The organism is Roseobacter sp. HKCCA0434 (assembly GCF_032464675.1).
In the GTDB taxonomy this organism is placed as follows: Bacteria; Pseudomonadota; Alphaproteobacteria; order Rhodobacterales; family Rhodobacteraceae; genus Pontivivens.
Map to the genome: position 1 here is coordinate 1 of NZ_JAWDKL010000001.1, position 54,787 is coordinate 54,787.

The window sequence follows — 54,787 nt, forward strand, 5'->3', positions numbered from 1 at the left end:
GCCGCCGGGGCCGAGCCGGGACTGCCCGACTGGCCGCGCGTGGCGGCGCGCGACTACGCCCCCGCCCGCGCGCCGGATCTGAGGATCGACACCGGCCAAGGGGGTGTCGAGGCGACGCTCGCCCGCGCGATCGCTCATCTGGACGCCGCCGGATGACGCCGCTCCTCCTGCTGCCGGGGATGATGTGCGACGGGCGACTCTTCGGCCCGCAGGTCGCGGCCTTCTCCGCCTCGCGCGCCGTCATGGTGGCGCCGATGCACGGCAAGACCACCAACGAGATCGCGCGCCATATCCTCACCCACGCGCCGCCGCGTTTCGCGCTCGCGGGCCTGTCGATGGGCGGGATCGTCGCGATGGAGATCGCGGCGCAGGCCCCCGACCGGATCGAACGGATCGCGCTGCTCGACACCAACCCGCGCGCCGAGCTGCCGGAGGTCCGCGCAGGCCGCGCGCCGCAGATCGCGAAGGCCCGCGCCGGTCAACTCGCCGCCGTCATGCGAGACGAGATGAAGCCGCGCTACCTCGCCGACGGGCCCGCGCGGCAGGACATCCTCGACCTGTGCATGGCGATGGCGCTCGATCTGGGCCCGGAGGTCTTCGAGGCGCAGTCGCGCGCGCTCGCCACCCGGCCCGACCGACAGGACGCGTTGCGCGGCCTCGACGTGCCCGCGCTGGTCCTGCATGGTGAGGCGGACACGCTCTGCCCGGCGGAGCGGCACGACCTGATGCACGCGCTCCTGCCCCGGTCGGAGCTGGTGCGCATCGCCGGGGCGGGGCATCTGCCGGTGCTCGAACGCCCCGAGGAGACGAACGCGGCGCTCGCCCGCTGGCTGGAGGCATGAATGAACCCGACCCTTCTCGACCTGATGCGCCGCGTCGACACGCCCACGATCTGCAATGCGATCGAGGTGGCGCAGGGCACCCGCGGCTTCGACGCCTATACGCGGGGGACCATGCTCTGCTCCGCGCCGGGCGAGGTCATGGTCGGCTATGCCCGCACGGCCAAGATCATGGCGCGCGTGCCGCCCATCGCCTCGCCCGCCGAAATCCGCAAGCGGCGCATGGCCTATTACCGCTACATGAGCGAGGGTGCCCGGCCCGCCGTCTGCGTGATCGAGGACATGGATTTTCCCAATGCCGTCGGAGCCTTCTGGGGCGAGATCAACACGAATGTGCACAAGGCATTCGGTCTGTCGGGAACGCTGACCAATGGCGTCATGCGCGATCTGGGCGACCTGCCGGAAGGGTATCCGGTGGTCGCGGGGTCCGTCGGGCCCAGCCATGCCTTCGTGCATGTGCTCGACTTCGACACGCCCGTGACGGTCTTTGGGCTGAAGGTCACGCCCGGTGCGCTGGTCCATGCCGATCGGCATGGCGCGGTCGTCGTGCCCGACGATGTCATCCCGCAATTGGAGGCCGCGATCCGCAAGCTGATCGAGACCGAGCGGATCGTCCTCGATGCCGCCTCGGGCCCGCTCGACTTCGACAGTTTCGAGGCCGCCTGGACCGCGTTCGAGGCTGCGCGGACCTGAGGCGCCTCGCCCGAACGCTCCAGCGCGGCCCATCATGCCCGGCCGGATCGGTGTGCGCTTTGCCCGCCTGCGACATGGTCTCGCGGGATGTAGATATCCCATCCGGTGCGGCTAGCTGATGCCCTGCGGCGCGATATTGCCGTGGTGTAACCGGAGGACCGAGTGATGAAGCGTACCCTTTGGACGAGCGCCCTGGTGGGCGCGCTGACCCTGATGCCCGCGCTGGCGACGGCGCAGGACATGACCCCCGACGCGATCGACCTCGTCGAGGTGGCGAGCGGCTCGGGCCAGTTCGACACGCTGATCGAAGCGCTGATGGCGGCCGATCTCGGCGAGACCGTGGCGACCACCGAAGGGCTGACCATCTTCGCCCCGATCGACGAGGTCTTCGTGGCCATCGACGATCTCGATGCGATCCTGGCCGATCCCGAGCGGTTGACCGCGATCCTGCAGCTTCACGTCGTCCCGTCCGTGGTGATGTCCGACGCGCTCGCCTCGGGCATGTCGGAGATCGAGACGCTGGGCGGCGGGATGCTGACCATCGGCGAGCAGCATGGCCAGGTCAGCATCGTTTCCCCCTCGGGCGCCGAGGCGATGATCGTCCGCGCCGATATCGAGGCCGATAACGGCGTGATCCACGCGATCGAGACCGTCCTTACGCCGTGATCCCGGCGCGCGGAGTGCGCGCGTCATGGCCACGTGTCAGGACGAAGCTCCCCGGGCACGCCCCGAGCCGGGGCCGCGCCTCTATTTCTCGCTGAGCGTCCTGCGCACCGCGACCTGCCAGCCGGCATATTTGCGGTCGGCCTCCGCCTTCTCCATCGAAGGGGTAAACTGCCGGTCGCGCTGCCAGCTCTTGGCGAACTCCTCGGGCCGACCCGCGATCCCCGACTGCATCGCGGCCAGATAGGCCGCGCCCAGGGCCGTCGTCTCCAGCACCACGGGCCGGTCCACCGGGGCCTGCAACTGGTCGGCCAGCGCCTGCATGGTCCAGTCGCTCGCCGTCATGCCGCCATCGACGCGCAGCACCACGTCGCGGTCGCCCGCGCCGTCGCGGCGCATGGCCTCCAACAGGTCGCGCGTCTGGTAGGCCACCGACTCGAGCGTCGCCTTCGCGATCTCCGCCGCTCCGGTATTGCGGGTCATGCCGTAGAGCGCCCCGCGCGCCTCCGCATCCCAATAGGGCGCGCCGAGGCCGGTGAAGGCGGGGACGAGGTAGACGTTCTGCGCGGGGTCGGCCCGCTCGGCCAGGTCCGCCGTCTGACCCGCGCTGTCGATGACCTTCAGCCCGTCGCGCAGCCATTGCACCGCCGCCCCGGCGATGAAGATCGAGCCTTCCACCGCGTAGGTCGGCTTGCCGTCGAGCTGGTAGCCGATGGTGGTCAGCAGGCGGTTTTGCGACCGCACCGCCGTGTCCCCGGTGTTGAGCAGCGCGAAGCACCCCGTCCCGTAGGTCGATTTCAGCATCCCCGGCTCGAAGCAGGCCTGACCCACCGTCGCCGCCTGTTGGTCGCCCGCCACCCCGCGGATCGGCACGGGCGCGCCCACGGTCTCTCCGGTCGTCTCCCCGAACTCGGCGGCGCTGTCGAGCACCTCGGGCATGATCCGCTCGGGGATGTTCCACATGGCGAGCATCTCGCCGTCCCACCGGCCCTCGTGGATGTTGTAGAGCATGGTGCGCGCCGCGTTGGTCGCGTCCGTCACGTGCCGCTTGCCGCCCGTCAGCTTCCAGATCAGCCAGGTGTCGATGGTGCCGAAGGCCAGCTTCCCGGCCTCGGCATCCGCCCGCGCGCCCTCCACGTTGTCGAGCAGCCAGGCGAGCTTCGAGGACGAGAAATAGGGGTCGAGCAGCAGGCCTGTGCGCTTCGCCACCTCCTCCTCATGCCCCTCGTCCTTCAGCCGGGCCGTGGTCTCGGCCGTGCGCCGGTCCTGCCAGACGATGGCGCGGTGCACCGGCTTTCCGGTCTCGCGGTTCCACAGCACGACCGTCTCGCGCTGGTTGGTGATGCCGATGGCGGCGATCTGGCGCGCGGTCAGCTCGCAATCGGTCAGCGCCGTGCGCACCGCGCGTTGCGTCGAGGTCCAGATCTCCTCCGCATCGTGCTCCACCCAGCCAGAGCGCGGGAAATGCTGCGTGAACTCGTATTGCCCCGACGCGACCGGCGCGAGATGGTCGTCGAAGACGATCGCCCGGCTCGACGTGGTGCCCTGGTCGAGGGCGAGGATGTATTGTCCGCTCTTCATGCTTTGCCTCCCTTGAACAGGACGTTCTGCGCGTCCCGCCCCTGTCTGTAATCGCCGCGCTTCTCCGCGGCCAGCGCGCGGCCCGCCTTCACGCCCGGACGCGCGCCCACCGTGTCGAGCCAGCGCGCGAGGTTGGGCTTGTCGTCGAGGGTCTGCTGCTGACCTTCCCACAGCGAGGCCCAGCCCCAGATCGACATATCCGCGATCGAGAAGAAGTCACCGGCCACGAACTCCCGATCCGTAAGCCGCCGGTCGAGCACGCCGTAGAGCCGCGCGACCTCGCTGCGGTAGCGGTCCTTGGCGTAGGGCAGATCCTGCGGCGGGTCCATCGCGGGCGCGTATTTCAGGAAGTGATGCGCCTGACCGGCCATCGGGCCGAGCCCGCCCATCTGCCACATCAGCCACTGGTCGACCTCGATGCGCTGCCGCTCGGTCTCGCCGCAGAACAGGCCCGTCTTGCGCGCGAGATATTGCAGGATCGCCCCGCTCTCGAAGATCGAGATCGGCTCTCCGTCCGGCCCCTCGGGGTCGACGATCGCGGGCATCCGGTTGTTGGGCGCGATGGCGAGGAACCCGGGCGCGAACTGATCGCCCGCGCCGATGTCCACGAGGTTGAGTTGGTAGGGCAGGCCCATCTCCTCCAGCGCGATGGAGACCTTCCACCCGTTCGGCGTGGGCCAGAAATGAAGCTGGATCGGCTCGGCCATCGCGTCTCTCCCCCTCGGATCAGGGGTTCAACATGCCGCACCCATCCAGCGTTGCAACCCCCGTCACGCGCCGAGCGGGCGACGACCGGGCAGGGAGAGCGCGGGCCAGCGCCATCCCGGCGTGGCGGCGAGCGCCGCGATCCGGTCCTGCCGCCAGATGCCGGGGCGGTCCAGCAGATCGGCGTGGAGCGCGCCGATCCCGTCGCGCGTGTAGAAGCTCCAGTGACAGGCGCCCGCGGGTCGGGGCCCCAGCGGCAGGCCGAGCGCGACGAGACGCTCCTCCACCACGGGATCGTCGAGTAGCAGGTCGACGCTGCGCCGATGCGCCAGCCCTCCGCCCAGCGGCGCGCTGCGCCCCGGTGCGCGCCAGTCGAAGGCGAGGTCGAAACGCCGGTTCGCCCGCGCGCGCATGTTGACGACCAGGGTCCGGTCGGAGGCCGCGTCGAGCGCCTTCAGCGCCGGGCGCAACCGTTCCGCAGCGCCCCACAGGAGAATCCGTCGCGGCTCGGCCAGCCTCATGTGGGGCAGAGCGGCGAGCGCCACCCGCGCGCCCAGCGAGTGCGCCACCACGTCGATGCGCCGTCCCGGATCGACCGCCGCGATCCGGTCGGCCAGCCGCGCGACCTGCCGCCCGACCTCACCGGCGCGCGCGTAGACCGCGCCGAACCCGCGCAGCGCCGCCATCCCGCCGGTTCCGTCATACATCGCGGGCCAGCCGATGCCGATGACCGGCCCTGCCCGGTTCAGCAGCGCGGGCCAGCTCGCGCCTCGGTCGCATCGCGCCTCGGACCGATCCGCATAGATCAAACGGTGCGGGTCGCGAAGCTCCGGATCGTCGGGCGATGGGACGTGGAACGGGCAGTAGCGAAACCCGTGCAGCATCAGCGTCACCGGGCCGGGACGGGCCAGAACCCGATCCAGCCCTGCCTCGAAGGGAGCCCCCGCGACATCCGCCACGAGGTGCTCGGCCGTTGCCACGCACCGCATCGCTGCCTCGCTTCACGTCTTTTGTCGGGACTGTCCGCCCACCCTGCGACGGAAAGGTTCCTATTTCGTGAAGATCGCGTGACGCCTGCGCGCCCTTGCCGCGAGGTCAGCCCGGAACGCCGCCCGCCACCGGCCCGTTCATAGGGTGAACGCCAATTTTACGGAGGCACCCCATGTCCACCATCACCACCACCAATCCCGCCACGGGCGAGACCATCGAGACCTACGACCTGATGAGCGAGGCCGAGGCGCTAAGCCGGGTCGAGGCTTGCCACAAGGCCTTCCTCGACTGGCGCATGACCAGTCATGCCGAGCGGGCGACGCACCTCAAGAACATCGCGAAAGCCCTGCGCGACAAGGCCGACGATCTGGCGGAATTGATGACGCGCGAGACTGGCAAGCTCCTGAAGGATGGCAAGACCGAGGTGCAGCTTTGCGCCGCCATCTTCGACTACACCGCCGAGAACGGCCCCGACGCGCTCGCGGACGAGGAGCGGACCCACGGCGACGGCAAGCGTGGCGTCGTCACCTACCAGCCCATCGGCGTGATCTACTCGATCCAGCCTTGGAACTTCCCGATCTACCAGCCGGTGCGCGTGCTCGCGGCCAACCTGATGGCCGGGAATGGCTGCGTGCTGAAACACGCCTCGATCTGCACCGGCTCCGGCCTCGCCTTGCGGGATCTCTGCATCGAGGCGGGCCTGCCCGAAGACCTGTTCCAGGTCGTCCTGATCGACCACGACGTCTCTGACGAGCTGATCGCCCATGACCTGATCCGCGGCGTCACCATGACCGGCAGCGACGGCGCGGGCCGCCATATCGGCGCGACCGCCGCCAAGGCGCTGAAGAAGACGGTGCTGGAGCTCGGCTCCAACGACGCCTTCCTGGTGCTGGAGGATGCCGATATCGAAACGGCGGTGAAATTCTCCACCATGGGTCGGCTCTACAATAACGGTCAGACCTGCGTGTCGGCCAAGCGCTTCATCGTGACCGACGCGGTCTACGACGCCTTCGTCGATGCCTATGTCGCACAGATGAAGCAGATCGAGATGGGCGACCCGATGGAGAAGGCCACCCAGCTCGGCCCGTTGTCGAGCCAGGACCAGTTCGAGACCGTCCGCGACCAGGTCCGTGAAAGCGTCGAGAAGGGCGCGACCGTGCTCTGCGGGGGCGAGGTGCCCGACCGCACCGGCGCCTATTATCCCGCCACCGTGCTCGCCGACCTCAAGCCCGGAATGCCCGCCTATGACGACGAGATCTTCGGCCCCGTCGCCTCGATCATCCGCGCCAAGGATGACGCGGACGCGATGCGCCTCGCCAACGAGAGCCGCTACGGTCTGGGCGGCGGCATCTTCTCGCGCGACGAGGAAAGGGCGCTCGACCTCGCCCGCCGGCATTTCGACACCGGCATGGTGCGCATCAACAATTTCGGGGCCGCCGATCCCAACATGCCCTTCGGCGGCGTGAAGGACTCGGGCTATGGCCGCGAGCATGGCGGCTTTGGCATGAAGGAGTTCGTGAACGCCAAGGCGATCTTCCTGAACTGACCGCTCCCTGCGCCGTCCCGCATCTTCGGGGCGGCGCCCCTTGACCCCCGAAGGCCCTCCGGCCTAAAGGGAACATCGTGGCGATTTGTCGAACCGGATTGCGGGCCACGTAAAACATTCCGCTAAAGAGGTCGGTCCCCGCCACGGCGGTCCGGCATCTGTCCGAGACCACGTCGAAGGGAAAGGAACCCCGATGACACAAGACTGGAACGACCGCACCACGCTGGTCCACGCGGGCGCGCGCCGCTCGCAATATGGCGAGGTGGCCGAGGCCATCTACCTCACGCAAGGCTTCGTCTATCCGACATGTGAGGCGGCCGAGCAACGCTTCGTCGAACTGGGCGAGGACGAGTTCATCTATGCGCGCTACGGCAACCCGACCGTCGCCGCCTTCGAGGACCGGATCGCGGCACTCGAAGGGGCCGAGGCCGCCTTCGCCACCGCCTCCGGAATGGCGGCGGTCAACGGCGCGCTGTTCTCGATGCTGAAGGCCGGGGACCACATCGTGTCCTCCCGCGCGCTCTTTGGTTCCTGCCTCTATATCGTCGAGGTGCTGCTGCCCCGCTTCGGCGTCGAAGTGACCTTCGTGGACGGCACCGATATCGACCAATGGCGCGAGGCGGTCCGGGACGACACAAAGCTCGTCTTCTTCGAGACCATGTCCAACCCGGTGCTGGAGGTGATCGACGTCGCCGCCGTCTCCGAGATCGCCCACGCAAAGGGCGCTATGGTCGTGGCCGACAACGTCTTCGCCACCCCGATCCTGATGCGCGCCTTCGACCTCGGCGTCGACGTGGTGATCTACTCGGCGACCAAGCATATCGACGGACAGGGCCGCTGCCTGGGTGGCGTGGTGCTGGGGTCCGAGGATTACATCCGCGGCACGCTGGAGCCCTATCTCAAGCATACCGGCGGCGCGCTCAGCCCCTTCAACGCGTGGGTGATGCTGAACGGGCTGACGACGCTCGACTTGCGGGTGCGCGCGCAAGCCGCCACCGCCGCGCGCCTCGCCGACACGCTGGCCGACCATCCGGCGGTGACCCGCGTGATCTATCCCGGCCGCCCCGATCACCCGCAACACGCGGTCGCCGCGCGTCAGATGCAGACGGGCGGGACGATGCTGGCCTTCGAACTGGCCGACAAGGCGACCGCCTTCCGCGTGCTGAACGCGCTTAAGGTCGCGATCATCTCGAACAATCTCGGCGACGCACGCTCCATCGCGACCCATCCCGCGACGACGACGCACCAGCGGCTCGACGCCGAGACGCGGACCGAGCTGGGCATCACCGACGGCACGGTGCGCTTCTCCGTCGGGCTGGAGGATGCCGCCGATCTGGAAGCCGATCTGCTGGCCGCGCTCGACCATGCCTGAGCCCTTCGGCTTGGCGCAAATATTCCGGGGGAGGGGCCGTCATCCGACGGCACCGGGGGCAGCGCCCCCGATCCGCCCTCGCAATCGCGCGGCGCGCGCCCTAGGTTCGGGTCCCGCGCGCCGCGCGCGGGACGCCTGATCCGGTTCGCGCCGGGCGGCGTATTCCTGGCAAACACACCATCGACGGACATTGCGCCATGACCCAGACCGCCCCCGACACCTCCCACGACCGCCCCACCCGCGAGGAAGCGGAGGAGGCCGTGCGCACCCTCCTGCGCTGGGCCGGCGACGACCCGACCCGCGAGGGTCTGCTCGACACGCCCAAGCGCGTGACCAAGGCCTATTCCGACTGGTTCCGCGGCTACGAGCAGGACCCCTCCGAGATCCTCCAGCGCACCTTCGAGGAGGTCGAGGGCTATGACGAGATGGTCGTCCTGCGCGACATCCGGTTCGAGAGCTTCTGCGAGCATCACATGGCCCCTATCATCGGCAAGGCCCATGTCGGCTACATCCCCGACGGGCGGGTCGTGGGCATCTCGAAGCTCGCCCGCATCGTCGACGCCTTCGCCAAGCGCTTCCAGGTGCAGGAGAAGATGAATGCCCAGATCGCCCAGGTGCTGATGGAGACCTTGCAGCCGCAGGGCGTCGCCGTGGTGCTGGAAGGGGAGCATCACTGCATGTCCACCCGCGGCGTGCACAAGCCCGGCGTCTCGATGGTCACCTCCACCATGCTCGGCGTCTTCCGCGAGCATCCGTCCACCCGCAAGGAGTTCCTCGACATCATCGGCAACCCGACGAACCGGCTGGGGTAGGGGACGCCCCGGCCCGCCGTCGCCAGGGGCCAGCCCCCGGACTTGCCCATAGCCGGGGGCCAGCCCCCGGACTTGCTTACAGCCGGGGGCCAGCCCCCGGACCCCCGGGATATTTCGACGAAGCAGAAGTTGAGGCGGGACTCGTCAGGTCATCTCAGACGTTCGAGCCGGCCCTTGCGCTTGACGATGTTTGCGTAGTCCCACTGCACCTTGCGCGCCTCCGCCAGCCAGTCGGTCAGCGGGGCCGCATCGAGATCCGCCACGTCCCGGATCCGCAGCTCCGCCGCCTTGAACGTCCCCGTCGGGGTCAGTCCCGGTGTCGCAAAGCCCTGTCCGCTCCAGAACATCAGGCGCACGCAGTCCTTCAGGCGCGAATAGCCGACGATGGGATTGTGGTTCAGGAACCAGACCGGATGCGCGTGCCGGACCTTCGACTCCGCCTCCGGCAACCCGTCGTCGATCGCCGCGCGCAACCGGTCGCAGATCGCCCGGTCCTCCGGCGCGAGGGCGGCGTGGAAGGCATCTTTGGTCTCGTGCGGCATGCGGTTTCCCTCCTTTGGCCGGATCGCACCCGACCATAGCACGGCTCACGCCTGCGAATGGGTGCGCCGCACCCTGCGCACCGCCTGGAACGCCAGCAGGCCCGCCGGGCCGAACAGGAAGATCAGCGGCAGGCAGGGCAGGACCAGCCAGTGCGGCACGCCCTCCGCCCGCGCGGTGCGGCAGGCCCAAGCCCCGATGAACAGGTCGAAGGCGAGGTAGTGCACCCACCCCGCCAGCATCGCCTGCTCGGTCGAGAACAGCTCCATCACTTGCGTCAGAGAGCCGAAGCCGCCGCTACCCTCCGAGGGCATCAGGACCAACACGACATACCCCCCCGACATGATCAGCGGCAGGACGGTGCCCGCCATGCGGTCGGACCATTTGGGGATCGCGGGCGCGACCAGCAGGAGGGCCCAGCCGGACATGGCTGCAAGCCCGGCGAGGGAAAAGGCGGTTTCGTACATCTGCTATATCCTTGCATTGCGTCTCTCCCGTGACTGCTGCATAAAGATTGCAGATGCAAGTGATTCGGAAAGATATCGCAATGACCGACCAGCCGACCCGATCCGCCCTCCAACTCCTGCTCGCAGCCGATGCGTTCCGCGCCGGTCTCTCCGGCGAGTTCTCCGCCATCCACGGGCTGTCGGTGAACGAGTTCCTGATGATGCTGCATCTCGACCGGACCGAGGCGCGCCGCCTGTCGCGGGTGGAGCTTGCCCGCCGGATGCATGTCAGCGCCTCGACGATCACCCGCATGGCCGCGCCGATGGAGAAGATCGGCCTGCTGTCGCGCGAGGCCGATCCCCGCGACGCCCGCCTCGCCTTCGTCGTGCTGACCGCGACAGGGCAGGAAAAGCTTGCCGACGCGCTCGCCACCTTCGCCAAACGCGCGGGCTATGTCTTCGGCACCGGCTGGAAGGAGGAGGAGGTCGCGGCCTTCGCGGACATGCTAGGCCGCGTCGCACCCGGCGCGATGCCGCTGGAGGGATGACGGGGAGCGTCCGCAACAGTCCCTCCCCGCGCGTCCGCGGTGCCTGCGTCCATGCTTGACACCTCCGGTCCCCCCGGCGAAGGCTCGGCGCCATGATCTCCTTGCGTCCCGTCGGATATGTGGTCGGCCTGCTGGTGCTCGCGCTCGCCGCCGCGATGCTGCTGCCCTTCGCGGTGGACCTCGCCGACGGGCACCGCGAAGGGGTGGAGAGCTTCGGCGTCGGGGCCTTCCTCACCTTCCTCGCCGGGGCGGCGCTGGTGCTTGGCTGCAATGACGGGCGGACGCGCGGGCTGACCATCCGCCAGACCTTCGTGCTGACCGTGGCGGTCTGGGCGGTGCTGTCGCTCTTCGCCGCGCTGCCGTTCTGGATCGGGGCGGAGGGCCTGAGCTATACCGACGCCTTCTTCGAGGCGACCAGCGGCCTGACCACCACCGGCGCCTCGATCCTGCCCGACATCGAGGCGATCAGCCGCGGCGCGATGCTGTGGCGCGGGCTGATGCAGTGGATGGGCGGCATAGGCATCATCGTCTTCGCGCTCGCCTTCCTGCCGATGCTCAAGGTCGGGGGGATGCAGCTCTTCCGGTCGGAGGCCTTCGATACGTTCGGCAAGATCCTGCCCCGCGCGGCGGAGATCGCGGGCTCGATCTCGGGCATCTACCTGGGCCTGACCATCGCCTGCGCGATCATCTACGGCTTTTGCGGTATGCAGCCCTTCGACGCGATCGTGCACGCGCTGACCACCGTCAGCACCGGGGGGTTCGCCAATTACAACGCCAGCTTCGGCGCCTTCTCGGCCGCCGCCGAATATGTCGCGGTGGTGTTCATGATCCTCGCGAGCCTGCCTTTCGTGCGCTACGTGCAGCTTATGGCCGGCACGGCGGAGCCCTTGTGGCGCGACGCGCAGGTCCGCGCCTTCATCGGCCTGCTGGTGTTGCTGGTAGGCGTGCTGACGCTGTGGCAGGTGGCGATGAACGGCACGCTGGCCGAGCCCGCGCTGCGCAAGTCGCTGTTCAACCTGACCTCGATCATCACCGGTACGGGCTATGCCAGCGCGGATTACGGGCTGTGGGGCAGTTTTCCGGTGACGGTCATCTTCCTCGCCGGGCTGATCGGCGGCTGCGCGGGCTCGACCTGCTGTTCGGTCAAGATCTTCCGCTACCAGCTGCTGTTCGCCGCACTCGTGACACAGGTGCGCCAGCTCCACCACCCTGCGGGCGTGTTCCGTCCCCGCTACGAAGGGCATACGGTCAGCGAGGACGTCATGTCCTCGGTCATGGCCTTCTTCGTGGTGTTCTACCTGACGCTTGGAATCGTGACGGCGATCCTGGGGCTGATGGGGCTCGACACGGTGACGGCTTTGTCGGGGGCGGCGACGGCGCTCGCCAATATCGGGCCGGGCCTGGGGCCGGAGATCGGGCCCGCAGGCAGCTTCGCGGGCCTGCCCGACCAGGCGAAATGGGTGCTGGCCGTGACGATGCTCATCGGTCGGCTGGAACTGATGAGCGTCTACGTCCTGTTCACCGCTGCGTTCTGGCGGGGGTGATCGACCTTCCCGGAAATCGTCCGGTGGACGATTTCGGTCGATCACGCGCGGAGCGCCGGGTGAGGGCCGTCCGGGAAAGACCCCGGTGGGGCCTTTCAGGCCCGAACGCGCGGAGCGCTGGAGGATCGACCTTCCCGGAAATCGTCCGGTGGACGATTTCGGTCGATCACGCGCACAGCGCCGGGGGAATCTGAAACCACGCAAGCCGTGCAGCGTCGGGCCGCGGCGCGGCGATCCGGCCGTCGAGCATGGCACTTTATCACAGCCAAGTCCGCATGACCTCTCGACATCACGCCTTCATCAGCCAAATCGCCGTGCCGGGGGGCTGCCCGGCGATGCGCGGCGGCCTTCGGCCTTGACTCCGCGCGGAACCCTGACCCCCTCCCGTTGACCCCCCGCGGCCCCGGAGTCATAAGGGCCGCGCATGACAGCGAGGCCCGACATGACCGACCGCCCCCGTTCCTTTCAGGAGATCATCCTGCGGCTGCAAGGCTACTGGGCCGCGCAGGGCTGCGCCATCATGCAGCCCTACGACATGGAGGTCGGGGCGGGCACCTTCCACCCCGCGACCACGCTGCGCTCGCTCGGCTCGAACCCCTGGGCCGCCGCCTATGTCCAGCCCTCGCGCCGCCCGACCGACGGGCGCTACGGCGAGAACCCCAACCGGCTCCAGCACTACTACCAGTACCAGGTGCTCATCAAACCCAGCCCCCCGAACCTGCAGGAGCTCTATCTCGGCAGCCTCGAAGCCATTGGGATCGACATGTCCCTCCACGACATCCGCTTCGTCGAGGACGATTGGGAAAGCCCGACGCTCGGCGCCTGGGGCCTGGGGTGGGAGGTCTGGTGCGACGGCATGGAAGTCAGCCAGTTCACCTATTTCCAGCAGGTCGGCGGCCATGACTGCAAGCCGGTGTCCGGGGAGCTGACCTACGGCCTCGAACGGCTCGCCATGTATGTGCTGGGCGTCGATCACGTCATGGACATGCCCTTCAACGATCCCGGCGCGCCGATCCCGCTGAGCTATGGCGACGTGTTCCGCCAGACCGAGCAGGAATATTCCCGCTGGAATTTCGATGTGGCCGACACCGCCACGCTCCTGCGCCATTTCGAGGAGGCGGAGGCCGAATGCGCCCGTATCCTCGCAGAGCCGCATGTCGATCCCAAGACCGGCAAGCGCATCGTCATGGCCCACCCGGCCTATGACCAATGCATCAAGGCCAGCCACATCTTCAACCTGCTCGACGCGCGCGGCGTGATCTCGGTCACCGAGCGTCAGGCCTATATCGGCCGGGTCCGCACGCTGGCCAAGCACTGCGCCGACGCCTTCGTGCAAACCGAGGCGGGCGGCCACGCGGCATGAACGGCAAGTGGCTCGTCGGACTGTTCGTGGGCTTCGCCGTGATCTTCGGGATCGGCATGTACTACGCGCAGCTCTATGCCTTCTACGAGGAGACCGAGGCCGACAGCATCACAGTCGCGGGGCGTGAGGTTGCCGTCTCCGACTGGCGCGGCATCGACGCGGACACCTCGCCCAACAAGCTGCGCGCCTGCCTCACCGTCGATCCCGCCGATTTCGCGGATGCGCCCCCCGCGCCGAACCCGCAGCCGCTCGTCGCCCCCGGCTGGTTCGACTGCTTCGACGCGCGCGCCATCGCCGCCGATCTCGACAGCGGGGCGGCCACCGCGTACCTGCTGGCGGACGAGACGCAGGCGGACGCCGTGGATTACGAGATCCTCCGCATGATCGCCGTCTACCCCGACGGCCGCGCCTTCCTCTGGCGCCACTACAGGGAAAGCTGATGCCCGACCTTCTGATCGAACTGTTTTCCGAGGAAATCCCCGCGCGGATGCAAGCCAAGGCGTCCGAAGACCTCAAGCGTCTCGTCACCGACGGGCTGGTCGAGGCCGGGCTGACCTATGGCGGGGCCGCCGCCTTCGCCACGCCGCGCCGCCTGACGCTGGCGCTCGACGAGCTGACGCCCGAGAGCCCGACCCTGCGGGAGGAGCGCAAGGGCCCCCGCACCGACGCGCCCGAAAAGGCGCTCGATGGCTTCCTGCGCTCGACGGGCCTGACCAGGGACCAGCTGGAGGTCCGCGACGACAAGAAGGGCCAGTTCTATTTCGCCGTGGTCGAGAAACCCGGCCGCCCCGCCGCCGAGATCGTGGCCGAGGTGCTGGAGCGGACCATCCGCACCTTCCCCTGGCCCAAGTCGATGCGCTGGGGGGCAGGTTCCTTGCGCTGGGTGCGCCCGCTCCATTCCATCCTCGCGATCCTGACGACCGAGGAGGGGGCCGAGGTCGTCCCGCTCGACATCGACGGCATCGCCTCCGGCGACACGACGCGCGGTCACCGCTTCCACGCGCCCGAGGCGTTTTCCGTAACCTCCTTCGAGGATTACGCGGCGAAGCTCAAGCGCGCCCATGTCGTGCTGGACCCCGCCGAGCGGGCCGATCATATCTGGACCGAAGCGACCAACATGGCCTTCGCGCAAGGGCTTGAGGTGGTGGAGGACAAGGGCCTGCTGGCCGAGGTCGCGGGCCTCGTCGAATGGCCCGTGGTGCTGATGGGCCCGATCGGGGAGCAGTTCCTCGACCTGCCGCCCGAGGTGCTGCAGACCTCGATGAAGGAGCATCAGAAGTTCTTCTCCGTCCGCAATGCCGACGGCAAGATCGTCAAATACGTCACCGTCGCCAATCGCGAGACGGCGGATGACGGCGCGACGATCCTCGCCGGCAACGGCAAGGTGCTGACCGCGCGTCTGTCGGATGCCAAGTTCTTCTGGGAGAACGACCTCCAGACCGTGCGCGAACGCGGTCTGACCGGCATGGCCGAGCCGCTCGCCAACGTCACCTTCCACAACAAGCTGGGCAGCCAGGCCGAGCGCATCGCCCGCATCGCGGCCCTCGCGCGCGAGATCGCGCCGCTGGTCGGGGCCGACCCCGAGCAGGCGCAGCAAGCCGCCGAGATCGCCAAGGCGGACCTCTCCTCGGAAATGGTCTACGAATTCCCCGAGCTTCAGGGCCTGATGGGCCGCTACTATGCCGAGGCCGCCGGGCTGCCCCAGCCGGTCGCCAACGCGGCCGAGCAGCACTACTCCCCCCTCGGCCCCAATGACGACGTGCCGACCGAACCGGTCAGCGTCGCCGTGGCGCTGGCCGACAAGCTCGACACCCTCACCGGCTTCTGGGCCATCGACGAGAAGCCCACGGGGTCCAAGGACCCCTACGCCCTGCGCCGCGCTGCGCTGGGGGTGATCCGGCTGGTGCTGGAGAATGGGGTTGCGGGAAGTCTCCGTGAAAGACTTTATCAGATGATTGTTGCCCAACTGGTAGATGATGACGATCTTTCAGAAGAGATAAGGCACGCAAAGAATCTAATTGAGCTTTACAAATGGGCACTGACGGATCAGCGAAAGACGGCGGATGCAATCAAGATCATTCCTGAAATTTCAGAGACTATGAAAAGACTTGATAGTGCAACAGCAGCGCAAGAAAGATATTTGACAAGCTTTGTGGTAGCAACGGTGCGCACACGCGACCTCCTCTCCTTCTTCGCCGACCGCCTCAAGGTCCATCTGCGCTCCGAGGGCATCCGCCACGACGTGATCGACGCGGCCCTGCCGCAGGACTGGGACGGCGACATCCTGCTGCTCGTCAACCGCGTGCGCGCGCTGCAGGCCTTCCTCGATACCGAGGACGGGGCGAACCTGCTGGCGGGCTATACCCGCGCGACCTCGATCCTCGCCGCCGAAGAAGCCAAGGACGGCGTCTCCTACGAGATGGACCCCAACCCCGACCTGGCCGAGACCGACAGCGAGCGCGCGCTCTTTACCGCCCTCGACCGGGCCGAGCCGCAGGTGCGCGACGCCCTCGATGCCGAAGCCTTCGCCGACGCCATGTCGGCCCTCGCCGCGCTGCGCGACCCGCTCGATGCCTTCTTCGAGGGGACGCTCATCAACGCGGACAACCAGATCATCCGCCGCAACCGGCTGTGCCTGCTGAACCGCATCCGTGTGCTCTTCGACCGGATCGCCGATTTCGGCCGCATCGAGGGCGGGAAGGGTCGGTAAGATTGACCCATTACCCGCGGGGAAACCGGCGGGTCTGCCAAACCGGGCCGGGTTGCAAACCCGGTCCCCCGGTTCCCGTTTCCCCGCGGGGAAATGGACAGCGCCGCTGACCCATTGCGAGCGGTCGTTTTCCGCATGACCCCGCCGTCCGCCCGGCCTAGTGTCGCCCCATGACCGACCCGCTCCACATCCGCCTGCACGACGCCGACACCCCTCTCGACCCCGCCCGCTGGGGCGCGCGCGGCGCGCGGCTGGCACGCATGGCGGGCCTCGGCCTGCCGGTGCCGCGCGGAATGCTGATCTCCACCGATCTCGTGCAGCGCATCCATGCCGACGGTGCCGCCGTGCATTTCGAGGGCGAGCTGACCGACCGCCTCGCCGCCCTCGGCGACGAGGTCCTCCTGTCCCTGCGCGCCAGCCCCCCGCGCCCCGAATGGGGCGGGCCGGAGGCGCTGCTCAATATCGGCATCACCGATGCGCGGCTTCCAGCCCTCACCGCCCGCGTCGGCCGCCCCGGCGCGCTGGAGCTCTACTTCCGCCTGATCGAGGGCTACGGCACGATGGTCGAGGGGCTCGACCCCGAGGATTTCGAGAACCTGACCGCCGACCAGGTGAAATACTGGTCCGTCCCCTCCGAAGGCGACCTGCCCGAGAGCGCGCGGGAAACCTTGGTGGAACAGGCCAAGGCGCTCTACGCCGACGAGACCGGCGCGCCCTTCCCGCAGGATCCCAAGGCGCAGCTGACCGCCGCCGTGGACGCAATGGCGCGCGGCTGGAACGGCACCTCAGCCCGCATCCTGCGCGAAAGCCACGGCGCCCCGCCCGAGGCCGGGCTCGCCCTGATCGTGCAGCGTATGGCGCTCGGCATCGGGGCGGGGGTCAGCGGTGCGGGGGTGGTGCATCTGGTGGACGAGCGCACGGGCGGCCCGGCCGTCACGGGCCGATTCCTGCCGCAGGCGCAGGGCTATGACGCGATGATGGGCCTGCGCACGCCGCAGCTCATCACCCGCGAGGCGCGCGAGGCCGCGCGCCAGTCCGCCCCGTCGCTGGAGGAGATGGCGCCCGACGCGCTCACCGACCTGCGCGGCCATGCCGTGACGGCCGCCGAGGGGCTGGGCGACGCCCACGGGTTCGAGTTCACGCTCGAGGACGGCGCGCTCTGGCTGCTCGACGCCGTGCTCTCGCCGCGGGCCGCACGGGCGGCGGTGCGCATCGCCACCGACCTCGCCCGCAACGGGGCGATCACGCGCGAACAGGCGCTGCTCAGGATCGAGCCGCGCACGCTGATCGAACACCTCCACCCCCAGATCGACCCGCGCGCCACGCGCGACGTCATCGGCACCGGACTGCCCGCCAGCCCCGGCGCCGCCACGGGCCGCATCACCTTCTCCCCCGAGGAGGCGATGCAAATGGAGGCGCAGGGCGACCCGGCGGTTCTGGTGCGGACCGAGACCAGCCCCGAGGACATCCGCGGCATGCACTCCGCCTGCGCCGTGCTGACCGTGCGCGGCGGCATGACCAGCCACGCGGCGGTGATCGCGCGCGGGCTGGGCCTACCTTGCGTGGTGGGGGCAGGGGACGTGCGGCTCGACCTCAAGGGCCGGCAGATCGTGGGCCGGGACGGGCGCGCCTTCGTCGAGGGGGCGGTCATCACCGTGGATGGCACGCGCGGCGAGGTGCTGGCCGGCAGCCCCGACATGATCCAGCCGGAACTCGACGGTGCGTTCGAGACGCTGATGAGCTGGGCCGACCAGATGCGCGAGATGGGCGTGCGCGCCAATGCCGACACGCCGCAGGACGCGCGGGTCGCGCGCGACTTCAAGGTGGACGGCATCGGCCTGTGCCGGACCGAGCACATGTTCTTCCACGAGGACCGGATCACCGCGATGCGCGAGATGATCCTGGCCGACAGCGCCGAGGACCGCCGCCGTGCGCTCGCCACGCTGCTGCCGATGCAGCGCGACGATTTCGTCGAGCTGTTCCAGATCATGCGCGGGCAGCCCGTGACCATCCGCCTGCTCGACCCGCCGCTGCACGAGTTCCTGCCGCACAGCCGGGAGGAGATGGGCGATCTGGCGGAGGCGATGGACCTGCCCGTCAGCCAGGTGGTCGAGCGGGCGAAGGCCCTGCGCGAATTCAACCCGATGCTCGGCAAGCGGGGCGTGCGGCTGGGCATCACCATGCCAGAGATCTACGAGATGCAGGCCCGCGCGATCTTCGAGGCGGCGGCGATAGTCAACACCTCCAACCTCGAACAGGTGGTGCCCGAGATCATGATCCCCCTCGTCTCCGCCCAGAAGGAGGTGGAGATGGTGCGCGCCCGCGTGCGCGCCGTCGCCGACGCGGTGATGGCCGAGCGGGAGGTGGCGCTGACCTATCGGCTCGGCATCATGGTGGAGACGCCGCGCGCCGCCTTGCGCGCCGGAGACATGGCCGAGAACTGCGCCTTCTTCTCCTTCGGGACCAATGACCTGACGCAGATGACCTACGGCCTCAGCCGCGACGATGCGGGCCGGTTCATGCGCGACTACGTGAACCAGGGTGTCTTCGCCGAGGATCCGTTCCACTCGCTCGACATTGAAGGGGTGGGGGAGTTGCTGCTGCTGGCCGCCAAGCGGGGCCGTGCGCGCAATGCGGATTTGGTGCTGGGTCTGTGCGGGGAGCATGGGGGCGACCCCGGCTCAATCCATTTCTGCAAGCTGGCGGGCTTCGACTACGTGTCCTGTTCGCCCTTCCGCGCCCCCATCGCCCGGCTGGCGGCGGCGCAGGCGAGCCTGCTGTCCAAAGCGGATTGAGATGGCGGGCTTGCCCTGGGCGCATGGCAAACGGGACGGAATGTCGCACCTGATGGGTGGACACGGCCTCATTTCCGCCTAGAACAACCGACAGCGGCTGCCGGGGTTCCATCGGATGCCGCGCATCGGAAATAACACAGGTTCATCACCCATGTTGCTGACGCGGTTCACCCGGCCCCTGGCCCTTCTGGCCAGTATGATTGTTGCATCCACTGTGGCTGTGCAAGCGCAATCGGGAGTTGAATCGCAAATCGAGCGACAAATCTCGCAGATGCTGGCGCAAGAGCGCAATCTGCTCAGCGCCGTGACCGCCGATCGCCTGCGGGAACTGGGCGGTGCTGCGGACCTGCGGATGCAGACGCAACCGGCGAGCATCGCGTCCCTGGGGCCCGACGGCCGGGGCGAGATCACGCTCGACATGCAGAACGCGGCCAGCGGCTTTGCCGAGCGGGCGGTGCAGGTTGTGCTGCCGCTCGACCTCAACACGATCGACGCGATGCCGGCGGCCAGTGGCGACGGCGAATGGGAATGCCTGACGACGGCGCTCTATTTCGAGGCGCGGGGCGAGACGGTGGCCGGACAGGTCGCGGTGGCCGAAGTGATCCTCAACCGGGTCGACCACCCGCGCTATCCCAATACGATCTGTGGCGTGGTGGGGCAGGGATCCCACCGCATGAACGCCTGCCAGTTCTCCTTCATGTGCGACGGCAGCCCCGAGGTGATGAGCGAGCGTGGTGCCTATGAGCGTGTGGGCAAGGTGGCGCGTGTGATGATCGACGGTCGCCCACGGATGCTGACCGCCGGGGCGACGCATTACCACGCGACCCACGTGAATCCCGGCTGGGCGCGTCGGCTGGTCCGTACGGTCTGGATCGACGATCACAAGTTCTACCGCTTCCCCAACGGCTGAGCCATCGCAGGGCAGTCTGCAGTCGATTTGAAATGCCGCCGCCTCGTCCTGCCGGACGGGGCGGTTTCGCGTCAGGCGAGGCCCATGCCCCGCCGGATCGCCGTGCGGCGCAGCGGGGCAAGGCTCGCAAGCGTGTGCAGCCCCGCGCGGCGCAGGTCGCGCAGCGGTTGCGCCTCGGCAAAGGCCGCGAGGTTCAGCGCCGCCACTCCCCGCTCGCGGATCGCGATGTCGCGCGAGCGCGCCTGGGCATAGAGATCGAGCATCTGCTCCGACCCCAGCGCCTCGCGCCCCGCGGCGTCGAGCAGCGCGCGGATATCGGCGAAGGAGGTGTTGAGCCCCTGCGCACCGATCGGCGGCATCACATGCGCGGCCTCGGCGATCAGGGCGCTGTGGGGGCCCGTCAGGGCCCTCGCCTCCTGCGAGATGATCGGCCAGGCGATACGCTTGCCCGCCAGCGTCAACGGACCGAGGACACCGCAGGAGCGGGCGGTCGCTTCGGCATTGAGGGCGGCATCATCGAGCGCCATCAGGCGTGCCACGTTCGGACCCGTCTCCATCCAAACCACGGCGGAGCGGTGGGTGCCGTCCTCGCCGTCTGGCAGCGGGACCAGCGTGAACGGGCCGCCGGTGCGGTGCAGCTCGGTGCTGACGCCGTGATGCGGAGCCGGGTGGCTGACGTGGAAGACCATCGCCTTCTGCCCGTAGCGGAAGGTGCGGGTGTCGATGCCCAGCGCCTCGCGCATGGGGCTGTTGCGCCCGTCGGCGGCGACCATCAGCGCGGCGTCGTAGCGCGTGCCGTCGTCGGCGGTGACACGCGCGGCGGAGGATCGGGCGAGCAGGCCGCGCGCGCCGACCCCCATCCGCAGGGTCACGCCCTCGATGCTCTCGGCCAAGGCGATCATCGCGGGGCGCAGCACGGCGTTCGGGACGTTCCAGCCGAAGCGCTCCTCACCGATCTCCGCCGCCGCGAAGTCCACCTGTTCGCGCACGATATTGTCGGCGCCGCCACTGTCGCAGAGGCGCATGACCCGCAACTCGGCGGCGTGGGGGGCAAGCTCGGACCACAGGCCCGCCTCCTCCATCATCCGCACGGCGGGCATCAGGAAGGCGGTGGAGCGCAAATCGGTCGAGCCGCCCGGCGGGGCGGGGTCGAGGCAGGTGACGGTATAGCCCGCGCGGCCGAAGGCGATGGTCGCCATCAGCCCGGCAACGCCGCCGCCGACCACGACCACATCCTGCCGGACGGGATCGCTCACGCCGCGACCTCCGCATCCGTCAGGCGGCGCAGGAAGCCGGTCAGGTCGTCGGTCACGTGGTGGATATGCTCCAGCCCGTGATCCTCCTTGATATGTGGATGGACCAGCACGGTGCGGAAGCCGAGCGAATGCGGCACGATCAGGTTCTCGGCCATGTCCTCGAACATCGCGGCCGTGTGGCCTTGCAGCTCGGCGGCGGCGAAGACGCGATCATAGGCCTCGCGCCGGGGCTTCGAGATGTAGTTGGCGTCCTCGATCGCGTAGTGCTGGTCGAAGACGCCGTCGAGGCCCAGCGCGGCCGTGACCCGGCGCGCATGCTCGCGACTGCCATTGGTGAAGACGTATTTGCGCCCAGGCAGCGCGTCGATGGCCGCGCGCAAGGCCGGCTTCATCTCGATCTCGCCCAGGTCGAGATCGTGCGTTTCGGCCAGGAAGGCGTCGGCGTCGATGCCGTGGTTGAGCATCAGCCCGCCCAGCGTGGTGCCGTATTGCTCCAGATAGGACTCGCGCATCGCCTGCGCGTCGTCATGGCTGACCCGCAGCTCCCGCGCGATCCAGTCGTTCATCAACCCGTCCATCTGGTCGAAGATCCCGGCGGAGGGCGGGTAGAGCGTGTTGTCGAGGTCGAACACCCAGGTGTCGACATGGTCGAAATGCTGTTTCATGACTATGCACTTAGGCGCGATGCGACGCGGGGTCGAGAGCGGGAGGACGATTTGACGGGACTGGCGGACTGGCAGGGACGCGTGGGCGCGGAATGGGCCGCGCGGGCGGACGCGATGGAGGGTCTGCTCGGCCCGGTCGGCCGCGCCGGGATCGACGCGCTCGGCGATGTGGCGGGGCTCCGGGTGCTCGACCTCGGCTGTGGGGCGGGCGACACCGCGCTCGATCTGGCCGAGAGGGGGGCGGAGGTCGTCGGGATCGACGTCTCGCCCGACCTGATCGCGCTCGCCCGCGCGCGCAGCGAGGCGGTGGAGTGGCGGCTGGAGGATGCGGCCGCGGCGCGGTTCGACCCGCCGCTCGATGCGATCCACTCCCGCTGCGGGGCGATGTTCTTCGACGATCCGGTCGGGGCCTGGGGCCATTTGCGCGGGCAGCTGCGGCCCGGCGGGCGGCTGGCCGTCAGCTGCTGGCGCGATGCGTCGGAGAACGGCTGGGTGACGGTCCCGCTGCAGGCGGCGGGTGACTTGCTGCCGGAGGATAGACGGGCCTTGCCCCCGGCGGGTGGCGCAGGCCCGTTCGGCTGGGCGGAGGAGAGCCATGTCCGCGACATTCTCGGCCAGGCGGGCTGGCGGGACATCGCGCTGACGCCGGTGGACCGGGAGGCGGCGCTAGGGACGGGCGACGATCCCGACCCGGTGGCGCGGGCCGTCGCCTTCACCACGCGGATCGGTGTTCTGGCCGCGCGGCTGCGCGATTTGCCACCCGAGCGGCGGTCGGAGGTCAAGGCGCGGTTGGCCGAAGCCTTCTCGCCGCTGCTGCGCGACGGCGCGGTGCGGGTGCCGACGGCGGGTTGGGTGGTCACCGCGCAGGCGTGACGCAAGGGTTGACGCACGGCGATACCGGCGGGCACAAACGTTGCGATCCGTATGCAAGGAGGCGCCTGCCCGTGGCCGAACCGACCGACGCCTATTCCCGGCTGCTCAACGCAATCGACCACGGCACCTACCGCCCCGGCGACCGACTGGTGGAATCGGAGCTGGCCGACAGCCTCGGTATGTCGCGCACCCCGATCCGCGAGGCCCTGCAGCGGCTCGAGACGCAAGGCGTGCTGAGCCGGGACGGGCGCAGCCTGATGGTCGCCTCGCTCGACCACGATCAGCTGGGCGAGCTCTACGTCGTGCGGGCCGAGCTGGAGGGGCTGGCCGCCCGTCTGGCCGCGCAGCATGCCGCGCCGGAAGAGATTGCGGTGCTCTACGACATGATCGCGCAGGACCGCGCGCTGGTGGGCGATCCGCAGGGGCTGAGCCGCGCGAACAAGCGGTTTCACAGGCAGATCCATCTCGCCTCTCACAACCGGTTCCTGATACGGCAGTTGGAGAGCGTGCGCCGCTCGATGGCGCTGCTGACGACGACCTCCTTCGCCGCCGAAGGGCGCAGCGAGACGGCGCTGGACGAGCATCACGCCATCGTCGCGGCCATCGAGGCGCGGGACGGCGCGGCGGCGGACGATGCGGCGCGGGCGCATATCTCCACCGCCTATCGCACCCGGTTGCAGGTCGATGCGGAGGGCGGGTTGTGAGCGGCTGGAAAGAAAGGGCCGAGGAGGTCGCGCAGGCCCGCGCCGCGGCTGGACCCTTCCTCGATTACGGCGACGTGCCGGACATGGCCACGGCCTACGCGATGCAGGACGCGCTGGCGGCGGTCGAGGGCGTCAGCGGCTGGAAGATCGCGTGGAACCGGCCCGAATTGCAGGCGAAGTTCCAGGTGGAGAGCGCAGCGGTCGCGCATATCCCTGCGCGCAAGATCATGCGCGACGGCGCGGTGCTGCCTGCGGAGGCTCACATGGCCCTGATGCTGGAGCCGGAGATCGCGGCGGTGCTGTCCTCGGATCTGACGGGTGAGGGACATACCGCCGACAGCGTCGCGGGCGCGGTGGCCGAGCTGGTGCCCGCCTGGGAGGTGCTCGACCGCCGGGGCGTCGCGACGATGCACGGGCCGACCATCGCGGCACAGGGCATCTTCAACGCGGGGGCCGTCATCGGCCGGGCCACCGGGGCCACGATCGGGCGCACGACCGTGCGGATCGGCGGGGAGCTGGTGCTCGATGCCGAGGATGCTGCACCGGAGCCGCCCTTGCAGGCGCTGGCCTTCGTGGCCAACACGCTGGGCGCGCGGGGCATCGGGCTGAAAGCGGGGCAGGTGGTGCTCTGCGGCTCGCACACGCCGCTTCTGCCCATCGCGCCTGGGCAGGTGGCGGAGCTGGAGATTGCAGGGCTGGGCGCGGCGCGGCTGAGCGTCGCCGAAGGGTGGGAGACGTGAAGTTCGACCGCCCCGTCCCGTGGCCGGTGCGGCTGATCCTGACCGGGGTGCACACCCGGCCCGGTGCGATCATCTCGGTCGTGGCCTGCGTGATCTTCGCGGGGCTCGCGTGGATGTGGAACGCCCCCGTTTGGTCGGGCGTGCTCTTGTTGGCGGCGCTGGCCTATGGTGGGGCGCTGGTCTGGATGGACCGCAATGACGGGTGGCCGGGGCGGGGGCCGTCCTGAACGCCGCGCTAGTCGCACGCGCGGAATCAAGGCTGAAGGCCGCCGCGCATCGGTCGTGCTGAAAGCAACCCTCCGGCGTGACCCGTTCCCCGGTACGGCGATTTGGTCGATGGACGCGCGACGTTGCGAGGTCATGCGGACCTGGCTGGCAAAAAAGGCCGTGCTCGAACGTCGAAACGCTGCACCGCGGCCCGTCGATGCGCGGCTTTCGTCTTGCCATAGGCTCTGATCGGAATGACGAGGTCGCCGCGCAGCCGAGGGCTGCGCGGCGTCTCTGCCTCACAGGTTCAGCTGATAGCTCATCGCCTCGAAGGCGAAGCCCTCGCCGTTCTCTTCCAGATAGCCCATCGCGGGGAAGGGCATGTGGTAGCCGATGAAGGGGATCCCGTCGGCGGCGATCATGCCGAGCACCTTGCGCCGGGTCGCGGCGGCGGCGGCCTTGTCCGCATCGAAACGGACCTCCCAGTCGGGACGCTCCATCGACAGGACGAAATGGTTGGCCACGTCCGCGATCAGCATCAGGCGCTGGCCCGCGCTCTCGATGTGGTAGGCCATGTGGCCTGGCGTATGGCCGAATGCCTCGACCGCCTCGATCCCCGACGCGACCGCGTCGCCCGGAGCGATGAAGGTGGTCTGGTCCGCCAGCGGCCGCATCTTCTGCTGGACGAGCTGGTGCGTGCCCTCCGCAGGGGTGCCCATCCGGTCCGGGCTGTTCCAGAAATCGTATTCGGTCTGTCCGGTCACGTAGCGCGCATTGGTGAAGACGGGGGAGCCCGCATCGGTCAGCCCGCCGATATGGTCGGGATGCATGTGGGTCAGCACCACGACATCGACCTGATCGGGGCCGTAGCCCGCCTCCATCATCCGGCTGACGAGCTGCCCCGGTGCCATGCCGCTGTCGCCATTGCCGGTGTCGAAGAGGATCAGCTCCTCGCCGGTGTTGACGAGCGTGGGGGCAAAGGTGAACTCCGCCGTGCCGGTGGGCAGGTTGTTCTGCCGCAGCAGCTCCTTGACCGTTTCGGGGTCCTGCTCGGTGCCGAAGATGGTGTGCGGATCGGGCACAGGGGTCGCCACGTCGAGGAGGGTCGTCACTTCGAATTCGCCCAGCTGAACGCGCCGGTGGAAGGGGCGCGACGGGCCGAGGAGCGGCGCGCCGGCGAAGGCGGGGGCTGCGAGGGCGGCGCCGCCAAGTGCGAGGGCGGCGCGGCGGGTGAGCGTCGTGTCGATCATTGTGGTCTCCCGAATGCTGTTTCGGGTCACGAGATAGACCGCGCCATCACCGGGGCCAGTCACGCGGCGCGGCGTATCCGCGCGGCCAGCGCCGCGATGCCGCGCGCGATATCGGACTCGGACGGCAGGCTGAAGCTGAGGCGCAGCGTGTTGCGGCCCGATCCGTCGGGGTGGAAGGCATGGCCGGGCACGAAGGCGACGCCGTCCTCGGCCACGCACGTCTCCAGGAGCGTCACGCTGTCCATCTGCCGTGGCAGTGTCACCCAGACGAAGAGCCCGCCCTCGGGCTCGGTCCAGGTCACGCCATCCGGCATATGCGTGTCGAGCGCGGCCAGCATCGCGTCGCGTTTCGGACGGTAATGGGCGATGGCGCGGGCGACCTGCGCCTCCATCCCTTGCGCCAGATGCAGAATCACCTGCTGGTTCATGGCCGAGGTCGCGAGGTCGGCGGCCTGCTTGATGAGGGTCAGCCGCTCGATCACGGGGCGCGCGGCGCAGACCCAGCCGACCCGCAAGCCGGGGGTGAAGGTCTTGGAGAAGCTGCCGCAATGGATGACGCGGCTCTGGTCGATCGGCCCGTCGAGTGCAGCAATGGGCGGAACGGCCTCGCCCTCGTAGCGCAGGGCGACATAGGGCGAATCCTCGATCACCGGGATGTCGAGCTCGGCGGCACGGTCCAGCAGCGCGCGCCGCGCGGCGAGGGTCATCGTCCGGCCCGTGGGGTTGGCGAAGTCCGGCACGACATAGGCGAGCTTCACCCGCTCCGCGCCGCCCGCCGCCTCGGCATGGCTTTCGGGCGTGCGATTGTCGCCGCCGATCGTGTCGTAGCGCGGCTGGTTGGGAGAGAAGGCCTGCAGCGCGCCCAGATAGGTTGGTGCCTCGGTCAGCGCGGTGTCGCCGGGGGACAACAGTAGCTTGCCGAGGAACTCCAGCCCCTGCTGCGAGCCGGAGGTGACGAGGATGTTGTCGCGCGTGCACTCCACCCCGCGCGCGGCCATATGACCCGCGATCCAGTCGCGCAGGGCCGGATCGCCCTCGCTGACGGAATATTGCAGGCCCGCGGCCAGCCGCGCCGGGTCGGACAGCATCGCGTCGTAGGCCGCGCGCACCGCCGCTTGGTCGAACAGGACGGGGTCCGGGATGCCGCCCGCGAAGGCGACGATGCCGGGCCGGTCGAGCAGCTTGAGCAATTCACGGATTTCGGAGGCCTTCATCCCATCCATCCGCTCGGCGAGGCGCGGGGTGTACCCCGTCTGGTCGTGGTTCATATGTCAATCTCCCTGACCTTCATGGGTCAGAATTGCTGACGCAGTGTCAAGAGCCTTGCATGGCGCGCAAGCCGACCTTTCGCCGATGCGGATGACAAGTGCCGCGCGAGGGGTTACGTAACGGGAAACGCATAGCGAAGAGGCACTCATGGCCCGCGATCTGAAGATCCCCGAGCAGCGCCACCCGGAAAAGGCCCGCCGCCCCGACAACGCCCAGCCGCGCAAGCCCGACTGGATCCGCGTTAAGGCGCCGACCTCCGCCGGGTATCGCGAAACGGCGAAGATCATGCGCGAGAACAAGCTCGTCACCGTCTGCGAAGAGGCGGGCTGCCCGAACGTGGGCGAGTGCTGGAGCCAGGGCCACGCCACCATGATGATCATGGGCGAGGTCTGCACCCGCGCCTGTACCTTCTGCAACATCGCCACCGGCAAGCCGCCCGAGGCGCTCGACGTGTTCGAGCCGGGGCGGGTCGCGGCGGCGGTCAAGAAGCTGGGCCTCAACCACGTCGTCATCACCTCCGTCGACCGCGACGATGTCGAGGATGGCGGGGCGGAGCATTTCGCGCAGACCATCCGCGCCGTTCGCAAGCAGGCTCCGGGCACCACGATCGAGATCCTGACGCCCGATTTCATCCGCTCGAAGCCGGGTTCGCTGGAGGTGGTGGTCGAGGCGAAGCCGGACGTGTTCAACCACAACCTCGAAACCGTGCCGGGGCTCTACCCCGAGGTGCGGCCGGGCGCGCGCTATTTCCACTCGCTGCGGCTGCTGCAACGGGTCAAGGAACTCGACCCCACGATGTTCACCAAGTCGGGCATCATGGTGGGCCTGGGCGAGGACAAGCAGGCCGTGCATCAGGTGATGGACGACATGCGCGCCGCGGATATCGACTTCCTGACCATCGGCCAGTACCTGCAACCGACGCCGAAGCACCACCGCGTCGACCGCTTCGTCACGCCCGAAGAATTCGCGGGCTACGAGAAGGCGGCCTATGGCAAGGGTTTCCTGATGGTGTCGGCTACGCCGCTCACGCGCTCGAGCTACCACGCGGGCGACGATTTCGCCCGGCTGCGCGAGGCGAGGCTGAAGCGGCTGGGGCAGGTCTGAGAAGCCTCAGGGCTCCAGCTCGTCCCACTCGGTGAAACACCATTGACGTGCGCGGTCCTCTCGCAAATAGCAGCTTTCCGATCCGACGCCGTCGGTGGCGCGTTGCTGGCAGGCAATCCGCGCCGCGCGGGCGCGGGCGATGCATTGTGCGAACGAGATATTGCCCGCCGGGTCGCGGTCGATCTCCGCGTCGAGCCCGCCGAGAAAGTCCTTCCAGAAGGCGGTCGCCTCCGTCAGGTCGCGGGTCGAGGTGAGATCTTCGGGTTGCTCGGCCGTCTGTGACTGGGCCGCGCTCGCGAGAAGCAGTGTGGCGATGAGCGTCGTGCGGATCATCCGGTTGTCCTCCGATCTGGTAGGTCCAGGCTATCGCAGGAGCGGGATCGATCAAGCCACGTTGAAGATCAGCGCCATCAGCAGCGTGTAGACCCCCACGACGCCCCCGACCGCCGCCACCGGGCGCCAGTCGAATCCGCCGATGCTCCGCGCCGGGGCAGGCGCGTCGCGGCCGAGTTCCGGCCACGTGTAGCTGACGAAATCGCCTTGGGTGAAGATCGACTCGAGCCGGCCGTCCTCGTCCACCACCGGCAGGCGCCGGAAGCGTTCGTTGGACATGATGCGCAGCCAGTCGACCACCAGGTCGTCACGGCGCGCGCTGCGGGGATTGGCGGTCATGATCTCGCCAACCGTGGTCGTGGCTGGATCACGATCGGCGTCGATCAGGCGCTTCATCACGTCGCGCTCGGTCATCAGCCCGATGGGGCGATCGCCCGCGTCCACCACCACGACGCAGCCGTAGTTGTGGCGCGACATCTGGCGCACGGCCTCGCGGACGCTGTCCTCGGGACGCGCGGTCAGCGGACGCGGTTTCTGGGCGTATTCCGGGCGGTTCGCGATGCTGCGGCGGTCGGGCATGGGGGGCTCCACTTCCCCTCATGTCCTAGCGCGCGGGCGGGGTGCGACAAGTCGCCTCATTGGTGCAGAAAACGCACCTTTCCGATATGGGGCAGGTTCCGGTTGCGCTGCGCGTAGTCGATCCCGTAGCCGACGACGAATTCGTCGGGGATCTCGAACCCGGTCCAGGTCGCCTTGATGTCCACCTCGCGGCGCGACGGCTTGTCGAGCAGGCAGCAGACCTCCAGCCGGGCGGGCGCGCGCGCCTCCAGCATGCCGCGCACGTGGTTGAGCGTGTAGCCGGTGTCGACGATGTCCTCCACGACCAGCACGTCGCGCCCCTCGATGCCAGAGCGCAGGTCCTTGAGGATGCGCACCTCGCGGCTCGACTCGACCCCGTCGCCATAGGAGGACGCCTCGATGAAGTCGACCTCGACGGGCAGATCGAGTTCCCGCACCAGGTCGGCGATGAACACGAAGCTGCCGCGCAGCAGGCCGACGACCACCAGTTGGTCGGTATCGGCATAGTGATCCGAGATGTCGCGGGCCAGGGACTCGACCCTTGCGGCGATGGACTTGGCGGAGATCATCTCGTCGATGGCATAGGGGGGCAGGCCGCTCATCCGGGGCTCCTCCTTGGGAACGGTCATTGTGTGCGCGGGTTGTTTACGTCAAACAGACGCTGGCCGAAAGAGCGGGGACGAAGGCGATATGACAACCCATTCCGAAACGCGCGAGATGCCGTACAGCGCCGACCAGATGTATGCGCTGGTCGCGGACGTGAAGTCCTATCCGGCCTTCATCCCCTGGGTGGCCGCCTGCCGCGTCCGGCAGGAGCGCGAGGTCGAGGGCGGGACGCAGATCGACGCGGATTTGATCGTGAGTTTCAAGGTGTTCCGCGAAAGCTTTCTCAGCCGCGTGACCCTGAAGCCGGAGGCCCGGACCATCGATGTCGAGTATCTCGACGGGCCGTTCAAGTACCTCGTCAACAACTGGCGGTTCGAGCCGGACGGGGAGGGGTGCAAGGTGCATTTCTTCGTCGATTTCGAGTTCAAGAGCCGCATCCTGCAAGCCGCGATCGGGGCCGTGTTCAACGAGGCGATGCGCCGGATCGTCGGCGCCTTCGAGAAGCGCGCGGCGGAGCTCTACGGCCCGGGTTAACGCCTAAAAAGGCGGTCTGCGCTGCGTATGGAAAGCGTATGGCATGCGTATGGCGACCAAATGGCTCGGGTATTCGCGTTAACCTTTGGCCGGGGTCGAGTATTTATGCCAATCCGAAGGACTGCCGCCTTAACATCGAAGACGCGACGAGGAGGTGCGGCCATGTCCGCCCGAACGCTGATCATCTCGGTCCATCCGATGAAGGACAGCTTCACGGCGCAGTGGGCGGCGGCGTCCGCCGAGGCCGCGCGCAGATCGGGCTCCGCCCGTCTGATCGACCTTCATGCCGAGGGTTTCGATCCGATCGAGCATCCGCGCCACTATGCAGAGCCGGGGCCTGACGTGATGCGGATGCAGGACGCGGCCGCGCGGTCGGGGGCGCTGCCGGTCGAGGTTGCGGATCATGTCGCGGCGATCCGGGCGGCGGAGCGCATCATCTTCCACTTCCCGCTTTGGTGGTTCGCGCCGCCCGCGATGTTGAAGGGCTGGACCGAGCGGGTGCTGGTGCACGGTGCGATGCACAGCTCGCGGGCGCGTTTCGACACGGGGCCGTGTCGGGGCAAGCGGGCGCTGTTCTGCGTGACGACCGGATCGAGCGCGGCCGAAAGCGGGCCCGACGGCAAGGAAGGGGACACGCGGCTGCATCTCTTCGCACTGGCCTACACGCTGCGATATTGCGGGTTCGACGTGGCCGAGCCCGTGATCGTGCACGGGGTGCACGGGTTTCACGAAGGTGCCGCGCGCGAGCGGCTGGAGGCGCGGTTGCGCGCGGTGCTGGAGCGGCAGGCGGAGATCGTGGCGGGGCTGGATGAGCGGCCCTTGCTGACCTTCAACGCCGACAGCGATTTCGAGGAGGGTCGGTTGCGGGCGGATGCTCCGTCGCATTGGCCGTTCATCGCGCGGGAGTAGCGGCGGACCACCCTCACCCCGGCCCTCTCCCGCCTGCGGGAGAGGGGGAGATAGTCGCCAACGCGGCGCGAGTACCAGCGCGGACCCGGCTCGGGTCCGGGGCGGGTGTGCCCCCTTTCACTTTCTTCAAATATCCCCGCCGGAGGCGCAGGGTTCAGACCCTGCGCAGGTCCAGCGTCTTGGGAAAATCGGGGTGGGTGCCGAGATAGCTCGGTTGCTCGAGGTTCTGGCTGTGGCCACCTCTCTCGAAACGGGAGATGCGGCGGCCTTCGGCTTCCAGCGCGTTGATCGGGCGCAGCTCGTGGGCGCGGCCGCCGGGATGGGCGACGTGGTAGGTGCAGCCGCCGACCGAGCGGCCCGAGAGGCTGTCCCAGAGGTCGAAGATCAGCGGCGCATGCGCGGGGATGGTCGGGTGCAGCGCCGACCAGGGCTGCCAGGAGCGGAAGCGGATGCCCGCGACCTGGCGACCCTCCACCTCGTGCAGCGGCAGGGCGTAGCCGTTGCATGTCAGCTTGAACCGCGGGTCGAGGTCGGTGACGGCCATCTCCAGCCGCTCGACCGAGCTGTCGACGAAGCGGGCGGTGCCGCCGGCGGTGCTTTCCTCGCCCAGCACCAGCCAGGGCTCGATGGCGGCGCGCAGTTCCAGCCCCGCGCCCTCGACCTGATGCGTGCCGAGGATCGGGAAGCGGAAATCGCGTTGGGCGACGAACCAGGCCTCGTCGAAGGGCGTGCCGAAGGCGCCCGACAGGTCCGCCAGCACCTCGCGGAAATCGGCCCAGCAATGGGCGGGCAGGAGGTAGGTGTCGTGCAGGTGGGTGCCGCGCGGCTTCAGCTTGCCCTCGTAGGGCGTCTCCCAGAACCAGGCGATGAGCGCGCGGATCAGCAGCGCCTGCGCCATGCCCATGCGGGGGTGGGGCGGCATCTCGAAGCCGCGGAACTCCACGAGTCCGAGCCGTCCGGTCGGGCCGTCGGGGGAGAAGAGCTTGTCGATGCAGATCTCCGCTCGGTGGGTGTTGCCGGTGAGGTCCGTCAGCAGGTGGCGGAAGATGCGGTCGACCAGCCACAGGGGCGGGTTGCCGCCGAGGCGCTGCACCTCCTTCAGCGCGATCTCCATCTCGTAGAGGCTGTCGTGGCGCGCCTCGTCGAGGCGGGGGGCCTGCGAGGTCGGGCCGATGAACATGCCCGAGAAGAGGTAGGAGAGGCTGGGGTGGTTCTGCCAGTAGCGCACGATCGAGCCCAGGAGGTCGGGGCGGCGCAGGAAGGGGCTGTCGGACGGCGTCTCGCCGCCCACGACGATGTGGTTGCCGCCGCCCGAGCCGACGGGCCGACCGTCCACCATGAAGGTGAAGCTGTCGAGCCCGATCTCCCGCGCCTCGTCGTAGAGGGTGTGGGTGACCTGCGAGAGCTGGTCCCAGTTGCGGGCGGGGTGGATGTTGATCTCGATGACGCCGGGATCGGGGGTGACGCCGATCAGGTTCATGCGCGGGTCGCGCGGCGGCTCGTAGCCCTCGACATGGACGGGCTGTTCGAGGGCGGCGGCGGTCTCCTCGACCGCGGTGATGAGGTCGATATATTCCTCCGCCGTGCCGGTGGGCGGCAGGAACACGCAGATGCGGCCGTCGCGCGGCTCGACCGTCAGGGCGGTGCGGACCGGCTCCTCCCCTTCGAGGAAGACGGTGTGGGCGGCCATCCAGTCGTCGGACGGGGTCTCCGACGGCTCGGAGATCGCGCGGCCATCCGCCGTCTGGGGCAGGGGGCCGGGGCGGACCATCGGGTCGCGGCGGAATTGCATCACGCGGCGCGCCTCGGGGACGTGTTCGAGGCTGCCGAGCGGCAGGCGGAAACCGGCGGGGCTGTCGCCGGGGTGGAGGTAGAGCTTGCCGCGCCGGGTCTTCCACTTCTCGGACCGCCAGCGGAAGCGGCGCTTGTCGCCGGCCTGGGCGAGCTGGATCGGCAGGACGAAGGCGGTGGCGTTGCCGAGGCCCCGCTCGAAGACGCGAGCGAGGCGGGCGCGTTCCTGCGGATCGTCGAGCTTCGAATCCTCGGGCGTCACGTTGTCGGGCAGTTCCTGTTCGCGCAGGGCGAAGGCGGCGGGGTCCTCGTAGGTCGGGGCGGCGAGGTCGCGCTCCACCTCCAGCGCGTCGCACAGGTGGTTCATGAAGGTCTCCGCCTCCTCGATGGTCGCGCCTTGCGCGCCCTCGGTGGCGATGAGGTCGGGGTCCTTCCACAGCGGCTGTCCGTCGCCGCGCCAGTAGAGGGAGAAGGCCCAGCGGGGGAGTTGCTCGCCCGGATACCACTTGCCCTGGCCGTAATGCAGCATGCCGCCCGGCGCGAAGCGGTCGCGCAGGCGGCGGATCAGCTCGTCCGCCTTCTCGCGCTTGGTCGGGCCGACGGCGGCGGTGGTCCATTCGTCGGCATCGCGGTCGTAAGCCGAGACAAAGGTGGGCTCGCCGCCCATGGTCAGGCGCACGTCGCCTGCGGTGAGGCGGTCGTCGACCATGCGGCCCGTGCGGTCGAGGGCGGCCCAGTCGGCGTCGGAAATCGGCGCGGTGACGCGGGGCGGCTCCTCGATCCGGTCGACGCGCATCTCGAAGTCGAACTCGACTTCGGCCTTTTCGAGACTGCCCGAGATGGGCGCGGCGCTCGACGGCATGGGCGTGCAGGCGAGCGGAATGTGGCCTTCGCCCGCGAAGAGGCCTGAGGTTGGGTCGAGGCCGACCCAGCCCGCGCCGGGGAGGTAGACCTCGCACCAGGCGTGGAGATCGGTGAAATCCTCGGCCGGGCCGTCCATGCCGTTGGTGGCCTTGAGGTCGGCCTTGAGCTGCACGAGATAGCCCGAGACGAAGCGGGCGGCGTAGCCGAATTCGCGCAGCATGTTCACGAGCAGCCATGCGCTGTCCCGACAGGAGCCGAGTGCCTTGACGATCGTCGTCTTGGGCGTCTGGACGCCCGGTTCCATCCGCACGGTGTAGGCGATGGTGTTCTGGACATAGGTGTTGAGCGCCACCAGCCAGTCGATGGTGACGCCCTGCGGCTGGGGTGCCGCGTCGAGATAGCGGTAGAAGGTCTTGGTCTGCCGCGGCTGGCGGCGGAAGATCGACAGCTCCTTCTTCAGGCTGCCCGAATAGGTGAAGGGCACCTCGTCCGCCGTCTCGTCCACGAAGAAATCGAACGGGTTGATCGCGATCATGTCGGCGATCAGCTGCACGTCCACGGTGAACTCGTTGGTTTTCTCGGGGAAGACGAGGCGGGCCTGCCAGTTGGAGAACGCGTCCTGCTGCCAGTTGAGGAAGTGATCCTCGGGCGTGATCTTGAGCGAGTAGGACAGGATCGGCGTGCGCGCGTGGGGCGCGGGGCGCAGGCGCACGACATGGGGATTGAGCTGGATCGGCCGGTCGTAGGAATAGCTCGTCCGGTGGGTCAGCGCGATCTTGATGCTCATTTTATCTCCACAAACCGTTTTGCTGACGCGATTTTCGGCATGGACCCTTGGCAAGGGCCAAAATTGCGTCAGACTACTTATGGAACCAAAGCTGACATGACGGGCGGTATTGTCCACCGGAAAGGCCGAATGTTTAACGAAATGTACCAGGGGGACCGGATCCGGCCCGAATACCAGATGATCCGCGACTGGCTCGACACGCACGGGCCGGACGCGCTGAACGAGAAGCGGGCGGAGGCGGAGGCGCTGTTCCGCCGGGTCGGCATCACCTTCGCCGTCTATGGCGAGGGTGGAGACCCCGAGCGGCTGATCCCCTTCGACATGATCCCGCGCATCTTCTCCGCCGCGGAATGGCAGCGGATCGAGGCGGGTTCGATCCAGCGGGCGCGGGCGCTCAACGCCTTCCTGACCGACATCTACACCGAACGGGCCATCGTGAAGGAGGGGATCGTCCCCGCCGACCTGATCGACGGCAACGAGGCCTACGAGCCGATCATGGAAGGGTTCGTGCCGCCCGGGGGCATCTATTCCCACATCTGCGGGGTGGATCTGGTGCAGGTCGGAGAGGGCGAGAGCTACGTGCTGGAGGACAACTGCCGCACGCCGAGCGGCATTTCCTACGTGCTGGAGAACCGCGAGGTGATGGCGCGCATGTTCCCCGAGCTGTTCCGCTCGGGCCTGGTGCGGCCCGTCGATCACTATGGCGACATGCTGGCCGATGCGATGCGCTCGATCGCGCCGCCGATGTGCGAGGGGGAGCCGACGCTGGCGCTCTTGACGCCGGGGCATTTCAACTCCGCCTATTACGAGCACACGTTCCTGGCCGACCTGATGGGCATCGAGCTGGTCGAGGGGCCGGACCTGTTCGTGGAGAACGACCGGGTGTGGATGCGCACCACGAAGGGCGCGCAGCGGGTCGACGTACTCTATCGCCGGATCGACGACAGCTTCCTCGACCCCAAGGCGTTCCGCCCGGATTCGATGCTGGGCGTGCCGGGGATCATCGACGCCTACAAGAAGGGCGGCGTGACAATCGTGAACGCGCCCGGCGCGGGCGTGGCCGACGACAAAGCGATCTACATCTACGTGCCGGAGATGGTGAAGTTCTACCTGGGCGAGGAGCCGATCCTGCCCAACGTGCCGACCTGGCGCTGCGGCAAGCCCGACGAACTGGCCCACGTGCTCGACAATCTCGACGAGCTGGTCGTGAAGGAGGTCCACGGATCGGGCGGCTACGGCATGCTGATCGGGCCGAAGGCCACGCGCGAGGAGATCGACGCCTATCGCAAGCGGATCGAGGCGGATCCGGGCAATTTCATCGCGCAGCCGACGCTGGCGCTGTCCACCGCGCCGACGCTGGGCGAGGGCGGGCTGGTGCAGCGGCATGTCGATCTGCGGCCCTTCGTGATCTCGGGTCGCGAGACGCGGCTGATCCCCGGTGGCCTGACCCGCGTGGCGCTGAAGGAGGGGTCGCTCGTCGTCAACTCCAGCCAGGGCGGCGGGGTCAAGGATACCTGGGTTTTGAACGGATAAGGGGGCGACATCATGCTGAGCCGCACCGCAAACGGATTGTTCTGGATGGCCCGCTATGTCGAGCGCGCCTCCAACGTGGCGCGCCTGCTCGATGCCGGGCGCCGGATGGAGAACATTCCCAATACCGACGAGGGCCGCGCGTCCGAGTGGGAATCGATCCTCATTGCCTCGGGCTGTCACGAGACCTTTCCGGGCGACATCAAGACGGCGACGATGGACGCGGTCGCCCATCACCTGATCCTGGACGAGACCAACCCCTCCTCGATCTATCGCTGCCTGCAATCGGCGCGCGAGAACGCGCGGGCCATGCGCATCGCGGTCACGACCGAGGTGTGGGACGGGCTGAACTCCGCCTGGGCGGAGATGCGCGCGAGCGAGCCGTCTGACATCGAGGGGGGCCGGCTGGCCGGGTTCCTCGAATGGGTCAAGGGCATCGGCTTCACCTTCTCGGGGGCCGTGGAGGCGTCGATGCTGCGCGACGAGGGCGCGCGGTTCATCGCCATCGGCGTGGCCATCGAGCGGGCGGATGCCACGGCGCGCCTGCTCGACGTGAAGTACCACGTGCTGTTGCCGAGCGCGCAGGACGTGGGCGGGGGTCTCGACCACATGCAGTGGGTGCAGCTGCTGCGCGCGACCAACAGCCTGCGGGCCTTCCGCTGGACCTACCGCGAGACGGTGACGCCGCAGGCGGTGGTGCATTTCCTGATCCTCAACCCCGCCAGCCCGCGCGGGCTGATCACCAGCGTCGAGACGATCGTGGACAACCTCGTCCGGATCGGCGACGGGAGCGGTGGTCAGAGCGAGGCGTTGCGCCGCGCGACCGAGTTGCAAAGCCGGCTGGAGCAGCTGACGGTCGAGCAGATCATCGGGAACGGACTGCACGAATGGCTGACCGAGACCATCGTGGAGCTGAACACGCTGGCGAGCGAGATCGCGCAGGTCTACGGCTTTAACGGACCGATGGTGGAGCAGGTCCAGATTCAGGCGCAGTAGCTCCTTGACAGTGCTGCGGGCCGCGCCACTTATGCGGCCTGCTCAACCCCTTTCAAGGATAAGGGACCCATGACCTATTGCGTTGCGATCAAGCTCGACGATGGCATCATCTGCCTGTCGGACACCCGGACGAATGCGGGGATCGACACGATCTCCAAATACAAGAAGATGTTTACCTGGCAGCGCGAGGGCGACCGCGTCATCACGATGATGACCGCGGGCAACCTCGCCATCACGCAGGCAGTCATCTCGCTGCTGAACGAAAATATCGAGCATGTCGAGGACGGGATCGAGACGCTCTACACCGCGCCGACCATGTTCCGCGTGGCCGAGATCGTGGGCGACGCGATGCGCATCGTCATGGGCCGCTACGGTCCGGGCCTGACGGCGGCGGGCGAAAGCTCGGCCAGCTCCATCGTGGTGGCGGGCCAGCGCGCGGGCGGCGACATGCGGCTGTTCCAGGTCTATTCGGCGGGCAACTTCATCGAGGCCACCGAGGACACCCCCTATTTCCAGATCGGCGAGCATAAATACGGCAAGCCGATCCTCGACCGGGTGATCGAGCCGTCGACGCCGCTGAATGTCGGAATCACCGCCGCCTTCCTGTCGATGGATTCGACGCTGCGCTCGAACCTCAGCGTCGGCATGCCGCTCGACGTGGCGGTGATGCGGCAGGGGCAGATCGGCTTCGACCAGCTGCGCCGGATCGAGGAGGGCGACGAGGCCTGGGCGGAGATGTCCGAGGCCTGGTCGGGCGCGCTGCGCGGCGCGTTCCACGAGATGACGCAGATCGACGTCTGAAGACTGCGACGCCGCGCCCGTCTTGTGAGAGGCGGGCGCGGGCGGTACATCCCCATGCGACGGCAACGAAGCGGGGATGGACATGGCTCAGCGCGCGATCTTCGAGGATGTGGGCAGCGAGGCGAAGCGGGAGGTCGCGGCACCCCCGCAAAAGCCCGATGCGGGGGCGGCCCGCCGGGCGATCTCGGTCTGGCTGGGCATCCTCTTCGCCCTGGTGGTCGTGATGATCGCGGTGGGCGGGCTGACGCGCCTGACCGATAGCGGGCTGTCGATCACCGAATGGGCGCCCCTGTCGGGCGCGCTGCCGCCGATGACCGAGGCCGACTGGCAGGCCGAGTTCGACGCCTATCGACAGATCCCCGAATACCAGTTGCAGAACCGGGGCATGAGCCTCGGCGAGTTCAAGTATATCTATTGGTGGGAATGGGGGCACCGGCAGCTGGGGCGCGTCATCGGTCTGGTCTGGGCCGCGGGTTTCGCCTGGTTCGCGATCCGCCGCCAGATTCCGACGGGCTGGACACCGCGCCTGCTGGGGCTGGGCCTGCTGGGCGGCCTGCAGGGCGCGATCGGCTGGTGGATGGTGTCGAGCGGGCTGGAAGGCACGATGCTCGACGTCGCCTCGCACAGACTGGCGGTGCATCTGGGGCTGGCCTTCGTCATCCTCGGGCTGATCGCCTGGTTCATCTTCCGCCTGCGGCGGCTGGAGGGCGAGCTGTTGCAGGCGCGGCGGCAGCGGAACACGGGGCTGTTCCGGCTGGATGCCGTGCTGGTGGGGCTGGTCTTCGCGCAGATCCTGATGGGCGCGCTGGTCGCGGGCATCGACGCAGGCCGCAGCTTCACAGACTGGCCGCTGATGGGCGGGCAGGTGGTGCCGCCGGCGGCGTTGGAGCTGGAGCCGGTGACGCGCAACTTCACCGAGAATGGCGGGCTGGTGCAGTTCAACCACCGCATCCTCGCCTATATCGTCACGGCCTTCGCGATCCTTGTGTTTCTGCGGGCGCGGCGGTCCTCGCTCAAGGCGGTGCGCAGCGCGCATGTCGCGATGATCCACGCGGTCGCGTTGCAGGTGGTGCTGGGGATCGTCACGGTGCTCTATGCCGCACCGCTGGGCCTTGCCATCGCGCACCAGCTGGTTGCGGTGCTGCTGTGGGTGCTGGCGCTGCGCGCGCGCTTCGTCGCGGGCTATCCCCCGGCGCAGAGTGTGCGGGCATGAGCGGGCTGGAGCTGAGTGCCGAGGAGGTCGACGGCTTCCTCGCCGAGGTGTTCCCGCAGATGGCGGGGCGCTTCACCATCGAGCGGCTGGAGCCGATGGCGGCGCGCGTCGCGTTGAAGGTGAGCGAGGCCGACCTGCGGCCCGGCGGCACGGTATCGGGGCCGACCATGTTCACGCTGGCCGATTGCGCCTTCTACATCGCGGTGCTGGGCATGGTGGGGCGCAAGGCGCTGACGGTCACGACGAACTGCTCGATCGACTTCATGCGCAAGCCTGCGGCGACCAATCTGGTGGCGGATGTGCGCATCCTGAAGCTGGGCCGGCTGCTGGCGGTGGGGGACGTGACGGTCTTCTCGCAAGGGTCGGACGCTCCGGTGGCCCATGCGAACATCACCTACGCCATTCCGCCGAAGGGGTAGCGGGAGAGCGGCTCCCACGGGCCGCCGCGATAGCGATGGAGCGCGAGGCCGAGTGCCTGCCCGCGCCAGGGAACATGGGCGGGGGCGAGGCGGGCGAAGGTCTGCGCCGCCTCGTCGGCTTCCACCTTGTTCTGCACGGTGACATGCGGGTGCCAGTCGCGCCGGTCCTGCCGGGTGAGGGCGGGCCACCACAGATTCGCGAGCCCCGCGCGCAGGGTTTCGAGCGCGGGCGATTGCACGCGGAACGCGACACCGCCGCCAAGGCGGAAGGCGCGGCCGATGGTCAACGGGAGCGGCGCGGTGTCGGCGGCGCGGGCGGCGAGCACCGCCTCGATGGAGCCGAGGCGGCGGCCCGGCAGCGCGTGGAACATCGTCACATGGGCGCTGAGGTAGTTGCGATGAGCGGGGAAATGCGCGGTACGCAGCGCGTCGAGCCGGGACTGGCTGCGCGCGTCTAGGATCGGGGTCAAGATGAGGGCGTCCTTGCTCATGTAGGCAAGGGTAGGGTTGCCGCGCGCGCGGGCGATGGTGAAACTGTGGGACCCTTTGCCGCGTGACTGTGACATGAAACCTGGAAACCTGATCCCCCGCCGCCGGACGGCGCTGAAGCTGATGCACTTCATCGTGTTGCCGCTTGCCGTGTGGTTCACACTGGTCCAGCCGCGCGACGTGACGGCCTGGGGGCCGGGCTTCGTGCGCCTGCACTCGGTCTTCGGGCTGATCTTCGTGACGGCGGCGCTGATCTGGTCGGCGGATTACTTCCGGCGTGGCCTGATCGGGCGGCCGGGACCGAAGCTGGGGCCGCGGCTGAAGGTCGTGCACCGGGTGCTGCATCACGCGCTGGTCTGGGGGCTGTTCCTGGTGGCGGTGAGCGGCTTCTTCATCGGGCTGACGGCGTCGCGGCAGCTCTGGGCCGGGGATATCGTGCCGATCGCGGTGCCGCTGGGGATGCCGGAGGCGAACCGGATCGTCGGCACGATCCACTCGATCGAATTCTACCTGCTGGCCGCGCTGATCGCCGCGCACGCGGCGTTCCATATCTGGCGGCATGTGGTGCTGGGCGACAACGCGCTGAGGATCGTGGCACCGAAGTTCCTGCATCGGTTTCTGTAAAGAGAATGGGGTACTAGAATACCGTAATTTCAGGCCGCTGTTATCGCTTGGTTTTTCCGGCATCTTTGCCGTTGACGCGCGCTCCGAAATCCTTAGAACCCACCCATCGCCGGGTGGTTCGCCGTCCGGCTCGGCAATCCTCGTGACCGAAGAGACGGATGACATGAAAACCTACTCCGCAAAACCGGCCGATATCGAGAAGAAGTGGATCGTGGTCGATGCCGAGGGCATCGTGCTGGGCCGCCTCGCCTCGATCATCGCCATGCGCCTGCGCGGCAAGCACAAGGCGACCTTCACCCCGCATATGGACATGGGCGACAACGTGATCGTCATCAATGCGGAGAAGGTGCAGCTGACCGGCAACAAGCGCACCGACAAGAACTACTACTGGCACACCGGCCACCCCGGCGGCATCAAGTCGCGCACGGCGGGCGAGCTGCTGGAAGGCCGCTTCCCCGAGCGTGTCGTGACCAAGGCGGTCCAGCGCATGCTGCCCGGTGGCCCGCTGTCGCGCCAGCAGATGACCAACCTGCGCGTCTATGCCGGTGCCGAGCACCCGCACGAGGCCCAGAACCCTGAAGTTCTGGACATCGCGTCCATGAACAAGAAAAACACCCGGAGCGCATGAAGATGGCTGACGAAATCAAATCGCTCGACGGTCTGAAGGAAGCGGTCGCGGCCGAGACCACCGCGCTCGGCGTCGATTCGGACGAGCAGGCGATGCTGACCGAGACCGAGACCGCCACCCCGCGCGAGCCCGTGCGCGACGAGCACGGCCGCTCCTACGCGACCGGCAAGCGCAAGGACGCGGTCGCCCGCGTCTGGGTCAAGCCGGGCAACGGCACCGTCACCGTCAACGGCAAGCCGATGAACGAGTATTTCGCGCGCCCCGTGCTGCAGATGCTGCTGGCGCAGCCCTTCAGCATCGCCGGTGTCGAGGGCGAGTTCGACGTGGTCGCCACCGTCAAGGGCGGGGGCCTCTCCGGTCAGGCGGGCGCGGTGCGTCACGGTGTCTCCAAGGCGCTGACGCTCTATGAGCCGTCCCTGCGCCCCGCGCTGAAGGCGGCAGGCTTCCTGACCCGCGACAGCCGCGTGGTCGAGCGGAAGAAGTACGGCCGCCGCAAGGCCCGCCGCAGCTTCCAGTTCTCGAAGCGCTGATACCGCTTCCAAGCCTTTTGCAAGCGCCCCTCGGGAGACCGGGGGGCGTTTTGCGTTGCGGGCACGGGATCCGAGTATTTGCGCCAATCCGAAGGCCGCGACATCGCGCGGCTTGACCGGGCCGGAGCGGGGCGATCATTTCGGGGTGAAACCGTCGATGGAGTTCGTCCCATGCAGAAGCGCCAGGTCGCGCGCGAGATCAGCTATGCCGCCTCGGCCCGCACGCGCGCGGGGCGCACGCTGATCCGCACGGTGGAGAACCTGACCGGGCGGCCCGGTCTGATCCGGCGGGCGCGCGGCTACGAGCTGGAGATGGGCGCGGGGGCCGACTTCTGGTCGGTGATGATGGCGCGCTACGGCCTGGGGCTCGACGTGCTGGGCGGATCGCTCGACGCGATCCCGCGCGAGGGGCCGCTGGTGGTGGTGGCGAACCACCCGTTCGGCATTCTCGACGGGCTGGTCTTGGGCCATGTGCTGAGCGTGGCGCGGGGCGAGTTCCGGGTGGTGGCGCACCAGGTCTTCGGCAAGGCGGCGGAGCTGGAGCGGGTGATCCTGCCGATCAGCTTCGACGGGACGAAGGAGGGGCAGAAGCTCAACCTCGCCACGCGGGCGGAGGCGCTGGGGTATTTGAGGGGCGGGGGCTGCGTGGGGATCTTTCCCGGCGGCACGGTCTCGACGGCGCTGACGCCGAAGGGGCGGCCGCTCGATCCGCGCTGGCGGACCTTCACCGCGAAGATGATCGCCAAGAGCGGGGCGACGGTGGTGCCCGTCTATTTTCACGGGGCCAATTCGCGGCGGTTCCAGCGCGCCTCGCACCTGCATTACACGCTGCGGATGGCGCTGTTGATTTCGGAGTTCAAGGCGCGGGTCGGGGCGAAGGTGCCGCTGGTGGTGGGCGATCCGATCCCGCCCGAGGAGATCGCGGCACGCGCGGGCGATGCGCGCGCGCTGATGGACTGGCTGCGTGCGCGGACCTATGCGCTGTCGCCCGAGCCTGTCGCGGAGGCGGGCTACGGCTACGAGTTCGAGGGCTGATTGATCGCGCGCGCCCGATGGCTTAGATCGGGCGCGAAGAGGAGCGGAACATGACCAAGACAATCGCGATCATCGGGGCCAGCGGCTACACGGGCGCGGAGCTGATCCGCCTGATCGCCACCCATCCCGATCTGCGCATCGGGGCATTGTGCGCGAATGCGAAGGCGGGCAAGCCGCTGGCGTCGGTGTTTCCGCATCTGCGCCATCTCGACCTGCCCGATCTGGTGACGGTCGAGGAAGTGGACTGGTCGGGCATCGACCTCGCCTTCGCGGCGCTGCCGCATGGCACCTCGCAGGAGATCGTGGCGGGCCTGCCGGAGCATGTGAAATGCGTGGATCTCAGCGCGGGCTTCCGGCTGCGCGATCCGGCGGTCTACGAGAAGTGGTATGGCGACGCGCACCGGGCGCTGCATTTGCAGGAGCAGGCGGTCTACGGGCTCAGCGAGTTCTACCGCGACGAGATCCGGGGGGCGCGGTTGGTCGCGGGCACGGGCTGCAACGCGGCGACTGGGATGTTCGCGATCCTGCCCTTGCTGAGTGCGGGCGTGATCGACCCGGACGAGATCGTGCTCGACATGTTCTGCGGCGTGTCAGGCGCGGGGCGGGCGGCCAAGGAGGGGATGCTGCATTCCGAGGTCAGCGAGGGGACGCATGCCTACGGTCTGCCGGTGCATCGGCATACCTCCGAGTTCGATCAGGAGTTTTCCAAGGCGGCGGGGCGGCCTGTCGAGGCGATCTTCACGCCGCATCTGATGCCCGCCAACCGGGGCATCCTGTGCACCGCGCATGTCCACGGCGAGGCGGAAGCGATCCACGCGGCGCTGGCCGAACGCTATGCCGATGAGCCGTTCTGCGTGGTGCTGCCGATGGGCGAGGCGCCGGCGACGCGGCATGTGCGGGGCTCGAACTTCGTGCATGTGGGCGTGGTCGCGGATCGGCGCGCGGGACGGGCGCGGGTGTTCTCGACGCTCGACAACCTCAACAAGGGATCCTCGGGGCAGGCGGTGCAGAATGCCAACCTGATGCTGGGGCTGGAGGAGACGGCGGGGCTGATGGCCGCGCCGGTGTTCCCGTGACCGGCGGGCGCATGAGCGCGCGCAAGCGGCAACGCATCCGGCTGGTCGCGATCGGGCTGGTTCTGCTGGTCGCCTCGACCGTGCTGATCATCGTGGGGATCGGGCAGGGGGGCCAGTTCTTCCGCCTGCCGTCCGAGATCGTGGAGAACCCGCCGCGCGAGGGGCAGACGATCCGGCTGGGCGGGCTGGTCGCGGACTGGCAGCGGGGGGAGACGCATGCCTTCATGGTGACGGATACGGAGGTGTCGATCCCCGTGCGCTATACCGGGATCGTGCCGGACCTGTTCGCGGAAGGGGCGGACACGATCGTCACGGGGCGGATGGAGGGCGATACCTTCATGGCCGACGAGGTTCTGGCCAAGCATGACGAGGAATACCGGCCGAAGGAGCTGACCGACGCCTTCGAGGATCGGGGCATCGACATCGACGGCTGATCCGTTAACCGGACCTCAACATGTTCGTGGGACACTCTTCACCTTTCCTTAAGGTCATTTGAAGGGTGCAAGTCATGGACAGAATCGACGAGATGATCGAGGCGATCATCGCGCGCGAGGGTGGCTTCGTGAACGATCCGGACGATCCGGGCGGGGCGACCAATCTCGGCATCACCATCCATACGCTGCGGGGGCTGGGGCTCGACCTCACCGGCGACGGGACGGTGAGCGAGGCGGATGTGCGCGCGATCAAGCGGGTGGACGCGGCGCGCATCTACCGGGTCGAGTATTTCGAGCGGCCCGGCATCGCGCGGCTGCCGCAGGCGGTGCAGGCGGCGGTCTTCGATATGTATGTCAACTCCGGCAGCCGGGCGGTGCGGCTGCTGCAGGACGTGCTCGTGGCCTTCGGAGAAGTGCTGGTGGTGGATGGCAAGATCGGGCCGATCACCGCCGCCGCCGCGCACCGGGTCGCGCGGGCCGTGGGCGCGGACCGGCTGAACGATGCCTACGGGGTGGAGCGGCGCAATTTCTACTACCGCCTCGCCGACCGGCGCCCGACCAGCCGCAAGTTCGCGCGTCGGCGCGACGGGGGGAAGGGCGGCTGGATCCTGCGGGCGGAGGAATTCATCGCCCGCCGCTGGCACCTGACGGACGCGCAGCATCGCGCGCGGGTGGCGTCATGGGGCTGAGCTGGCTGGGACTTGGCACCGCGGCCAAGGGTGTCGGACAGGCCGCGGCGGAGGTGGCGGAGGTCTTCACCGTCAATCGCACCAAGCGGGCGCAGGCCGAGCATCGCGAGCAGATCACCGCGATGGAGGGGCACGCGGCGGAGTTCGCGCGCGCGCCGCGGACCTGGTTCGACGGGCTGATCGACGGACTGAACCGCCTGCCGCGGCCCGGCATGGCCTTCGCCACGATGGGGCTGTTCGCCTATGCGATGCACGATCCGCTGGGCTTCGCCGCGCGGATGCAGGGGCTGGCACTGGTGCCCGATCCGCTGTGGTGGCTGATGGGGGCTGTGGTGTCGTTCTATTTCGGCGCGCGCGAGCTGCATCACATCCGGGGCCGGACGGCACCCGGCACGCAGGACGCGGCAAACGTGATGGCGGCCGTCGAGCGGCTGGAGGCGCAGCGGCAGGCGCGCGCGCCGAAAGCTCCGGCGGCGGCGCCCCCGGTCGACAATCCAGTCATCGCGGAGTGGCGGCGCGAAACATCGTAACGGGCACAAAGCAGGCTTTGACCCGGACCCCGGCCCCGTGGCGCACTGCGTCGCGGGGCTTTCTCATGGGAGGATCGGATGCCGGATTACGCTTTCGACTGGGTGGATGCGTTCACCGACACCGCCTTTTCGGGCAATGGCTGTGCGGTGGTGCACGGGGCGGATGACCTGACCGTTGCGCAGCGCATGGCGCTGGTGGCGGAGACGAGCCTGACCGAGTGCGCGTTTCTCGTCCGTTCGGACAAGGCGGATTTCGGGGCGCGCTACTACCTGCGGCATCGGGAGATCGCGATGGCGGGGCATCCGACGGTGGCGACGGTGGCGTCGCTGATGGCACGGGGCGAGGTCGGGCCGGGGGACGGTTTCACGCTGGAGGTCGGGGCGGGGGTGCTGCCGATCGCGATCTCGCACGATGGCTGGATCGAGATGGTGCAGCCTGCGCCGGCCTTCGGGCCGGTCCATGAGGCGGGCGAGATCGCCGCGATCGTCGGGTTGGGTGCGGAGGCGATCGCCGCGCCACCGCGGATCGTCAGCACCGGGTCGGCCTTCTGCGTCACCTTGCTGCGGGATCGTGCGGCGCTGGAGGCGGCCATTCTGGATCCCGCGCAGTTGGCCGAGTGGAATGCGCGGCACGGGCATGAGCCGGAGACGGAGCCCTATCTGGTGTGCCTCGATGGCGCGGGCGGCACGCTGGCGCGTTTGCTGTTGCCGCCGCCGCAGCCGGCGGAGGATGCCTTCACCGGATCGGCCACGGGCTGCGCGGGGGCCTATCTGTGGGCGGGCGGGCATCTCGACCGACCCGATTACGAGGCGCGGCAGGGTCAACTGATCGGGCGCGAGGGCGTGGCGCGCGTGCGGGTCGAAGGGCCGTGCGATCGCATCACGGGGGTCGCCGTCGCGGGACAGGGCCGCGTGCTGATGTCAGGGCTGCTGCACCTGTGAGCCGTCGAGGCCGTGCTCGGTCTTGCGCCAGTGGAAGGGGGCGACGAACAGCTCCCCCACCGCGCGCCAGGCGGCGATGGCGCCGATGGGCCAGTAGAGCGGCAGGGTGAAGGCCCAGGGCAGGTGCCGCAGTTCTCCGCGCTGGTGCAGGGCGAGGCCGACCGCGGTCAGCATCACCACCTGGCCCGCGGGCAGGCTGATCCAGAGCGCGGTCCACAGCCAGCCGGGCGTGGCCGACAGCATCTCCACCTGCCAGCCCGCGAGGACGGAGAGGGCCATGATCCAGAACAGCGGGATGGCGAGATAGGCGGTGATCGCGCCGAGGAACAGGACCTGGAAGCCGAGGAAGCCGCCCGGCCCAAGCTCTCGCCACAGCTTGCCGGGCGCGCGCATATGCGCCCCCCAGGTCATGCAGTAGCCCTTGAGCCAGCGGGAGCGTTGGCCGATCCAGTTGCGCAGGCGTGAATTGGCCTCCTCGTAGGTGGTGCTGTCGATCATCTCGCAGCGATAGCCGAAACGGGCGAGGCGCATACCGAGCTCCGCATCCTCGGTGACGTTGTGCGCGTCCCAGGCGCCGACCTCCTCCAGCACCGCGCGGCGGAAGAAGACGGAGGTGCCGCCCAGCGGCAGCGGCAGGCGCAGGGCCTGCACGCCATGTAGTAGCACCCGGAACCAGGTGTTGTATTCGAGGGTGAAGCAGCGGGTCAGCCAGTTCTGCCCGCCATTGTAGAAGTCGAGCCCGGCCTGCACGCAGCCGACGCTGGCGGGTGCGGCGGCGAGATGGGCGACGACCTTGGCGACCTGGTCGGGCTCGGGCCGGTCCTCGGCGTCGTAGATGCCGACGATCTGCCCGGTGGCGAAGGGCAGGGCGTAGTTCATCGCGCGCGGCTTGGTCTGCACCACGTCCTTGGGCACCACCATGACACGGACGAAGGGCGGCAGCGCCATGCGGGCGATGTGATCGCGCATCGGGTCGTCCTCCTCCTCGCACAAAACGATCACGTCGAGCAGGGTGGCGGGATAGTCGATCGCGGCGATGGCGGCCATCAGGCGGTCGATGACCGCGATCTCTCCGAACACGGGCAGCAGGATGGTGACCTCGGGCCGCGCCTCGCCGATGGCCGGACGGGCGGAGGCGTGCGGTCGGCGCCATCGCAGCGACAGCACGGCGGCGAGGCGCAGGATCAGGGTTCCGGTATTGGCGATCAGCACCCAGCCCAGCAGGGCCGCGACCACGAAGGGCAGGCCCACGGCCGCCGAGAGCAGGACGAAGGCGACGGCAAGGGCCAGCGTGGCGCGGGCGCCGCTCTGAACGAAGCTGCGGCTGGAGAACTCCTCTGGGCAGCGCAGGCGGGCCTCGTCCCGCAGCCGAACGGCATGGGTGGCGGCGATCGCCTGCTCGATTTCGGTGCGGGTGGCGATCAGATAGCCTAGGCGCAGGCCTGGCAGGCGGGCGGAGAGCAGCGCCTCGATCCGCGGCCAGCGGTCGGGATCGTGCAGTGCGACCACCAGCGAATTGCCGAGCTGCTGACGGGCGGTGAAGCCGAGGCGTCGCTGCGCCTCCAGAAGGTCAGGCGGCAGGAGGTCGGGCAGCGGATCGGTCAGCGTGACGGCGGCGACGTCGTGATGGGCTGAGAGGGCATCGCGCAACTCGGACGGGTGAAGCGCACCGGACCGTTCGATCGCGGCCCCGAGGGCGACGCCGTGCCGCGTCGCGTCGCGCGCGGCGTCAGCCAGCCTCTCGGGCCGCGCGCCCAATGCGCGGCAGGTCTCCAGCAGCCCGCGCTGATGCGGGTTGGCGGGAGCCTGCTGCTCGTGTCGTATCGTGGTGCCCAAGACGCCATCCTCGCAACGCCCCCACTTCAGATCGTGGGGGCGGCAAGGTAAACGATTGGTTAACGGGCCTTAAAGTGCCGGTAATTTCCGTTAGCGAGGCGGGTCAATCGGCCGTGTCCGCCTCGGCTGCGGGCTCGGCTGCGGGGCGCATGGAGGCGGCAAAACGCTCGAACAGGTAGAAGCTGTCCTGCGGGCCGGGCGAGGCTTCGGGGTGCTGCTGGACCGAGAAGATCGGGCGGTCCTTCACCTTCAGTCCGCAATTGGTGCCGTCGAACAGCGAGATATGCGTCTCCTCCACCGTTGCGGGCAGGGTGCCCGCATCCACCGCGAAGCCGTGGTTCATGGACGTCACCTCGACCTTGCCGGTGGTGATCTCCTTGACCGGATGGTTCACGCCGTGATGGCCGTGGTTCATCTTGACCGTCTTGGCCCCGAGCGCGAGGGCCAGCATCTGGTGCCCGAGGCAGATGCCGAAGATCGGCAGCTCGGTCTTTTCCATCAGCTCGCGGATCATCGGCACGGCGTATTCGCCGGTCGCCGCGGGATCGCCGGGGCCGTTCGAGAGGAACACCCCGTCGGGATCGTGGGCCATCACGTCCTCATAGGTCGCGGTGGCGGGCAGGACGGTGACGTCGCACCCGGCGGAGACGAGCGAGCGCAGGATGTTGCGCTTGGCGCCGTAATCGACGGCGACGACCTTCGGCCCGCCTTCGGTCGCGGGGGCGAAGCCGCCCTCCCAGCTCCACCGGCCGTCCTGCCAGCGATAGGTCTGCGCGGTGGTGACGCCCTTGGCGAGGTCGGCACCTTCGAGGCCCTGGAACCCGGCGGCGGCGGCCCGCAGCGCATCGAGGTCGAAATTGCCGTCCGCGCGATGTTCCAGCGCGACATGTGGCATGCCGAGATTGCGGATCGCGCGCGTCAGGCGCCGCGTGTCCACCCCGCCGATGCCGATGCGGCCGGTGCGACGCATCCAGTCGGGCAGGGTCCCGGTGGAGCGCCAGTTGGACGGCGCGGTCGGGTCCCACTTGACGACGATGCCCTTGGCGTGGGGCTCTGACGCTTCCTCATCCTCGGGGGTCACGCCGGTATTGCCGATATGGGGGAAGGTGAAGGTGACGATCTGGTCGGCATAGGAGGGGTCTGTCATCACCTCCTGATAGCCGGTCATGGCGGTGTTGAAGCACAGCTCCGCCACCGTGCGGCCCTCGGCCCCGAAGCCTCGACCGTAGAACACCGTGCCATCGGCGAGAACGAGTGCGGCGGTGGGCGTGGGCATGGCTCCGACCTTTCATTGGGTAAAATCTGGCGGAAGCTACGCCCCCGCGCCGGATCGGTCAAGGCGGGACGGGGAGATATAATTTCGAGTAAATTCAGTTATTTAGGTCATCAGCGGATTGTTGCGCATCGCGGGCCTGCATCCTATGATCGGCCTCGTGCCCGCAGTTGGCGGGCCTGGGACGGACATTCCACCATGTTGAGAGAACGCATCTCGACCGAGACCAAGGGCGCGATGAAGGCCAAGGACAGCCTGCGCCTGTCGACGCTGCGCCTGATCAGCGCCGCCATCAAGGATCGCGACATCGCCGCACGGGCCGGGGACAATGCCGAAGGTGTGAGCGACGACGAGATCCTGTCGATCCTGTCGAAGATGATCAAGCAGCGCCGCGACAGCGTGAAGGCCTACGAGGAAGCCGGGCGGCTGGAACTGGCCGAGCAGGAACAGGCGGAGATCGACGTGATCTCGGAATTCCTGCCGCGGATGCTGACGGACGAGGAGACGGAGGCCGCGATCGCCGCCGCGATGCAGAAGGTCGGCGCAAGCTCGATCCGCGACATGGGCAAGGTGATGGGCGAGTTGAAGACGACCCATGCCGGGCAGATGGATTTCGGCAAGGTCGGCGGTCAGGTCAAGGCGCGGCTGGGCTGATCAGGTCGACGGGCCGCGCCCGATGCGGCCCGCCACGACGAAGAGCGCGATGCCGCCCCCCGCGAGGATTGCGAAGGAGGTGGGCAGGCCGAAGAGCTCTCCGGTCAGGCCCATGATGACGGGGCCGAGCAGGATGCCCGCATAGCCCATGAAGGCGACGGCGGCCACCGCCTCGCCCGAGCCGGAGGTGGCGAGGCGCCCCGCCCCCGAAAACCCGATGGGCGCCATCAGCGACAGCCCCGCGCCGAGGACGGTCAGCCCGGCGAGGGCGATGGCCGGCGTCGCGGCGAGGCTGGCGATCAGCGCGCCAAGGGCCACCCCTGCGGCACAGATGCGCGCCGCGCGGGCGGGGCCCAGCCGGTCGGTGATCGGGTCGCCGACGAGGCGCACCGCCATCACGGCGAGCGACAGCAGGGTGAGGGCGGCGGCACCCTGTTCGACCGAACCGCCGAGGACCTCGCGCACATAGACGCCGCCCCAGTCCATCGCCGCGCCCTCGATCAGGAAGGCGAGCGCCGTGATCGCGGCGAGCGGGATCATCGCGCCGCGGGGCAGGGCGATCAGCGCCGCGCGCTTGCCCGCGCCGCCCGGCTGCGGTCCGGGGTCCACGATCAGCGCTGCCGCCACCGTCGCCGCGATCAGCGCCAGCGTTCCGCCGAGAGCAAAATGCAGGGCCGGGTCGAGCCGCGCGAGGCCGAATGCGGCGGCACCCGAACTGGCGGCCATGCCGACGGACCAGCTGCCATGCAGAAGCGACATGCGCGCGCGGCGGGCGCGTTTCTCCACCTCGGTCGCGTAGGCGTTCATCACCAGGTCCATCGAGCCGCCGAACGCCCCGAGGAAGAACAGCCCCAGCGCCAGCGTCACAGGGCCGGGCGCGAAGGCGAGGCAGGGGACGACCAGCGCCATCGCGATGCAGAAGGCGATGGCGACACGGCCCGCGCCGAAACGGTCGGCGATGCGGGCGCTGAGGCCGAAGCTGACCACCGCGCCGACCGCGGCGGCGAGCAGGACGAGGCCCAGCACACCTTCGCCCAGATCGAGCGCGATCTTGATGTCGGGGATGCGCACCACCCACACGCCGTAGAGCGCCCCGTTGGTGGCAAACAGGATGAGGGCCGCGCGAAGGCCCGTCGGGGCCGAGGCGGCGGCGTCAGCGTGCACGGGCGAGCGCCCGGCGCAGATCGGCGCAGAGCGCGACACGTTCCTCGGGTGTGAGGAAGGCGCCGAGCTCGATCTCGCGCCCCGCGCCGCGCAGGGTCAGGTAGTGCTCGATCCGCGCGTCGTCGTGGAGCGAGACCTCGACCCAGTGCGGGTTCGCCTGCCAGTCGCGCACGCTGCCATCGGGCTCGTGCCGCTCGACCCGGATGAGGTCGGGCCAGACCGTCAGCTCCTCGTGCATCGAGCGCGCGCGCTGGTTGCGGCGGATCATGTGGCGGAACAGGAAGAACGCGCCGCCGACGAAGGGCAAGAGGCCCCAGGCCACCGGCGTCGTGATGAAGGGGATGATCGGGAACAGAAGGCCGAAGCCGATGATCCAGGACATCGTGTCGAACCCGTCCTCGGTCAGCGACTGGTGCGGCCAGAGGGTCAGGCTCAGGATCGGTTCGGCCGTGCGCAGGTCCATCGCGCGAACTCCACTCGTCTTACGAAAAGGGCCGGGGAATGTCCCCCGGCCCTTGGCTTTCGTCTGGTCGGGGGCGTCAGTGCTTGCCCGCGCCACCCCGGAGGCTTTCGTCCCACATCTCCCGCGTGGGCAGGATCTCGAACGTGTGCTCGGGCGGCGGGTTGGGCAGGGTCCACTCCAGCGTCGGGTCGGTGCCCTCACCCCAGTATTTCGGCTCGGTCACGCGGCGACCGGCGATCAGCGCATGGGCCATCACGCCGAAGAACACCAGGAACGAGGCGAAGGAGATGAACGCGCCGATCGACGAGACGTAGTTCCAGAGCGCGAACTGCTCGGGGTAGTCGATATAGCGGCGCGGCATGCCCTGACGGCCCAGGAAGTGCTGCGGGAAGAAGGTGATGTTGGCACCGATGAACATCAGCCAGAAGTGGATCTTGGCGCCGAACTCGGAATATTCCTTCCCGGTCATCTTGGTGAACCAGTAGTAGATGCCCGCGAAGATGCCGAACACCGCGCCGAGGCTCATCACGTAGTGGAAGTGCGCCACGACGTAGTAGGTGTCGTGATAGGCCCGGTCGATCGGTGCCTGGCTCAGCACGATGCCGGTCACGCCACCCACGGTGAACAGGAAGATGAAGCCGAAGGCCCAGAGCATCGGTGCCTTGAACTCCACCGAGCCGCCCCACATCGTCGCGATCCAGGAGAAGATCTTGACGCCCGTGGGCACCGCGATGACCATCGTGGCCATCATGAAATAGGCCTGCTGCGACGTGGACATGCCGACCGTGTACATGTGGTGCGCCCACACGACGAAGCCGAGCGCGCCGATCGCGATCATCGCCCAGACCATCGGCATGTAGCCGAAGATCGGCTTGCGCGAGAAGGTCGCGACCACGTGGCTGATGATGCCGAAGGCCGGCACGATCACGATGTACACTTCCGGGTGGCCGAAGAACCACAGCAGGTGCTGGTAGAGCACCGGGTCACCGCCATACTCGGCCGCGAAGAAGGCGGTGCCGAAGTTACGGTCGGTCAGCAGCATGGTGATGGCACCGGCCAGCACCGGCAGCGCCAGCAGGATCAGGACGGCCGTCACCAGGATCGACCAGGCGAAGAGCGGCACCTTGAACAGGGTCATGCCGGGGGCACGCATGTTGAGGAAGGTGGTGATGATGTTGATCGCGCCCAAGATCGAGGACGCGCCCGAGACGTGCACCGCGAAGATCGCGAGGTCGGTGGAGAAGCCCCCTTCGGTCGTGGACAGCGGGGCGTAGAGCACCCAGCCGATGCCCGAGCCGAGCTGGCCGTTGCCGCCTGGTGCCAGCACCGAGGCGAGCGCGAGGCTGCCGCCGGTCACGAACAGCCAGAAGGAGAGGTTGTTGAGACGCGGGAACGCCATGTCCGGCGCGCCGATCATCAGCGGCATGAAGTAGTTGCCGAAGCCGCCGAAGAGGGCGGGGATCACCACGAAGAACATCATCAGGATGCCGTGGGCCGTGATCATCACGTTCCACAGGTGGCCATTGGGGTTGCCCTCTGCGTCGGTCATGAACTGGACGCCGGGCTCCATCAGTTCCAGCCGCATGTAGACGGTGAAGGCCACCGAGATGAATCCGAGGAACCCCGAGAAGATCAGGTAGAGGATCCCGATATCCTTGTGGTTGGTGGACATGAACCAGCGGGTGAAGAATCCCCGCTCGTCATGTCCGTGATCCGCATGGGTGGCTGCGTCGGCCATCGCGCTCTCCTGTTCGTCTTCTTGCGGAACGGGCGAGTCGCGCCCGTGCCGATCCATACTGCTGACCTGTCTGCTATAGCGGATGGCGCGGGGGCTCAACCATTTCCACGCGTGACGAGGCGCGACGAATGATCCCATCGCCGATCACGATTGTCGGGACCGATGCGAAAAACATGGACCGGTTCGGGCGCTGCCCTATCGTTCCCTCGCGTCGACGCCGATTTGTGTATGCAACCATTTCGCAGGCTGGGGTGTTGACACAGCACGACGGGGATGCCGGTTCGCCGGACTGTCGGTAAAGAAACAAAGGAGACTATATTATGAAGCGTACTTTCATCGCTCTGACCACCGCCGCCACTCTCGCAGCAACCGGCGCCTTCGCCGATGCGCACACCGAGATGACGATGGGCGAAGGCCTGACCATGTTCGAGGCGCTGGTCGCCAACGAGATGGACGAGCTGGACATCGAAACCGATGTCACCATGCTGACCCTCGGCCAGCTGGCCCAGATCAAGAACATCGTGGAAGGCGAAGACAACCGCGACAAGAAGCGCGAAGACATCATGGCGATCATCGGCGACATGTAATCGCCGACGGGTCTTGCGACCCGATCGTTTCGGACGGCCCTCGGATCCACGATCCGGGGGCCGTTTGCGTTTGGCGCAGACGGGGCCGGACGATGCCGGCCTGCGATGCCGAGCCGAGGCGCTCCGCCGCTGCGATCGCGTGATGCGTCGCGTTTTCGGATCGTACCTTCACGCCGCTTCACAACGCGGTGATATCACGAAAAAGACGGCCATACGTGATCGCGAAGGGTGCAACCAATGATGGGCAGCAGAGTTAACCCTGCATGACGGGGAGCCGGAATGGTCCGGGCTGTCAAAACTGGAGAACAAAGATGAAAAAGATCCTTATCGCACTGGCGACCGCAACCACCCTCGCTGCCACCGGCGCATTCGCCGACGCACACGAAGAGATGACGATGGGCGAAGGCCTGACCATGTTCGAGGCGCTGGTCGCCAACGAACTGGCCGAGTACGACATCGAAGCCGACGTCACGATGCTGACCCTCGGCCAGCTCGCCCAGATCCGCGCGATCACCGAGACGGACGAGAACACCGAGAAGAAGCGCGAAGACATCATGGCGATCGTCAGCGACATGTGATCACGGACGGCATCTGCCGACCTGACCAAG

At 68.4% G+C, this 54,787-nt stretch carries 56 protein-coding genes and 1 riboswitch; of the genes, 37 read left to right on the forward strand and 19 right to left on the reverse strand.

Features of this window, described 5'->3' with window-relative positions:
- The first annotated feature begins 152 nt into the window (after positions 1 to 152).
- The 3 genes from RX333_RS00005 to RX333_RS00015 all read left to right on the forward strand — a co-directional run bounded on the left by RX333_RS00005 (position 153) and on the right by RX333_RS00015 (position 2,198).
- Complete coding sequence (locus tag RX333_RS00005; RefSeq protein WP_316012844.1) at positions 153 to 842, forward strand: alpha/beta hydrolase; 690 nt, start codon at positions 153 to 155, stop codon at positions 840 to 842.
- Positions 843 to 1,532: an RraA family protein gene (locus RX333_RS00010; protein ID WP_316012845.1), complete on the forward strand. Its 690-nt coding sequence runs from the start codon at positions 843 to 845 to the stop codon at positions 1,530 to 1,532.
- Between the two features lie 165 nt (positions 1,533 to 1,697).
- Positions 1,698 to 2,198, forward strand: coding sequence for a fasciclin domain-containing protein (locus RX333_RS00015; RefSeq protein WP_316012846.1), 501 nt, complete (start codon positions 1,698 to 1,700; stop codon positions 2,196 to 2,198).
- Between the two features lie 81 nt (positions 2,199 to 2,279).
- Here the strand turns inward: RX333_RS00015 and glpK are convergent, their stop codons facing one another.
- The 3 genes from glpK to RX333_RS00030 form a co-directional block, all read right to left on the reverse strand.
- Positions 2,280 to 3,776: a glycerol kinase GlpK gene (glpK, locus tag RX333_RS00020; protein WP_316012847.1), complete on the reverse strand. Its 1,497-nt coding sequence runs from the start codon at positions 3,774 to 3,776 to the stop codon at positions 2,280 to 2,282.
- On the reverse strand, positions 3,773 to 4,483 hold the full coding sequence (locus tag RX333_RS00025; RefSeq protein WP_316012848.1) for a glutathione S-transferase N-terminal domain-containing protein: 711 nt from the start codon (positions 4,481 to 4,483) through the stop codon (positions 3,773 to 3,775). The genes glpK and RX333_RS00025 overlap by 4 nt, the downstream gene beginning before the upstream one ends.
- A gap of 63 nt (positions 4,484 to 4,546) precedes the next feature.
- Positions 4,547 to 5,461, reverse strand: a complete 915-nt coding sequence (locus tag RX333_RS00030) for a hypothetical protein (RefSeq protein ID WP_316012849.1) — start codon at positions 5,459 to 5,461, stop codon at positions 4,547 to 4,549.
- A gap of 182 nt (positions 5,462 to 5,643) precedes the next feature.
- Here RX333_RS00030 and RX333_RS00035 point away from each other — a divergent pair, with 182 nt between their 5' ends.
- The 3 genes from RX333_RS00035 to folE all read left to right on the forward strand — a co-directional run bounded on the left by RX333_RS00035 (position 5,644) and on the right by folE (position 9,201).
- Positions 5,644 to 7,017 carry an NAD-dependent succinate-semialdehyde dehydrogenase gene (locus tag RX333_RS00035; protein ID WP_316012850.1) on the forward strand — a complete coding sequence of 458 codons (1,374 nt, stop codon included), beginning with the start codon at positions 5,644 to 5,646 and terminating at the stop codon, positions 7,015 to 7,017.
- 67 nt (positions 7,018 to 7,084) lie between these two features.
- Positions 7,085 to 7,164, forward strand: a riboswitch (SAM riboswitch).
- A gap of 46 nt (positions 7,165 to 7,210) precedes the next feature.
- Entirely contained in the window at positions 7,211 to 8,389 is a 1,179-nt protein-coding gene (gene metZ / locus RX333_RS00040; RefSeq protein ID WP_316012851.1) for an O-succinylhomoserine sulfhydrylase, read from the forward strand.
- A gap of 197 nt (positions 8,390 to 8,586) precedes the next feature.
- Entirely contained in the window at positions 8,587 to 9,201 is a 615-nt protein-coding gene (gene folE, locus RX333_RS00045) for a GTP cyclohydrolase I FolE (protein WP_316012852.1), read from the forward strand.
- A 149-nt stretch (positions 9,202 to 9,350) separates the two neighbouring features.
- Here the strand turns inward: folE and RX333_RS00050 are convergent, their stop codons facing one another.
- Both RX333_RS00050 and RX333_RS00055 read right to left on the reverse strand, forming a co-directional pair.
- The gene (locus tag RX333_RS00050; RefSeq protein WP_316012853.1) at positions 9,351 to 9,743 is read right to left on the reverse strand and encodes a DUF1801 domain-containing protein; all 393 of its coding nucleotides are present in this window, start codon (positions 9,741 to 9,743) and stop codon (positions 9,351 to 9,353) included.
- A 45-nt stretch (positions 9,744 to 9,788) separates the two neighbouring features.
- Positions 9,789 to 10,208: an ABA4-like family protein gene (locus RX333_RS00055; protein ID WP_316012854.1), complete on the reverse strand. Its 420-nt coding sequence runs from the start codon at positions 10,206 to 10,208 to the stop codon at positions 9,789 to 9,791.
- A gap of 80 nt (positions 10,209 to 10,288) precedes the next feature.
- Between RX333_RS00055 and RX333_RS00060 the strand changes: the two genes are divergently transcribed.
- From RX333_RS00060 to RX333_RS00090, 7 genes are all read left to right on the forward strand, one after another.
- The gene (locus RX333_RS00060) at positions 10,289 to 10,735 is read left to right on the forward strand and encodes a MarR family winged helix-turn-helix transcriptional regulator (protein WP_316012855.1); all 447 of its coding nucleotides are present in this window, start codon (positions 10,289 to 10,291) and stop codon (positions 10,733 to 10,735) included.
- 92 nt (positions 10,736 to 10,827) lie between these two features.
- Complete coding sequence (locus RX333_RS00065) at positions 10,828 to 12,279, forward strand: TrkH family potassium uptake protein (RefSeq protein WP_316012856.1); 1,452 nt, start codon at positions 10,828 to 10,830, stop codon at positions 12,277 to 12,279.
- Between the two features lie 442 nt (positions 12,280 to 12,721).
- The gene (locus RX333_RS00070) at positions 12,722 to 13,642 is read left to right on the forward strand and encodes a glycine--tRNA ligase subunit alpha (protein ID WP_316012857.1); all 921 of its coding nucleotides are present in this window, start codon (positions 12,722 to 12,724) and stop codon (positions 13,640 to 13,642) included.
- Positions 13,639 to 14,082 carry a DUF6446 family protein gene (locus RX333_RS00075; protein ID WP_316012858.1) on the forward strand — a complete coding sequence of 148 codons (444 nt, stop codon included), beginning with the start codon at positions 13,639 to 13,641 and terminating at the stop codon, positions 14,080 to 14,082. Before RX333_RS00070 ends, RX333_RS00075 begins: the two co-directional genes overlap by 4 nt.
- Positions 14,082 to 16,352: a glycine--tRNA ligase subunit beta gene (gene glyS, locus RX333_RS00080; protein ID WP_316012859.1), complete on the forward strand. Its 2,271-nt coding sequence runs from the start codon at positions 14,082 to 14,084 to the stop codon at positions 16,350 to 16,352. Before RX333_RS00075 ends, glyS begins: the two co-directional genes overlap by 1 nt.
- A gap of 170 nt (positions 16,353 to 16,522) precedes the next feature.
- Complete coding sequence (gene ppdK, locus RX333_RS00085) at positions 16,523 to 19,147, forward strand: pyruvate, phosphate dikinase (RefSeq protein WP_316012860.1); 2,625 nt, start codon at positions 16,523 to 16,525, stop codon at positions 19,145 to 19,147.
- Positions 19,148 to 19,418: 271 nt separating this feature from the next.
- Positions 19,419 to 20,057: a cell wall hydrolase gene (locus RX333_RS00090; RefSeq protein ID WP_316012861.1), complete on the forward strand. Its 639-nt coding sequence runs from the start codon at positions 19,419 to 19,421 to the stop codon at positions 20,055 to 20,057.
- Positions 20,058 to 20,128: 71 nt separating this feature from the next.
- Here the strand turns inward: RX333_RS00090 and RX333_RS00095 are convergent, their stop codons facing one another.
- Together RX333_RS00095 and RX333_RS00100 are read right to left on the reverse strand one after the other, a co-directional pair.
- Complete coding sequence (locus tag RX333_RS00095; RefSeq protein ID WP_316012862.1) at positions 20,129 to 21,313, reverse strand: FAD-dependent oxidoreductase; 1,185 nt, start codon at positions 21,311 to 21,313, stop codon at positions 20,129 to 20,131.
- Positions 21,310 to 21,978, reverse strand: a complete 669-nt coding sequence (locus tag RX333_RS00100) for a pyrimidine 5'-nucleotidase (protein WP_316012863.1) — start codon at positions 21,976 to 21,978, stop codon at positions 21,310 to 21,312. Before RX333_RS00100 ends, RX333_RS00095 begins: the two co-directional genes overlap by 4 nt.
- Here RX333_RS00100 and RX333_RS00105 point away from each other — a divergent pair.
- From RX333_RS00105 to RX333_RS00120, 4 genes are all read left to right on the forward strand, one after another.
- Positions 21,967 to 22,851: a class I SAM-dependent methyltransferase gene (locus RX333_RS00105; RefSeq protein WP_316012864.1), complete on the forward strand. Its 885-nt coding sequence runs from the start codon at positions 21,967 to 21,969 to the stop codon at positions 22,849 to 22,851. The two genes, RX333_RS00100 and RX333_RS00105, sit on opposite strands and share 12 nt — an antisense overlap.
- Before the next feature lie 65 nt (positions 22,852 to 22,916).
- Positions 22,917 to 23,555 carry a GntR family transcriptional regulator gene (locus RX333_RS00110; protein WP_410056033.1) on the forward strand — a complete coding sequence of 213 codons (639 nt, stop codon included), beginning with the start codon at positions 22,917 to 22,919 and terminating at the stop codon, positions 23,553 to 23,555.
- Positions 23,552 to 24,295, forward strand: coding sequence for a 2-keto-4-pentenoate hydratase (locus RX333_RS00115; protein ID WP_316012866.1), 744 nt, complete (start codon positions 23,552 to 23,554; stop codon positions 24,293 to 24,295). The genes RX333_RS00110 and RX333_RS00115 overlap by 4 nt, the downstream gene beginning before the upstream one ends.
- Complete coding sequence (locus RX333_RS00120) at positions 24,292 to 24,522, forward strand: hypothetical protein (protein WP_316012867.1); 231 nt, start codon at positions 24,292 to 24,294, stop codon at positions 24,520 to 24,522. The genes RX333_RS00115 and RX333_RS00120 overlap by 4 nt, the downstream gene beginning before the upstream one ends.
- 279 nt (positions 24,523 to 24,801) lie before the next feature.
- On the opposite strand, the gene RX333_RS00125 is transcribed toward RX333_RS00120, so the two are convergent.
- Both RX333_RS00125 and RX333_RS00130 read right to left on the reverse strand, forming a co-directional pair.
- Positions 24,802 to 25,752 (reverse strand): MBL fold metallo-hydrolase, encoded by a 951-nt coding sequence (locus RX333_RS00125; RefSeq protein ID WP_316012868.1) that lies wholly within the window; start codon positions 25,750 to 25,752, stop codon positions 24,802 to 24,804.
- Positions 25,753 to 25,811: 59 nt separating this feature from the next.
- A complete protein-coding gene (locus tag RX333_RS00130) occupies positions 25,812 to 27,020 on the reverse strand; it encodes a PLP-dependent aminotransferase family protein (RefSeq protein WP_316012869.1) in 1,209 nt (402 codons plus the stop codon).
- Between the two features lie 148 nt (positions 27,021 to 27,168).
- On the opposite strand from RX333_RS00130, the gene lipA reads away from it, so the two are divergent.
- Entirely contained in the window at positions 27,169 to 28,125 is a 957-nt protein-coding gene (gene lipA / locus RX333_RS00135) for a lipoyl synthase (RefSeq protein WP_316012870.1), read from the forward strand.
- Between the two features lie 6 nt (positions 28,126 to 28,131).
- On the opposite strand, the gene RX333_RS00140 is transcribed toward lipA, so the two are convergent.
- Genes RX333_RS00140 through hpt form a run of 3 tightly spaced genes read right to left on the reverse strand, consistent with a single transcriptional unit; the run spans position 28,132 to position 29,639 of the window.
- Positions 28,132 to 28,458, reverse strand: coding sequence for a hypothetical protein (locus RX333_RS00140; protein ID WP_316012871.1), 327 nt, complete (start codon positions 28,456 to 28,458; stop codon positions 28,132 to 28,134).
- A 51-nt stretch (positions 28,459 to 28,509) separates the two neighbouring features.
- The gene (locus tag RX333_RS00145; RefSeq protein WP_316012872.1) at positions 28,510 to 29,037 is read right to left on the reverse strand and encodes a cyclic nucleotide-binding/CBS domain-containing protein; all 528 of its coding nucleotides are present in this window, start codon (positions 29,035 to 29,037) and stop codon (positions 28,510 to 28,512) included.
- 56 nt (positions 29,038 to 29,093) lie between these two features.
- Entirely contained in the window at positions 29,094 to 29,639 is a 546-nt protein-coding gene (gene hpt, locus RX333_RS00150) for a hypoxanthine phosphoribosyltransferase (RefSeq protein ID WP_316012873.1), read from the reverse strand.
- A gap of 88 nt (positions 29,640 to 29,727) precedes the next feature.
- On the opposite strand from hpt, the gene RX333_RS00155 reads away from it, so the two are divergent.
- Both RX333_RS00155 and RX333_RS00160 read left to right on the forward strand, forming a co-directional pair.
- Positions 29,728 to 30,177 (forward strand): type II toxin-antitoxin system RatA family toxin, encoded by a 450-nt coding sequence (locus RX333_RS00155; protein ID WP_316012874.1) that lies wholly within the window; start codon positions 29,728 to 29,730, stop codon positions 30,175 to 30,177.
- Between the two features lie 162 nt (positions 30,178 to 30,339).
- Positions 30,340 to 31,086, forward strand: coding sequence for an NAD(P)H-dependent oxidoreductase (locus RX333_RS00160; protein ID WP_316012875.1), 747 nt, complete (start codon positions 30,340 to 30,342; stop codon positions 31,084 to 31,086).
- A gap of 154 nt (positions 31,087 to 31,240) precedes the next feature.
- Here the strand turns inward: RX333_RS00160 and RX333_RS00165 are convergent, their stop codons facing one another.
- Complete coding sequence (locus tag RX333_RS00165) at positions 31,241 to 34,528, reverse strand: transglutaminase family protein (protein ID WP_316012876.1); 3,288 nt, start codon at positions 34,526 to 34,528, stop codon at positions 31,241 to 31,243.
- A 129-nt stretch (positions 34,529 to 34,657) separates the two neighbouring features.
- Here RX333_RS00165 and RX333_RS00170 point away from each other — a divergent pair, with 129 nt between their 5' ends.
- The 5 genes from RX333_RS00170 (at position 34,658) to RX333_RS00190 (ending at position 39,487) form a co-directional block, all read left to right on the forward strand.
- Positions 34,658 to 36,061: a circularly permuted type 2 ATP-grasp protein gene (locus tag RX333_RS00170; protein WP_316012877.1), complete on the forward strand. Its 1,404-nt coding sequence runs from the start codon at positions 34,658 to 34,660 to the stop codon at positions 36,059 to 36,061.
- 12 nt (positions 36,062 to 36,073) lie between these two features.
- Positions 36,074 to 37,054, forward strand: coding sequence for an alpha-E domain-containing protein (locus RX333_RS00175; protein ID WP_316012878.1), 981 nt, complete (start codon positions 36,074 to 36,076; stop codon positions 37,052 to 37,054).
- 69 nt (positions 37,055 to 37,123) lie between these two features.
- On the forward strand, positions 37,124 to 37,855 hold the full coding sequence (locus tag RX333_RS00180; protein ID WP_316012879.1) for a peptidase: 732 nt from the start codon (positions 37,124 to 37,126) through the stop codon (positions 37,853 to 37,855).
- An 82-nt stretch (positions 37,856 to 37,937) separates the two neighbouring features.
- Positions 37,938 to 39,068: a heme A synthase gene (gene ctaA, locus RX333_RS00185; protein WP_316012880.1), complete on the forward strand. Its 1,131-nt coding sequence runs from the start codon at positions 37,938 to 37,940 to the stop codon at positions 39,066 to 39,068.
- Positions 39,065 to 39,487, forward strand: coding sequence for a PaaI family thioesterase (locus tag RX333_RS00190; protein ID WP_316012881.1), 423 nt, complete (start codon positions 39,065 to 39,067; stop codon positions 39,485 to 39,487). The genes ctaA and RX333_RS00190 overlap by 4 nt, the downstream gene beginning before the upstream one ends.
- On the opposite strand, the gene RX333_RS00195 is transcribed toward RX333_RS00190, so the two are convergent.
- Positions 39,463 to 39,978: a 2'-5' RNA ligase family protein gene (locus tag RX333_RS00195; protein WP_316012882.1), complete on the reverse strand. Its 516-nt coding sequence runs from the start codon at positions 39,976 to 39,978 to the stop codon at positions 39,463 to 39,465. The two genes, RX333_RS00190 and RX333_RS00195, sit on opposite strands and share 25 nt — an antisense overlap.
- A 73-nt stretch (positions 39,979 to 40,051) precedes the next feature.
- Here RX333_RS00195 and RX333_RS00200 point away from each other — a divergent pair, with 73 nt between their 5' ends.
- The 9 genes from RX333_RS00200 to RX333_RS00240 all read left to right on the forward strand — a co-directional run bounded on the left by RX333_RS00200 (position 40,052) and on the right by RX333_RS00240 (position 46,464).
- Positions 40,052 to 40,600 (forward strand): cytochrome B, encoded by a 549-nt coding sequence (locus RX333_RS00200; RefSeq protein WP_316012883.1) that lies wholly within the window; start codon positions 40,052 to 40,054, stop codon positions 40,598 to 40,600.
- A 163-nt stretch (positions 40,601 to 40,763) separates the two neighbouring features.
- Entirely contained in the window at positions 40,764 to 41,228 is a 465-nt protein-coding gene (gene rplM, locus RX333_RS00205; protein WP_316012884.1) for a 50S ribosomal protein L13, read from the forward strand.
- A 2-nt stretch (positions 41,229 to 41,230) separates the two neighbouring features.
- A complete protein-coding gene (gene rpsI / locus RX333_RS00210; protein WP_316012885.1) occupies positions 41,231 to 41,758 on the forward strand; it encodes a 30S ribosomal protein S9 in 528 nt (175 codons plus the stop codon).
- Positions 41,759 to 41,929: 171 nt separating this feature from the next.
- On the forward strand, positions 41,930 to 42,793 hold the full coding sequence (locus RX333_RS00215) for a lysophospholipid acyltransferase family protein (protein ID WP_316012886.1): 864 nt from the start codon (positions 41,930 to 41,932) through the stop codon (positions 42,791 to 42,793).
- Between the two features lie 50 nt (positions 42,794 to 42,843).
- Positions 42,844 to 43,869, forward strand: a complete 1,026-nt coding sequence (gene argC / locus RX333_RS00220) for an N-acetyl-gamma-glutamyl-phosphate reductase (protein ID WP_316012887.1) — start codon at positions 42,844 to 42,846, stop codon at positions 43,867 to 43,869.
- Positions 43,870 to 43,880: 11 nt separating this feature from the next.
- A complete protein-coding gene (locus tag RX333_RS00225) occupies positions 43,881 to 44,303 on the forward strand; it encodes a cytochrome c maturation protein CcmE (protein WP_316012888.1) in 423 nt (140 codons plus the stop codon).
- Positions 44,304 to 44,377: 74 nt separating this feature from the next.
- Entirely contained in the window at positions 44,378 to 44,992 is a 615-nt protein-coding gene (locus RX333_RS00230) for a holin-associated N-acetylmuramidase (RefSeq protein WP_316012889.1), read from the forward strand.
- The gene (locus tag RX333_RS00235; RefSeq protein ID WP_316012890.1) at positions 44,983 to 45,522 is read left to right on the forward strand and encodes a holin family protein; all 540 of its coding nucleotides are present in this window, start codon (positions 44,983 to 44,985) and stop codon (positions 45,520 to 45,522) included. Before RX333_RS00230 ends, RX333_RS00235 begins: the two co-directional genes overlap by 10 nt.
- A 78-nt stretch (positions 45,523 to 45,600) precedes the next feature.
- Positions 45,601 to 46,464: a PhzF family phenazine biosynthesis protein gene (locus RX333_RS00240; protein ID WP_316012891.1), complete on the forward strand. Its 864-nt coding sequence runs from the start codon at positions 45,601 to 45,603 to the stop codon at positions 46,462 to 46,464.
- Here RX333_RS00240 and RX333_RS00245 read toward each other — a convergent pair.
- Complete coding sequence (locus RX333_RS00245) at positions 46,444 to 48,300, reverse strand: glycosyltransferase family 2 protein (RefSeq protein WP_316012892.1); 1,857 nt, start codon at positions 48,298 to 48,300, stop codon at positions 46,444 to 46,446. The two genes, RX333_RS00240 and RX333_RS00245, sit on opposite strands and share 21 nt — an antisense overlap.
- Before the next feature lie 103 nt (positions 48,301 to 48,403).
- Positions 48,404 to 49,576 (reverse strand): glutamine-hydrolyzing carbamoyl-phosphate synthase small subunit, encoded by a 1,173-nt coding sequence (carA, locus tag RX333_RS00250; RefSeq protein ID WP_316012893.1) that lies wholly within the window; start codon positions 49,574 to 49,576, stop codon positions 48,404 to 48,406.
- A 195-nt stretch (positions 49,577 to 49,771) separates the two neighbouring features.
- On the opposite strand from carA, the gene RX333_RS00255 reads away from it, so the two are divergent.
- Positions 49,772 to 50,227 carry a GatB/YqeY domain-containing protein gene (locus RX333_RS00255; protein WP_316012894.1) on the forward strand — a complete coding sequence of 152 codons (456 nt, stop codon included), beginning with the start codon at positions 49,772 to 49,774 and terminating at the stop codon, positions 50,225 to 50,227.
- Here the strand turns inward: RX333_RS00255 and RX333_RS00260 are convergent, their stop codons facing one another.
- From RX333_RS00260 to ctaD, 3 genes are all read right to left on the reverse strand, one after another.
- On the reverse strand, positions 50,228 to 51,391 hold the full coding sequence (locus RX333_RS00260) for an MFS transporter (protein WP_316012895.1): 1,164 nt from the start codon (positions 51,389 to 51,391) through the stop codon (positions 50,228 to 50,230). It lies immediately after the preceding gene.
- Positions 51,381 to 51,854 carry a DUF2244 domain-containing protein gene (locus tag RX333_RS00265; protein ID WP_316012896.1) on the reverse strand — a complete coding sequence of 158 codons (474 nt, stop codon included), beginning with the start codon at positions 51,852 to 51,854 and terminating at the stop codon, positions 51,381 to 51,383. The genes RX333_RS00260 and RX333_RS00265 overlap by 11 nt, the downstream gene beginning before the upstream one ends.
- Positions 51,855 to 51,930: 76 nt before the next feature.
- Complete coding sequence (gene ctaD / locus RX333_RS00270; protein ID WP_316012897.1) at positions 51,931 to 53,592, reverse strand: cytochrome c oxidase subunit I; 1,662 nt, start codon at positions 53,590 to 53,592, stop codon at positions 51,931 to 51,933.
- Between the two features lie 320 nt (positions 53,593 to 53,912).
- Between ctaD and RX333_RS00275 the strand changes: the two genes are divergently transcribed.
- Positions 53,913 to 54,179 carry a hypothetical protein gene (locus RX333_RS00275; RefSeq protein WP_316012898.1) on the forward strand — a complete coding sequence of 89 codons (267 nt, stop codon included), beginning with the start codon at positions 53,913 to 53,915 and terminating at the stop codon, positions 54,177 to 54,179.
- A 311-nt stretch (positions 54,180 to 54,490) separates the two neighbouring features.
- Entirely contained in the window at positions 54,491 to 54,757 is a 267-nt protein-coding gene (locus RX333_RS00280; protein WP_316012899.1) for a hypothetical protein, read from the forward strand.
- Positions 54,758 to 54,787 lie beyond the last annotated feature (30 nt).

Excerpts from the sequence above, each read along its gene's own strand:
- RX333_RS00090 (WP_316012861.1), top strand. The coding sequence starts at position 19,419 with ATGCTGGCGCAAGAGCGCAATCTGCTCAGCGCCGTGACCGCCGATCGC.
- RX333_RS00035 (WP_316012850.1), top strand. The coding sequence starts at position 5,644 with ATGTCCACCATCACCACCACCAATCCCGCCACGGGCGAGACCATCGAG.
- RX333_RS00005 (WP_316012844.1), top strand. The coding sequence starts at position 153 with ATGACGCCGCTCCTCCTGCTGCCGGGGATGATGTGCGACGGGCGACTC.
- RX333_RS00070 (WP_316012857.1), top strand. The coding sequence starts at position 12,722 with ATGACCGACCGCCCCCGTTCCTTTCAGGAGATCATCCTGCGGCTGCAA.
- RX333_RS00180 (WP_316012879.1), top strand. The coding sequence starts at position 37,124 with ATGACCTATTGCGTTGCGATCAAGCTCGACGATGGCATCATCTGCCTG.
- RX333_RS00160 (WP_316012875.1), top strand. The coding sequence starts at position 30,340 with ATGTCCGCCCGAACGCTGATCATCTCGGTCCATCCGATGAAGGACAGC.
- RX333_RS00125 (WP_316012868.1), bottom strand. The coding sequence starts at position 25,752 with ATGATCGACACGACGCTCACCCGCCGCGCCGCCCTCGCACTTGGCGGC.
- RX333_RS00170 (WP_316012877.1), top strand. The coding sequence starts at position 34,658 with ATGTTTAACGAAATGTACCAGGGGGACCGGATCCGGCCCGAATACCAG.
- RX333_RS00200 (WP_316012883.1), top strand. The coding sequence starts at position 40,052 with ATGAAACCTGGAAACCTGATCCCCCGCCGCCGGACGGCGCTGAAGCTG.
- ppdK (WP_316012860.1), top strand. The coding sequence starts at position 16,523 with ATGACCGACCCGCTCCACATCCGCCTGCACGACGCCGACACCCCTCTC.
- glpK (WP_316012847.1), bottom strand. The coding sequence starts at position 3,776 with ATGAAGAGCGGACAATACATCCTCGCCCTCGACCAGGGCACCACGTCG.
- RX333_RS00105 (WP_316012864.1), top strand. The coding sequence starts at position 21,967 with ATGCTGTTTCATGACTATGCACTTAGGCGCGATGCGACGCGGGGTCGA.
- RX333_RS00175 (WP_316012878.1), top strand. The coding sequence starts at position 36,074 with ATGCTGAGCCGCACCGCAAACGGATTGTTCTGGATGGCCCGCTATGTC.
- RX333_RS00225 (WP_316012888.1), top strand. The coding sequence starts at position 43,881 with ATGAGCGCGCGCAAGCGGCAACGCATCCGGCTGGTCGCGATCGGGCTG.
- RX333_RS00235 (WP_316012890.1), top strand. The coding sequence starts at position 44,983 with ATGGGGCTGAGCTGGCTGGGACTTGGCACCGCGGCCAAGGGTGTCGGA.
- RX333_RS00165 (WP_316012876.1), bottom strand. The coding sequence starts at position 34,528 with ATGAGCATCAAGATCGCGCTGACCCACCGGACGAGCTATTCCTACGAC.
- RX333_RS00215 (WP_316012886.1), top strand. The coding sequence starts at position 41,930 with ATGCAGAAGCGCCAGGTCGCGCGCGAGATCAGCTATGCCGCCTCGGCC.
- RX333_RS00025 (WP_316012848.1), bottom strand. The coding sequence starts at position 4,483 with ATGGCCGAGCCGATCCAGCTTCATTTCTGGCCCACGCCGAACGGGTGG.
- RX333_RS00010 (WP_316012845.1), top strand. The coding sequence starts at position 843 with ATGAACCCGACCCTTCTCGACCTGATGCGCCGCGTCGACACGCCCACG.
- RX333_RS00145 (WP_316012872.1), bottom strand. The coding sequence starts at position 29,037 with ATGCCCGACCGCCGCAGCATCGCGAACCGCCCGGAATACGCCCAGAAA.
- RX333_RS00240 (WP_316012891.1), top strand. The coding sequence starts at position 45,601 with ATGCCGGATTACGCTTTCGACTGGGTGGATGCGTTCACCGACACCGCC.
- ctaD (WP_316012897.1), bottom strand. The coding sequence starts at position 53,592 with ATGGCCGACGCAGCCACCCATGCGGATCACGGACATGACGAGCGGGGA.
- RX333_RS00065 (WP_316012856.1), top strand. The coding sequence starts at position 10,828 with ATGATCTCCTTGCGTCCCGTCGGATATGTGGTCGGCCTGCTGGTGCTC.
- RX333_RS00230 (WP_316012889.1), top strand. The coding sequence starts at position 44,378 with ATGGACAGAATCGACGAGATGATCGAGGCGATCATCGCGCGCGAGGGT.
- RX333_RS00275 (WP_316012898.1), top strand. The coding sequence starts at position 53,913 with ATGAAGCGTACTTTCATCGCTCTGACCACCGCCGCCACTCTCGCAGCA.
- RX333_RS00050 (WP_316012853.1), bottom strand. The coding sequence starts at position 9,743 with ATGCCGCACGAGACCAAAGATGCCTTCCACGCCGCCCTCGCGCCGGAG.
- lipA (WP_316012870.1), top strand. The coding sequence starts at position 27,169 with ATGGCCCGCGATCTGAAGATCCCCGAGCAGCGCCACCCGGAAAAGGCC.
- RX333_RS00195 (WP_316012882.1), bottom strand. The coding sequence starts at position 39,978 with ATGAGCAAGGACGCCCTCATCTTGACCCCGATCCTAGACGCGCGCAGC.
- metZ (WP_316012851.1), top strand. The coding sequence starts at position 7,211 with ATGACACAAGACTGGAACGACCGCACCACGCTGGTCCACGCGGGCGCG.
- rpsI (WP_316012885.1), top strand. The coding sequence starts at position 41,231 with ATGGCTGACGAAATCAAATCGCTCGACGGTCTGAAGGAAGCGGTCGCG.
- RX333_RS00060 (WP_316012855.1), top strand. The coding sequence starts at position 10,289 with ATGACCGACCAGCCGACCCGATCCGCCCTCCAACTCCTGCTCGCAGCC.
- RX333_RS00140 (WP_316012871.1), bottom strand. The coding sequence starts at position 28,458 with ATGATCCGCACGACGCTCATCGCCACACTGCTTCTCGCGAGCGCGGCC.
- carA (WP_316012893.1), bottom strand. The coding sequence starts at position 49,576 with ATGCCCACGCCCACCGCCGCACTCGTTCTCGCCGATGGCACGGTGTTC.
- RX333_RS00100 (WP_316012863.1), bottom strand. The coding sequence starts at position 21,978 with ATGAAACAGCATTTCGACCATGTCGACACCTGGGTGTTCGACCTCGAC.
- folE (WP_316012852.1), top strand. The coding sequence starts at position 8,587 with ATGACCCAGACCGCCCCCGACACCTCCCACGACCGCCCCACCCGCGAG.
- glyS (WP_316012859.1), top strand. The coding sequence starts at position 14,082 with ATGCCCGACCTTCTGATCGAACTGTTTTCCGAGGAAATCCCCGCGCGG.
- RX333_RS00130 (WP_316012869.1), bottom strand. The coding sequence starts at position 27,020 with ATGAACCACGACCAGACGGGGTACACCCCGCGCCTCGCCGAGCGGATG.
- RX333_RS00255 (WP_316012894.1), top strand. The coding sequence starts at position 49,772 with ATGTTGAGAGAACGCATCTCGACCGAGACCAAGGGCGCGATGAAGGCC.
- rplM (WP_316012884.1), top strand. The coding sequence starts at position 40,764 with ATGAAAACCTACTCCGCAAAACCGGCCGATATCGAGAAGAAGTGGATC.
- RX333_RS00075 (WP_316012858.1), top strand. The coding sequence starts at position 13,639 with ATGAACGGCAAGTGGCTCGTCGGACTGTTCGTGGGCTTCGCCGTGATC.
- ctaA (WP_316012880.1), top strand. The coding sequence starts at position 37,938 with ATGGCTCAGCGCGCGATCTTCGAGGATGTGGGCAGCGAGGCGAAGCGG.
- RX333_RS00015 (WP_316012846.1), top strand. The coding sequence starts at position 1,698 with ATGAAGCGTACCCTTTGGACGAGCGCCCTGGTGGGCGCGCTGACCCTG.
- RX333_RS00190 (WP_316012881.1), top strand. The coding sequence starts at position 39,065 with ATGAGCGGGCTGGAGCTGAGTGCCGAGGAGGTCGACGGCTTCCTCGCC.
- argC (WP_316012887.1), top strand. The coding sequence starts at position 42,844 with ATGACCAAGACAATCGCGATCATCGGGGCCAGCGGCTACACGGGCGCG.
- hpt (WP_316012873.1), bottom strand. The coding sequence starts at position 29,639 with ATGAGCGGCCTGCCCCCCTATGCCATCGACGAGATGATCTCCGCCAAG.
- RX333_RS00055 (WP_316012854.1), bottom strand. The coding sequence starts at position 10,208 with ATGTACGAAACCGCCTTTTCCCTCGCCGGGCTTGCAGCCATGTCCGGC.
- RX333_RS00155 (WP_316012874.1), top strand. The coding sequence starts at position 29,728 with ATGACAACCCATTCCGAAACGCGCGAGATGCCGTACAGCGCCGACCAG.
- RX333_RS00265 (WP_316012896.1), bottom strand. The coding sequence starts at position 51,854 with ATGGACCTGCGCACGGCCGAACCGATCCTGAGCCTGACCCTCTGGCCG.
- RX333_RS00280 (WP_316012899.1), top strand. The coding sequence starts at position 54,491 with ATGAAAAAGATCCTTATCGCACTGGCGACCGCAACCACCCTCGCTGCC.